This window comes from Kitasatospora sp. NPDC086801 (assembly GCF_044745805.1).
GTDB lineage: Bacteria > Actinomycetota > Actinomycetes > Streptomycetales > Streptomycetaceae > Kitasatospora.
The window spans coordinates 28201-85871 of sequence record NZ_JBIVAX010000032.1; the positions used below are offsets into that span (position 1 = coordinate 28201).

Annotated in this window: 43 protein-coding genes, 1 pseudogene and 3 CRISPR repeat arrays (1 of these 47 running past the window's edge); of the genes and pseudogenes, 24 read left to right on the forward strand and 20 right to left on the reverse strand. The window is 70.6% G+C overall.

Annotation, left to right across the window (positions count from 1 at the left end):
* Window positions 1-6: 6 nt before the first annotated feature.
* Window positions 7-4367: direct repeats of the CRISPR family, unit length 29 nt; unit sequence GGAGCAACCCCCGCGAGCGCGGGGCCGAC.
* Window positions 4368-4657: 290 nt separating this feature from the next.
* Window positions 4658-4981 carry a divalent-cation tolerance protein CutA gene (gene cutA, locus ACIPLC_RS27520; RefSeq protein ID WP_400475697.1) on the forward strand — a complete coding sequence of 108 codons (324 nt, stop codon included), beginning with the start codon at window positions 4658-4660 and terminating at the stop codon, window positions 4979-4981.
* A gap of 869 nt (window positions 4982-5850) precedes the next feature.
* Here the strand turns inward: cutA and ACIPLC_RS27525 are convergent.
* Entirely contained in the window at window positions 5851-6249 is a 399-nt protein-coding gene (locus ACIPLC_RS27525; protein ID WP_400475698.1) for a helix-turn-helix transcriptional regulator, read from the reverse strand.
* Window positions 6250-6719: 470 nt separating this feature from the next.
* On the opposite strand from ACIPLC_RS27525, the gene tgmA reads away from it, so the two are divergent.
* Genes tgmA through ACIPLC_RS27550 form a run of 5 tightly spaced genes read left to right on the forward strand, consistent with a single transcriptional unit; the run spans window position 6720 to window position 9478 of the window.
* Window positions 6720-7028: a putative ATP-grasp-modified RiPP gene (gene tgmA, locus ACIPLC_RS27530; RefSeq protein ID WP_400475699.1), complete on the forward strand. Its 309-nt coding sequence runs from the start codon at window positions 6720-6722 to the stop codon at window positions 7026-7028.
* On the forward strand, window positions 7025-7999 hold the full coding sequence (gene tgmB / locus ACIPLC_RS27535) for an ATP-grasp ribosomal peptide maturase (RefSeq protein WP_400475700.1): 975 nt from the start codon (window positions 7025-7027) through the stop codon (window positions 7997-7999). The genes tgmA and tgmB overlap by 4 nt, the downstream gene beginning before the upstream one ends.
* Complete coding sequence (locus ACIPLC_RS27540; RefSeq protein WP_400475701.1) at window positions 7996-8514, forward strand: hypothetical protein; 519 nt, start codon at window positions 7996-7998, stop codon at window positions 8512-8514. Before tgmB ends, ACIPLC_RS27540 begins: the two co-directional genes overlap by 4 nt.
* Window positions 8406-9143: a hypothetical protein gene (locus ACIPLC_RS27545; RefSeq protein WP_400475702.1), complete on the forward strand. Its 738-nt coding sequence runs from the start codon at window positions 8406-8408 to the stop codon at window positions 9141-9143. Before ACIPLC_RS27540 ends, ACIPLC_RS27545 begins: the two co-directional genes overlap by 109 nt.
* Window positions 9144-9184: 41 nt before the next feature.
* Complete coding sequence (locus ACIPLC_RS27550) at window positions 9185-9478, forward strand: DUF6087 family protein (protein ID WP_400475703.1); 294 nt, start codon at window positions 9185-9187, stop codon at window positions 9476-9478.
* Between the two features lie 30 nt (window positions 9479-9508).
* On the opposite strand, the gene ACIPLC_RS27555 is transcribed toward ACIPLC_RS27550, so the two are convergent.
* A complete protein-coding gene (locus ACIPLC_RS27555; RefSeq protein WP_400475704.1) occupies window positions 9509-9646 on the reverse strand; it encodes a helix-turn-helix domain-containing protein in 138 nt (45 codons plus the stop codon).
* Window positions 9647-10712: a CRISPR direct-repeat array (repeat unit 28 nt; unit sequence GAGCAATCCCCGCGAGCGCGGGGCCGAC).
* 171 nt (window positions 10713-10883) lie between these two features.
* Between ACIPLC_RS27555 and cas3 the strand changes: the two genes are divergently transcribed.
* The 9 genes from cas3 to ACIPLC_RS27600 all read left to right on the forward strand — a co-directional run bounded on the left by cas3 (window position 10884) and on the right by ACIPLC_RS27600 (window position 21789).
* Window positions 10884-13763 (forward strand): CRISPR-associated helicase Cas3', encoded by a 2880-nt coding sequence (gene cas3, locus ACIPLC_RS27560; RefSeq protein ID WP_400475705.1) that lies wholly within the window; start codon window positions 10884-10886, stop codon window positions 13761-13763.
* Between the two features lie 233 nt (window positions 13764-13996).
* Window positions 13997-15712: a type I-E CRISPR-associated protein Cse1/CasA gene (gene casA, locus ACIPLC_RS27565; protein WP_400475706.1), complete on the forward strand. Its 1716-nt coding sequence runs from the start codon at window positions 13997-13999 to the stop codon at window positions 15710-15712.
* Window positions 15702-16343 (forward strand): type I-E CRISPR-associated protein Cse2/CasB, encoded by a 642-nt coding sequence (gene casB, locus ACIPLC_RS27570; RefSeq protein ID WP_400475707.1) that lies wholly within the window; start codon window positions 15702-15704, stop codon window positions 16341-16343. Before casA ends, casB begins: the two co-directional genes overlap by 11 nt.
* 53 nt (window positions 16344-16396) lie before the next feature.
* Window positions 16397-17536 (forward strand): type I-E CRISPR-associated protein Cas7/Cse4/CasC, encoded by a 1140-nt coding sequence (gene cas7e / locus ACIPLC_RS27575; RefSeq protein ID WP_400475745.1) that lies wholly within the window; start codon window positions 16397-16399, stop codon window positions 17534-17536.
* The gene (gene cas5e, locus ACIPLC_RS27580; RefSeq protein ID WP_400475708.1) at window positions 17536-18435 is read left to right on the forward strand and encodes a type I-E CRISPR-associated protein Cas5/CasD; all 900 of its coding nucleotides are present in this window, start codon (window positions 17536-17538) and stop codon (window positions 18433-18435) included. Before cas7e ends, cas5e begins: the two co-directional genes overlap by 1 nt.
* A gap of 4 nt (window positions 18436-18439) precedes the next feature.
* Window positions 18440-19213 (forward strand): type I-E CRISPR-associated protein Cas6/Cse3/CasE, encoded by a 774-nt coding sequence (gene cas6e, locus ACIPLC_RS27585; protein WP_400475709.1) that lies wholly within the window; start codon window positions 18440-18442, stop codon window positions 19211-19213.
* A gap of 3 nt (window positions 19214-19216) precedes the next feature.
* Entirely contained in the window at window positions 19217-20239 is a 1023-nt protein-coding gene (gene cas1e, locus ACIPLC_RS27590; RefSeq protein WP_400475710.1) for a type I-E CRISPR-associated endonuclease Cas1e, read from the forward strand.
* On the forward strand, window positions 20236-20514 hold the full coding sequence (gene cas2e / locus ACIPLC_RS27595) for a type I-E CRISPR-associated endoribonuclease Cas2e (RefSeq protein ID WP_392913460.1): 279 nt from the start codon (window positions 20236-20238) through the stop codon (window positions 20512-20514). Before cas1e ends, cas2e begins: the two co-directional genes overlap by 4 nt.
* Before the next feature lie 18 nt (window positions 20515-20532).
* Window positions 20533-21232: direct repeats of the CRISPR family, unit length 29 nt; unit sequence GTCGGCCCCGCACGCGCGGGGATTGCTCC.
* Window positions 21233-21399: 167 nt separating this feature from the next.
* Entirely contained in the window at window positions 21400-21789 is a 390-nt protein-coding gene (locus ACIPLC_RS27600; RefSeq protein ID WP_400475711.1) for a RidA family protein, read from the forward strand.
* Window positions 21790-21897: 108 nt separating this feature from the next.
* Here ACIPLC_RS27600 and ACIPLC_RS27605 read toward each other — a convergent pair whose 3' ends face one another.
* Window positions 21898-22542, reverse strand: a complete 645-nt coding sequence (locus ACIPLC_RS27605) for a UbiX family flavin prenyltransferase (RefSeq protein ID WP_400475712.1) — start codon at window positions 22540-22542, stop codon at window positions 21898-21900.
* A gap of 80 nt (window positions 22543-22622) precedes the next feature.
* Window positions 22623-24062, reverse strand: coding sequence for a UbiD family decarboxylase (locus tag ACIPLC_RS27610; RefSeq protein ID WP_400475713.1), 1440 nt, complete (start codon window positions 24060-24062; stop codon window positions 22623-22625).
* A 214-nt stretch (window positions 24063-24276) separates the two neighbouring features.
* Between ACIPLC_RS27610 and ACIPLC_RS27615 the strand changes: the two genes are divergently transcribed.
* On the forward strand, window positions 24277-25269 hold the full coding sequence (locus ACIPLC_RS27615) for an Lrp/AsnC family transcriptional regulator (protein WP_400475714.1): 993 nt from the start codon (window positions 24277-24279) through the stop codon (window positions 25267-25269).
* Between the two features lie 127 nt (window positions 25270-25396).
* Here ACIPLC_RS27615 and ACIPLC_RS27620 read toward each other — a convergent pair whose 3' ends face one another.
* From ACIPLC_RS27620 to ACIPLC_RS27630, 3 genes are all read right to left on the reverse strand, one after another.
* A complete protein-coding gene (locus tag ACIPLC_RS27620) occupies window positions 25397-26287 on the reverse strand; it encodes a S41 family peptidase (RefSeq protein WP_400475715.1) in 891 nt (296 codons plus the stop codon).
* Window positions 26288-26289: 2 nt separating this feature from the next.
* A complete protein-coding gene (locus tag ACIPLC_RS27625) occupies window positions 26290-26820 on the reverse strand; it encodes a GNAT family N-acetyltransferase (protein WP_400475716.1) in 531 nt (176 codons plus the stop codon).
* Window positions 26821-26920: 100 nt separating this feature from the next.
* Complete coding sequence (locus ACIPLC_RS27630) at window positions 26921-27490, reverse strand: TetR/AcrR family transcriptional regulator (protein WP_400475717.1); 570 nt, start codon at window positions 27488-27490, stop codon at window positions 26921-26923.
* 71 nt (window positions 27491-27561) lie between these two features.
* On the opposite strand from ACIPLC_RS27630, the gene ACIPLC_RS27635 reads away from it, so the two are divergent.
* The 3 genes from ACIPLC_RS27635 (at window position 27562) to ACIPLC_RS27645 (ending at window position 30189) form a co-directional block, all read left to right on the forward strand.
* Window positions 27562-28047 (forward strand): FBP domain-containing protein, encoded by a 486-nt coding sequence (locus ACIPLC_RS27635; RefSeq protein WP_400475718.1) that lies wholly within the window; start codon window positions 27562-27564, stop codon window positions 28045-28047.
* A gap of 240 nt (window positions 28048-28287) precedes the next feature.
* On the forward strand, window positions 28288-29592 hold the full coding sequence (locus tag ACIPLC_RS27640; protein ID WP_400475719.1) for a cytochrome P450: 1305 nt from the start codon (window positions 28288-28290) through the stop codon (window positions 29590-29592).
* Window positions 29593-29754: 162 nt separating this feature from the next.
* Window positions 29755-30189 (forward strand): VOC family protein, encoded by a 435-nt coding sequence (locus tag ACIPLC_RS27645; RefSeq protein WP_400475720.1) that lies wholly within the window; start codon window positions 29755-29757, stop codon window positions 30187-30189.
* A gap of 220 nt (window positions 30190-30409) precedes the next feature.
* On the opposite strand, the gene ACIPLC_RS27650 is transcribed toward ACIPLC_RS27645, so the two are convergent.
* Window positions 30410-31156, reverse strand: coding sequence for an RICIN domain-containing protein (locus tag ACIPLC_RS27650; RefSeq protein ID WP_400475721.1), 747 nt, complete (start codon window positions 31154-31156; stop codon window positions 30410-30412).
* A gap of 429 nt (window positions 31157-31585) precedes the next feature.
* Window positions 31586-32050: a nuclear transport factor 2 family protein gene (locus ACIPLC_RS27655; protein WP_400475722.1), complete on the reverse strand. Its 465-nt coding sequence runs from the start codon at window positions 32048-32050 to the stop codon at window positions 31586-31588.
* A 148-nt stretch (window positions 32051-32198) separates the two neighbouring features.
* Here ACIPLC_RS27655 and ACIPLC_RS27660 point away from each other — a divergent pair, with 148 nt between their 5' ends.
* Window positions 32199-33167: a helix-turn-helix transcriptional regulator gene (locus ACIPLC_RS27660; RefSeq protein WP_400475723.1), complete on the forward strand. Its 969-nt coding sequence runs from the start codon at window positions 32199-32201 to the stop codon at window positions 33165-33167.
* A 356-nt stretch (window positions 33168-33523) separates the two neighbouring features.
* Here the strand turns inward: ACIPLC_RS27660 and ACIPLC_RS27665 are convergent, their stop codons facing one another.
* From ACIPLC_RS27665 to ACIPLC_RS27680, 4 genes and pseudogenes are all read right to left on the reverse strand, one after another.
* Complete coding sequence (locus tag ACIPLC_RS27665; RefSeq protein WP_400475724.1) at window positions 33524-34489, reverse strand: hypothetical protein; 966 nt, start codon at window positions 34487-34489, stop codon at window positions 33524-33526.
* Window positions 34486-34818 carry a PadR family transcriptional regulator gene (locus ACIPLC_RS27670; RefSeq protein WP_400475746.1) on the reverse strand — a complete coding sequence of 111 codons (333 nt, stop codon included), beginning with the start codon at window positions 34816-34818 and terminating at the stop codon, window positions 34486-34488. Before ACIPLC_RS27670 ends, ACIPLC_RS27665 begins: the two co-directional genes overlap by 4 nt.
* A gap of 368 nt (window positions 34819-35186) precedes the next feature.
* Entirely contained in the window at window positions 35187-36185 is a 999-nt protein-coding gene (locus ACIPLC_RS27675; protein WP_400475748.1) for a hypothetical protein, read from the reverse strand.
* Window positions 36186-36665: 480 nt separating this feature from the next.
* Window positions 36666-36800: pseudogene (locus tag ACIPLC_RS27680) on the reverse strand (peptidylprolyl isomerase); the annotation flags it as partial.
* 219 nt (window positions 36801-37019) lie between these two features.
* Here ACIPLC_RS27680 and ACIPLC_RS27685 point away from each other — a divergent pair.
* Window positions 37020-37580, forward strand: a complete 561-nt coding sequence (locus tag ACIPLC_RS27685; RefSeq protein ID WP_400475725.1) for a hypothetical protein — start codon at window positions 37020-37022, stop codon at window positions 37578-37580.
* A gap of 97 nt (window positions 37581-37677) precedes the next feature.
* On the opposite strand, the gene ACIPLC_RS27690 is transcribed toward ACIPLC_RS27685, so the two are convergent.
* The 6 genes from ACIPLC_RS27690 to ACIPLC_RS27715 all read right to left on the reverse strand — a co-directional run bounded on the left by ACIPLC_RS27690 (window position 37678) and on the right by ACIPLC_RS27715 (window position 51109).
* A complete protein-coding gene (locus ACIPLC_RS27690; protein ID WP_400475726.1) occupies window positions 37678-42609 on the reverse strand; it encodes a glycosyl hydrolase family 18 protein in 4932 nt (1643 codons plus the stop codon).
* A 945-nt stretch (window positions 42610-43554) separates the two neighbouring features.
* Entirely contained in the window at window positions 43555-45147 is a 1593-nt protein-coding gene (locus ACIPLC_RS27695; protein ID WP_400475727.1) for a hypothetical protein, read from the reverse strand.
* A 328-nt stretch (window positions 45148-45475) separates the two neighbouring features.
* Entirely contained in the window at window positions 45476-46054 is a 579-nt protein-coding gene (locus ACIPLC_RS27700; protein ID WP_400475728.1) for a TetR/AcrR family transcriptional regulator, read from the reverse strand.
* Window positions 46055-46519: 465 nt separating this feature from the next.
* Window positions 46520-46879 carry a hypothetical protein gene (locus ACIPLC_RS27705; RefSeq protein ID WP_400475729.1) on the reverse strand — a complete coding sequence of 120 codons (360 nt, stop codon included), beginning with the start codon at window positions 46877-46879 and terminating at the stop codon, window positions 46520-46522.
* Between the two features lie 934 nt (window positions 46880-47813).
* A complete protein-coding gene (locus tag ACIPLC_RS27710; protein ID WP_400475730.1) occupies window positions 47814-48797 on the reverse strand; it encodes a hypothetical protein in 984 nt (327 codons plus the stop codon).
* Window positions 48798-49531: 734 nt separating this feature from the next.
* A complete protein-coding gene (locus ACIPLC_RS27715; protein ID WP_400475731.1) occupies window positions 49532-51109 on the reverse strand; it encodes a hypothetical protein in 1578 nt (525 codons plus the stop codon).
* A gap of 491 nt (window positions 51110-51600) precedes the next feature.
* Between ACIPLC_RS27715 and ACIPLC_RS27720 the strand changes: the two genes are divergently transcribed.
* Entirely contained in the window at window positions 51601-54408 is a 2808-nt protein-coding gene (locus tag ACIPLC_RS27720) for a hypothetical protein (protein WP_400475732.1), read from the forward strand.
* Between the two features lie 1095 nt (window positions 54409-55503).
* Here the strand turns inward: ACIPLC_RS27720 and ACIPLC_RS27725 are convergent.
* The gene (locus ACIPLC_RS27725; protein ID WP_400475733.1) at window positions 55504-56058 is read right to left on the reverse strand and encodes a GNAT family N-acetyltransferase; all 555 of its coding nucleotides are present in this window, start codon (window positions 56056-56058) and stop codon (window positions 55504-55506) included.
* 466 nt (window positions 56059-56524) lie between these two features.
* Between ACIPLC_RS27725 and ACIPLC_RS27730 the strand changes: the two genes are divergently transcribed.
* A complete protein-coding gene (locus ACIPLC_RS27730) occupies window positions 56525-56956 on the forward strand; it encodes a hypothetical protein (RefSeq protein WP_400475734.1) in 432 nt (143 codons plus the stop codon).
* Window positions 56953-57671, forward strand: partial view of a terminase, large subunit gene (locus ACIPLC_RS27735; RefSeq protein WP_400475735.1) — the 5' portion only. It continues 553 nt past the right edge of the window; only the first 719 of its 1272 coding nucleotides appear in the window; its start codon is at window positions 56953-56955; the stop codon falls past the right edge of the window. The genes ACIPLC_RS27730 and ACIPLC_RS27735 overlap by 4 nt, the downstream gene beginning before the upstream one ends.

The following is a 57671-nucleotide window of genomic DNA, read 5'->3' on the forward strand; positions in this document are numbered from 1 at the left end:
CGCCGAGGAGCAACCCCCGCGAGCGCGGGGCCGACATCCTCGCCCTGCCGTTCACCGTCATCGGCTCGGAGCAACCCCCGCGAGCGCGGGGCCGACGGCGGCGGCGATCGCGCCCTGCATGGCGAGGAGGAGCAACCCCCGCGAGCGCGGGGCCGACAGGCGGTGGTTGCCCGCGTGTTGGACGACCTGCGAGCAACCCCCGCGAGCGCGGGGCCGATTCCGAGTTGCGCCCAGACCTCCCAGAGCCGGCGGAGCAACCCCCGCGAGCGCGGGGCCGATTTCGTCCAGCCGCACCGCTCGCACAAGACCTCGGAGCAACCCCCGCGAGCGCGGGGCCGATCGACGGACCTGTCCGGGCCGCAGGACCTCACCGGAGCAACCCCCGCGAGCGCGGGGCCGATGAACGATCGTCTCCCACTGGGATCCGATTGTCAGAGCAACCCCCGCGAGCGCGGGGCCGACGACCTTCGCGACGCAGCTCTTGTCGACGCCGAGGAGCAACCCCCGCGAGCGCGGGGCCGACATCCTCGCCCTGCCGTTCACCGTCATCGGCTCGGAGCAACCCCCGCGAGCGCGGGGCCGACCGTCAGCCCGGGCAGCAGGACACCCGCAGCCCGGAGCAACCCCCGCGAGCGCGGGGCCGACAGGCCGTACGCCTGGATCGCTTCCGGCCCCCGGGAGCAACCCCCGCGAGCGCGGGGCCGACATCCAGCCGTACGACTCTCACGTCGGCCACGGGGAGCAACCCCCGCGAGCGCGGGGCCGACGCGATCAACACCACCACCCGCAACGGGCAGTCGGAGCAACCCCCGCGAGCGCGGGGCCGACCACACAGCTCCTCCAGCGGCTGCTGGAGGAGCGGAGCAACCCCCGCGAGCGCGGGGCCGACGCCGAGCGGCGAGACGTACTGCTCGCCGTCCCGGAGCAACCCCCGCGAGCGCGGGGCCGACCCGCGAATGTCCGTATTCACATTGTTCGACCTGGAGCAACCCCCGCGAGCGCGGGGCCGACTCCTCCCCGGGCGGGACCAAGCCGACGAAGATGGAGCAACCCCCGCGAGCGCGGGGCCGACTGCGGCGGCCAACTCCTTGAACGTCCATGGCGAGAGCAACCCCCGCGAGCGCGGGGCCGACTCACCCGATCGGAGGTGGGGCCACTTCAATCCGGAGCAACCCCCGCGAGCGCGGGGCCGACTTGCCGATGAACCTGGCCGGGACCGAGTACTTGGAGCAACCCCCGCGAGCGCGGGGCCGACCGGGTGCGCACCCTGGTGGGCGGGCCGGTGCCGGAGCAACCCCCGCGAGCGCGGGGCCGACGAGAGCGTGTACGGGATCTCCCAACTGGTCGAGGAGCAACCCCCGCGAGCGCGGGGCCGACGGGCAGGTGGCTGAAGACGGCCCACCACCGGCGGAGCAACCCCCGCGAGCGCGGGGCCGACCACGCGACGCCAGGCGTGCTCGGCGGCCTCCAGGAGCAACCCCCGCGAGCGCGGGGCCGACCTCGGACGGGGGCGGGGGGATGGTGATCACCGGGAGCAACCCCCGCGAGCGCGGGGCCGACCCTGGGAGAAACAGCCCCGAATGCTGCTCCGCGGAGCAACCCCCGCGAGCGCGGGGCCGACGGGCGTCCTCACTAGGCGGGAGGGGCGGGCGAGGAGCAACCCCCGCGAGCGCGGGGCCGACCGTGCTGCGCGAGCTCAACACGGGCGCTGGCGGGAGCAACCCCCGCGAGCGCGGGGCCGACGCCGCGACGGTCATGGCGAGCGGGGTCACCGCGGAGCAACCCCCGCGAGCGCGGGGCCGACCCGCACTGGGAGCACATCCGCCTGGCCTTCCAGGAGCAACCCCCGCGAGCGCGGGGCCGACATCTTCATGGCGGCGTCCCACAGCGACCACATGGAGCAACCCCCGCGAGCGCGGGGCCGACCAGGAGGAGCGGCCGAGCTGGTCGTCGCTGTGGGAGCAACCCCCGCGAGCGCGGGGCCGACCCACGCGGTGGCGCTCGGCCCGCTGCTCGGCCGGAGCAACCCCCGCGAGCGCGGGGCCGACCGGTGGGCGGTTGACGGTACCTGGGCCAAGGTCGAGCAACCCCCGCGAGCGCGGGGCCGACACGCACGCCCAAACCTGTGACCACAAGAGCCTGGAGCAACCCCCGCGAGCGCGGGGCCGACATCCTGATCGGCCTCATGGTCCTGATCGCCTGGGAGCAACCCCCGCGAGCGCGGGGCCGACGATGATCACCGAGCTTGTTCGAACACTTGGACGGAGCAACCCCCGCGAGCGCGGGGCCGACGTGGACGTGGCGCTGCCCGGCCCGCTCGGTGAGGAGCAACCCCCGCGAGCGCGGGGCCGACATGCCGGCGTCCGCGAGCCAGCCGTAGAAGGTGGAGCAACCCCCGCGAGCGCGGGGCCGACAGACCGGCATCGTGGCGGACCCGGCGGAGCTGGGAGCAACCCCCGCGAGCGCGGGGCCGACCTTCTTAGGCCTGCACTCAATTTCCAGGCCGTAGAGCAACCCCCGCGAGCGCGGGGCCGACCGGGCCTACACCCGCCAGGAGTACCTGATGTGGGAGCAACCCCCGCGAGCGCGGGGCCGACTCCGGCAGCGACAGGCCGCCCAGCGCGAACTTGGAGCAACCCCCGCGAGCGCGGGGCCGACGGGATGATCGTGTGGCGGTCGTAGGGCTTGGCCGAGCAACCCCCGTGAGCGCGGGGCCGACGGCGCGAAGACCAGCGTCATGTCCTCGATGGAGGAGCAACCCCCGCGAGCGCGGGGCCGACCAGCACGGGCACGAGGTGATCACCGCCGTCGCGGAGCAACCCCCGCGAGCGCGGGGCCGACCGCTCGGCCCGCTCGGCCTTGTCCTCCCCGACGGAGCAACCCCCGCGAGCGCGGGGCCGACGCCGCCCGCTCGACCCCGTCGGTCTGTCGCCGGGAGCAACCCCCGCGAGCGCGGGGCCGACTCCAAGAACGATGCCGACGCAGTGCTGTCGGCGGAGCAACCCCCGCGAGCGCGGGGCCGACACCAGGTCCGCGGCCACCTCGGGGGCGAGGAAGGAGCAACCCCCGCGAGCGCGGGGCCGACTCCGGAGCGGCTGTGCATGGTGGGCACGTAGTGGGAGCAACCCCCGCGAGCGCGGGGCCGACTTCAGGCCCAGCTCAGCGCGCATGGACGTGGCGGAGCAACCCCCGCGAGCGCGGGGCCGACGGTGTTCCCCTCCTCGCCCCGCTCGGGGGCTGGGAGCAACCCCCGCGAGCGCGGGGCCGACCCGACCCGGGCGCGCCCCGCGCCGGTACGTCGGGAGCAACCCCCGCGAGCGCGGGGCCGACTCATCGGGTCATCTCCGGTGTGTGGACGGTCCGGAGCAACCCCCGCGAGCGCGGGGCCGACGCGGAGGTCCCACAGGGACAGCTCGTCGTCGAGGAGCAACCCCCGCGAGCGCGGGGCCGACTCGGGTAGAACCGGTAGTGCCGCTGGTGGTCGGGAGCAACCCCCGCGAGCGCGGGGCCGACAGGGAGAGCCGAGCCATGGACATCAACCTCCTGGAGCAACCCCCGCGAGCGCGGGGCCGACCGACCGGCCCCGGCTGGTACGCCACCGTGACGGGAGCAACCCCCGCGAGCGCGGGGCCGACCAGACGAAGCCGGGCGGGCTTATCCTGGCCCCGGAGCAACCCCCGCGAGCGCGGGGCCGACCGGCCGTCGGGAAGCAGGCGGGAGCGGACGTTGGAGCAACCCCCGCGAGCGCGGGGCCGACCGATCCCGCTGAAGCCGGCCGAGTGGGAGCAGGGAGCAACCCCCGCGAGCGCGGGGCCGACTGTGATCCGGCCGTACGGGCTCACCCTTGAGGAGAGCAACCCCCGCGAGCGCGGGGCCGACCCTCAGCAGCAGCTCCCGGATGTCCGAGTCGAGGAGCAACCCCCGCGAGCGCGGGGCCGACGAATCAGGCAGCGACACCGACCGCGAGCGCGAGGAGCAACCCCCGCGAGCGCGGGGCCGACATACGGACCGGCGCGGCCGACGGGCCAGCGTCGGAGCAACCCCCGCGAGCGCGGGGCCGACGTGGCGCCCCCCGGTGATGAGGACCGGGGGGCGGAGCAACCCCCGCGAGCGCGGGGCCGACGGCCCAGCCTCGGTCCGCCCAGCCGCCCGACGGGAGCAACCCCCGCGAGCGCGGGGCCGACTGGTCCCGAACATGTGAACTCCCTCAGTGGTGGGAGCAACCCCCGCGAGCGCGGGGCCGACCTCTGATAGCTGCCCATCGTCTCCCCGCTCAAGGAGCAACCCCCGCGAGCGCGGGGCCGACACCGACGCGCACCTCAGCGACAGCCCCTGATCGGAGCAACCCCCGCGAGCGCGGGGCCGACACTTCCTGACCTGCAGTGATTAGCGGCCGAGGGGCCTGATTGATTCAGTTCGATCGGTAGAGGGCTCGTCGAACGGTCGATGCGTTGTTGCCATCTCTCCTTGCCTCAGGGCTGGTTGTCAATGCCGTGGCCTACGCTCTCGAAGCGTACTCGCACGTGGAGGTTGAGACGATGGTTGAGGACCGTTGGCAGTGGTACCCGCCCGAGGTCAGGCGCTGGCTGGGCGCGCTGTGGGGTAGGTTCGCCGGGCAGGGGTGTGGGCGGTGGTCGATGCCGGGTACCGTCACGGTATGACGACCAGTGACTTCGTTGTGGTGACGACGACCCATGACGACGAGACGAAGGCCCGTGAGCTCGCCTCGGTGGTGATCCGTGACCGCCTGGCCGCGTGTGCGCAGGTCTACCGCGTCCAGTCCGTCTACTGGTGGGACGGCGAGGTGCAGGAGTCCGCCGAGTGGCGGATCGACTTCAAGTCCCGGGCGAGCTTGGCTGATCAGCTGTCCGCGCGCATCGTTGAGCTGCACTCCTACGACACGCCGGAGGTCGTCGGGGTGCCGGTGATCACTGGATCGGCCGCCTACCTGGACTGGGTGGCCGCAGAGACGCGAAGCTGATCGGCAGTTACTCCAAGGAGGCCCGGATCTCGTCTCGAAAGGCCTGGGCCGCCGACGATGCCGGGAGCTGGTCGGCCAGTGCGGACAGCCGTACTCGACCCATGGTCGTCTCGGCTTCGAGCGTGGCGGCGAGGGCGTGGCGGCGAGGGCGCGGCGGCCGATCTCGACATCCTGTTCGACGGCGCCCGCCGTGAGGTAGCCCGCCGCGACGTCTCCGAGCACTGCGACCCTGATCTTTCGGTCGTCCTCGCCCAGGTCGGCCAGGGTCTGGTCTGCGGCCGCGCCGAGGTCTCGATGCCGCAGCTTGGCGTAGGTCGCCACCGTCATTGAGCTGAGGCGCGCTTCGCCCAAGAAGGACATCCAGGCCGGAGCGGTGTCGGGCTCCGCGTAGTCGAAGGCAGTCCGGGCGCGGTCCAGCGCACGCAGTGCCGATTCCCTGTCGCCGTCCGCTGCGGCCTCCTCGGCTTCCCGTGCGGCGAGCCATGCCCGGGCCGCTTCCAGGCCTCGGCCCCGGACATTCTCCCGTGCGGCGGCGAGCATCTGCCGAGCCGTTGCTGCCTCCACCCCGTACGAGGCGTAGCCCAGGGCGAGGGCATGCAGCGGGCCGTGTCCGGCGCGGTCGGCCGCGAGTCGAGCCGTCCGGTAGTAGTGACCGGCGCGCGAGTAGTCGCCGAGGTCCCAATAGGTCCATCCGGCCAGAGCTGCGGTCTCTCCAGCGGCGATGGTGAGCGCGCCCCGGTGGGTGCCAGAGTTCGGTAGGACCGCAGTGATGTGGTCGATATGCGTGGACAGCTGCGCGGCGAGCAGTCGAGCCGGGATGTGCTGCTCCTCGTCCCCGAACTGTCGTGCGGTGATCGACATCAGGTGGTCTACGGACATCTGATCGCGATGGGGCTGCCACCGAGTGCGGAGGCGAGCCGTTCCCATGGCTCGATGGCAGCGCCGGCCGCGATGGCCGCGATGGCCGCCGCGCCGCAGGTGAAGCCGCGCCTGTCCACGTCGTCCTCCTCGTCGCACGCCAGAGCGGTTGGTGTCGGGCCTGACACCGCCACTATGACTGTGTCGAGGGAGAGCAGATCCGCAAGACCCTCCGCTGTCACCTTCAAAAGCCTTGCCAGCTTGGGTCGTTGGTGCGGATAGGGGGTCGCGCTGCCCTTTTCCCACCGTGCCACCGTGGATGTCGCGACACAAGCCGCCTCGGCGAACTTCTCCTGACTGTAGCCAAGTTGAGCTCGCCGAAGTGCCAGCCGATCACGCCTGGACGCCATAGTGCCCCCGGTCCACCGACGGAAGTCCCAGCTCATGTGCCGACATGCGCGGAAGAAGCCTGGGAAACGCTGCAAAGGTGCTCTGGGAGACCGTAGCTGACAGTGGCAGGGTGGTCACACTGCTCCGCAAGGATCGGCTGAGTCATCGGGCTCGGGTCCCCATTGGGCCAGCAGCGGCGCCCAGCTCGGCGCGGGGCGCCGCGTCAAATCCCATCCGAGAGAGCTGGAGCGCCTTGTGGCCGAGCGGACCGCGCAGCGCCTCGTGAACAGCACAGTGGACCTGGACTGCGCACGGCGTCGCGCGCTGGTCATCCGGCAGATCTGCGAGGCCCGGCGGCGAAGGCGGCGGCGGGGCTGAGATGACCCCGCCATCGCAGACTTCTTACCGGGCCCATTGACGACCCGGGGCTCGGGAGGTTGAGCACCAGCAGCATGGCCGTCAGCATCACCAACACCGCGGAGGCAAAGCGATGTTCACCTACACGGACCGAATCCCGACCGGGGCCCCGCTCCCGCAGGGGTACCTGACCCCGACCCCGTTCGTCGTCGGAAAGCTCGCCCCGTACCCGCCGTTCGACGGCGGCGGCACCGTCGGCCGGATCGAGCTGGACCCGGCGAGCCAGAACGCCCGCTACTTCGACCCGACCGGTGCTCCGATGCTGAACCCCGGTCACGGCACGTCGTCCGGTACGAACCCGCCGACCGGCACCACCGGTCAGGGCGACGCACAGAGCGGGGACGCGGCGGACAGCGACACGGGGAACGACACCGACCAGTGACGTCCACTGATGCGGGACCGGTCGCGGTCGTCACCAATTTGCAAGACCCGACCGCTGACCTGGTGATCGCCGAACTGCACGACCGGGGTGTCCCGGTCGTGCGGTTCGACGCCGGTGACTTCCCTGCCACCCTGTCGCTCACCGCCCGGATCGGCGGAGGCGCACAGGAGTGGGAGGGGCGCGTGCGAACGCCGTCCCGGCTCGTCGGACTCGGCTCGATTCGGTCGCTGTACTACCGGCGACCGTCCGCGTTCGCCTTCCCCCATCTCGACCCGCAGGACGCCAGGGTCGCCGCCGCACAGGCCCGCTACGGCCTCGGCGGCGTCCTCGTTTCCCTCCCCGGCTGCCTGTATGTCAACCATCCGAACAAGATCGCCGACGCCGAGTACAAGCCCGCGGGCTTGGCCGCCGCCGCAGCCTGTGGCTTCCAGGTCCCGCCGACCTTGGTCACCAACGAACCCGCCGAGGCCTGCGAGTTCGCCGTGGCTCACGGACGGGTGATTCACAAGCCCATCAGCCTGCCGACCTATCTGATCGATGGCGTCGCTCAGACCGTGCCCGTCACCGAGGCCAGGGTCGAGGAGATCGGCGACTCGGTGGCCGGCACGATGCACCTGTTTCAGCAGCGCATCGACAAGACCGCCGACGTACGGGTCACCGTCATCGGCCGGCAGGTCTTTGCCGTCCGGATCGACTGCGGTCTTCTCGACTGGCGCGTCGACTACACCACGCACACCTACACCGTGGTCCCCGTCCCGAAGCGGGTTGAGCGCTCGCTGTTCGCCTACCTCGGCCACTTCGGGCCCCTCTTCGGCGCCTTCGACTTCGCGCTCACTGGCCCGGAGAGTACGGAGGACAGTTGGGTGTGGATCGAGTGCAACCCCTCCGGGCAGTGGGCTTGGATGGAGCCCCCGACCGGCCTGCCGATGACCGCCTCCCTGGCGGATCTTCTCCAGCGAGGAGCAGCATGACCGACACCGCACAGCTCCGACGACAGCTCGCCGACGGCATCACTGGCCAGGGGCTGACCGAGCCGGCCTGGAGGAAGGCGATCGAGGACGTCCCGCGCGATGCGTTCCTCTCCGACGCCGTATTCCGCCAGGGCCAGGACCCGCAGGGCCTGACGGTGTATGAGTCGCTGCGCCGATACGGAGTCTCCGAGGCTGAGTGGCTGGCGATGGCGTACCGGAACGAGACGTGGGTGACGCAGGTCGGCGGTGTCGACGCCGCCGACGCGACGGGCCCGGTGTACGGGCTGCCGACCTCGTCGTCGACGCTGCCCTCGCTCGTCGTGCGGATGCTGGAGGTGGCCGGCATCGAGGACGGTGACCGTGTCCGTGAGATCGGCACCGGCACCGGGTACTCCACCGCAGTCCTGTGCGCCACCGGCTCGGCGATGAGCTGGTCACCTCGATCGAGGTCGACCAGACCGTCGGCGCCCGCGCGAGAAGGACGCTGCACAGCCTCGGCTACACCCCGACCCTGATCGTCGGCGACGGCTTGGAGGAACGGCAGGCCGGCGCGGAGTTCGACCGGATCGTTGCCACCTGCTCCGTGCGTACCGTCCCGTACCCATGGCTCTGGCAGATCCGCCCCGGGGGCACCATCACGACCTGCCTCGGCGGGTGGATGCAGGCCTCCGGCCTGGTCCACCTCACTCTCCAGGCTGACGGCAGCGCGGCCGGCCGGTTCACCGGCGAAGAGACGTCCTTTGTGCTCGCCGGGCCGCATCAGTCTCCGCCGCGTTCGGCGTTCACCATGCACTCGGGTATCACCCGGCCGACCAGTCTCGACCCGAAGCACCTGTGGTCGTGGGTCGGGCGGTTCCTCGCCCGGCTCGCCGCGCCCTCCGCCGAACTTCTGGGCGCCGGAGAACAGGTGATCCTGTTGGACACCGCTACCGGTTCACAGGCGTGGACCGAGGCGTCCGGCGCCGGCTGGGCGGTCCACCAGCACGGGCCGCTCCCGCTCTGGGACGCGGTGGAACGTGCCTTCGAACGCTGGGAGAAGGCAGGCCGCCCGGGACAGGACGAGTTCGGCCTCACGGTGAGCGGCGAGGACCAACGGGTCTGGATCGGGGACCCGAGCGGCCCGAGCTGGCTCCTCCCCGGCTGACTGCCGGTACTCTGGGCTGCGCCGTCGCGGAGGAGGACCAGATGGACGAGGACGAACCCCTGGGGCAGTGGGCAGCGCGGCGGGACGCACGGCGCCGACCGGTCGGCGAACTCAAGGCCGCGACCATCGGCCACGAGACCGCACCGGCCCACCTGCACCAGGACGCACCTCGACTCATCTCCCGCTGGGACGGCTACCAGTGGGTACCGGAGACGATCGCGCCGAACTACGCCGCCGCACAGCGCCTCCTCCACGGCATCGACGGCGACGGGGTGATTCCGATGTCTTCGGCTCGACCTCCGAAGAAGCCGGCGGGGAAGCACCGCAAGCCCTGACCGGCCGTACCACGGTGCGGCCGGTCAGCGTCATCCATCACGGAGCAGTCGCCGGAGCGGCACCCCGATCGCACGGGCGATCGCGCTGAGCTTGTCGAGCGTGGGCGGTACGGGCCCGTTCTCGAACCGGCCGACGGTCCGGGCTGCTGCGTCTCTATGGGCACACACGGGGGAACCCCCGCGAGCGCGGGGCCGACCCCCGGCCCGACACGCCAGGCGCACGCCTGGAGGAGCAACCCCCGCGAGCGCGGGGCCGACCACTCTGCGATGTCCTTGTCCGCCTTCTGCCGGGAGCAATCCCCGCGAGCGCGGGGCCGACGCACAGGGCGTCCGGGAGTCGGAGGCGGACCAGGAGCAATCCCCGCGAGCGCGGGGCCGACCTGCTCGACGGCCAGTGGGCCGGCGACGGCTCGGAGCAATCCCCGCGAGCGCGGGGCCGACAAATACGGAGTCAACGGGAAGGGTGCCCCGCCGGAGCAATCCCCGCGAGCGCGGGGCCGACTACATGGCGGAGGCCGAAGACGCCCCGAAATGGGAGCAATCCCCGCGAGCGCGGGGCCGACTCCGCGAGCGCCGCGACGGCGGCCCGGCCCGACGAGCAATCCCCGCGAGCGCGGGGCCGACACCAGCGCCGGACCGGCCACGCGGGTAAGCGCGGAGCAATCCCCGCGAGCGCGGGGCCGACTGAGTCGGGCGCAACGAGTCCGAGGCCGAGCAGGAGCAATCCCCGCGAGCGCGGGGCCGACCGGCCCGGGGCGGCACGTTCGTGTCAACAGGTGGAGCAATCCCCGCGAGCGCGGGGCCGACCAGAGGGCGGCCCGGTATCGGGCACCATTGACGGAGCAATCCCCGCGAGCGCGGGGCCGACGCGATGGTCGCGCCGAGGGTGATGTTGTAGGAGGAGCAATCCCCGCGAGCGCGGGGCCGACTGTGAGCTGACAGGTCAACCGGGCATCCTGTAGGAGCAATCCCCGCGAGCGCGGGGCCGACGCCGAGCACGGCCTGGTCCGCGCCGCCGACCGAGAGCAATCCCCGCGAGCGCGGGGCCGACCCCGGGGATCCCGGCGACCGGTGCCGCCTGGGAGAGCAATCCCCGCGAGCGCGGGGCCGACGCATCGGTCAGATAAGCCCGCAGAACTCACCGGGAGCAATCCCCGCGAGCGCGGGGCCGACGCCGGGGGCGTTGGCTACTTTCCGTTGTCATTGGAGCAATCCCCGCGAGCGCGGGGCCGACACTTTCTGACCTGCGGTGATTAGCGGCCGAGGGGCCTGATTGATTCAGTTCGATCGGATGACAGCCCGGAGGGGAGCTGATGTATGACCGTCATATTTCTTTGCTCCGAACCGAGTTGTCAGTGAGGTGTCCTAAGCTCTCGAAGCGTACCTGCACGTGGAGGTTGAGACGATGGTCGAGGACCGTTGGCAGTGGTACCCGCCCGAGGTCAGGGGCTGGCTGGGCGCGCTGTGGGGTAAGTCTGCCGGGCGGGCCGGGGGGACGGTCAACCTACTGCTGTCGCACATGCTGGACACCGCCGCGGTGGCGGAAATTGTCTGGGACCGCTACTTGCCGCCGGTGACGCGGTGGCGTCTGGACGCTCTCGCGGGCGGCGCTGGTAAGGGGCGGCGTCTGTTCGCCTGGTTGTGCGGGATCCATGACTGTGGCAAGGCCACTCCGGTGTTTCAGCATCTCGACGTCGCTGGCGAGGCGGCGGTCCGTCAAGCGGGGCTCACCTGGGACAAGTACGCGGTGAAGGGCTCGTCTTGGCGGCATGACAAAGCCGGTGCCCGGTTGCTGAGGGCGCTGCTCACAGACGCGAAGTGGTGTGAGGAACAGATCGGTTGGGTCTGGCCGCTGGTCGCCGGCCACCACGGGCTGATCCCGACGCTGGGGCAGCTGAGCCCGCCGAAGAAGAACGAAAAGCTGCAAGGCAGCAGCCAGCCCTGGAAGCTCGCGCAGTCGGCGTTGGTGGAGGTGTTCTCGCGGGAGCTCGGCTATGAGGGGGAGTCGCCGCTGGCCGCGGTGGAGCCGGTGCTGGTGCCGAGCCGTGCGGCGCAGCTCCAGTTGTCCGGCTTCGTGGTGATGGCGGACTGGATCGCCAGCGACGAGCGGCACTTCACGGGTGTGTCCGACCTGGCGAAGGTGGCGATGCCTCAGGCGCGGCAGCGGGCTGCGGCGGCGTGGTCGAGGCTCGAACTGCGCGGCGGATGGGGAGCGTTGGCGGCGCCCGGTCCGGAGACGTTCCGGGACCGGTTCGGCCACGGGGCCAGGCCTTCGCAGGAGTTGGTCCTCGACGTGGTGCGTCGGATGGGCGGCCCCGGGCTGGTGATCGTCGAGGCGCCGATGGGGGAGGGGAAGACGAAGGGGGCGCTGGCGGCGGCCGAGTTGATGGCAGCGCGTCACGGTGCGGACGGGGTTTTCCTGGGGATGCCGACCCAGGCGACGGCGGATCCGATGTTCACTCAGGTCCGGTCGTGGCTGCGCGAGGTCGGTGATGGGCTGGAGGGCCAGGTCGCGCTGCTGCACGGCAAGCGGATGTTCAACAAGGAGTGGCGCGGTCTGCTGGAGGGCGCGGGGGAGTGGGGGCAGGACGCCGATTCCCACTACTCGTCGGTGGGGGAAGACGAGTTCGGCATGCGGACCGACTGCTTCGACGGTTGCGCGGACGGGGAACGCAGAGCCCCCGCCGAGTGGTTCCTCGGGCGTCGCCGTGGTCTGCTGAGCCCGTTCGCGGTCGGCACCATCGACCAGCTCCTGTACGCCGCCACCCGTACCAAGCACGTGATGCTGCGGATGGCCGGCCTGGTGGGCAAGGTCGTGATCCTCGACGAGGTCCACGCCGCCGACGTCTACATGTCGCAGTTCCTGCTGGAGGGCCTGTGGTGGCTCGGGCAGGCCGGCGTGCCGGTGGTGCTGTTGTCGGCGACGCTGCCGCCGGAGCAGCGGCGCCGCCTGGTCGCCGCCTACCTGGCCGGTACGCAGTCGGCGGAGGCCTCGGCGGCCCTGGAGCTTCCCGAGCCGGAGGGCTATCCGAGCGTCACGGCGGCCTGGGCGGGGCCGAACGGGCAGCCGGAAGTGCTGGTGGAGAGCACCGCGTCCTGGCGTGAGGACCTTCAGGTGCGGGTCGAGGTGCTCGACGAGCCTCCGATGCGGACCGACGCCCAAGTCGCGCAGGATGCCGCCGTGGTCGACTACCTGAGGGAGCGGCTGGTTGACGGCGGGTGCGTCCTGGTCATCCGGAACACCGTGGCCCGCGCCCAGGCCGCGTTCGAGGCCCTCCACAAGGAGTTCGGCGCCGATGTCCGGCTCCTGCACGGGCGCCTGCACGCGGGCCACCGGGCGGACCGTACGAAGGAGGTGCTGAAGCTCCTCGGACCGCCTACGGAGGGATCCAAACGTCCTGACAGGCTGATCGTCGTCGCCACCCAGCTCGCGGAGCAGTCCTTCGACGTGGATGCCGATCTGCTGATCACCGACCTCGCTCCGATGGACCTGCTCCTTCAGCGCATCGGACGCCTTCACCGCCACGACGGCGTGCAGCGCCCCGGCCGGCTGTCCCGGCCCACCGTCGCTGTCACCGGCGTGCACCCCGACGACGACGGCGCGCCGCAGATCCTGCGCGCCTCCGAGGGGATCTACGGCCGCTACCTCCTGCTGCGCACGGCCGCCGAGGTCGAGCGGGTGGCGAAGGCCGACGGAGGCGTGTGGAGCATCCCCGGCCAGGTGCCGGAGCTGGTCGCCCGGGTCTACGGCACCGACCCCGTCGTCCCGGAGGAGTGGGCCGAGGCCGAGGCAGAGGCCAGGCAGGACTGGGAGGAGCGGCAGTTCAAGCGTCGCGCAAAAGCCGCCCAGTACGTCCTGACCCGTGCCGGGGAGCACGGTTCACAGACTCTGGCCGGGCTGCACTACGGAGCCCACAGCACGTTGTCCGAAGGGCAGTTCGAGGCCCTCGTCCGGGACGGGGAGCGGAGCGTGGAGGTCGTGCTGGTGCACCGTACGGAGAGTGGCTTCGGTGCGGTGACGGGCCGCAGCCTTGGGCCGAACGGCGAGGTCGCGGCCGAGTTGGTGGACGACGTGCTCTCCGGAACGGTGCGCCTCCCCGCCAAGCTGACCGAGGCGGCTGAGCAGGCGCTCGGTCCGCTGTCGGGCTGGCGCGACCATCCGTGGCTGCGGTACAGCCTGGCCCTCGAACTCGACGAGCACGGCGAAGCGGTCCTCGGTGACTTCCAGCTGCGCTACGACGACGTGCTCGGCCTCGTGGTGAGGGGAGGGCCCCAGTACCGGTAAAGGTGAGGGGATGAGCCGAACAGACCTCGACCCATCCCCCCAACCCCTCAACCCCGCGACGGCGGGGCCGACTTGCGGCCGACCAGGGCCGGAAAACACGGCCATGGGCCATCCCCGCGCAATGAAACCTGCGGGGCCGAGGGGCAATTCAAGCATTCGTCCCACAGCGGACCTCCGTCGGTGCCACGATGAACCGGCAACCAGCTAAACAAGGCCAGTTGGGAGATCAGCGCGTGCCTGGGTACAACCTTGTCGAGGAACCGTGGCTGACGGTACGACCCGTCGGCGACGGGCCTCCCGTACAGGTGGGGATCGCCGAGGCCCTGGCCCGGGCTCACGAGTTCGAGGGCCTCGTCGTCGAGTTCTCCACGCAGTTGCCGGCCGTCCTGCGCCAGGTTCTGCTGCCCGTCGTCGCCGACGCCACCGGCGCGCCCCGAACCCTGCGGGAGCAGGGCAGGCGTCTTGCCCAAAAGAGCGGATTCACCGAAGAGGAGCAGGACAAGCTCCTGCCCTACCTCGCCGATCACCGCGCGAGTTTCGACCTCTTCGACCCCGCCGCCCCGTTCGCGCAGGTCGCCGGGCTGCGTACCGCCAAGGACGAGACGAAGGGCTCCGCAGCCCTCGTGGCGACCGCGGCGAGCGGAAACAACGTCCCGCTGTTCGCCAGCCGCACCGACGCGGACCCGCTCGACCTGACGCCGGACCAGGCCGCCCACTGGCTCGTGCACACCCACTGCTGGGATACCGCGGCGATCAAGACCGGCGTCGTCGACGACCCCGAGGTCAAGGCGGGCAAGACGACCGGGAACCCGACCGGCCCGCTCGGGCAACTCGGCGTCATCATCCCCACCGGGCGCACCCTGTACGAGACCCTCCTGCTGAACCTTCCGCTGACCCCGCCCGACAACCTCGGCCTCCCGCAGTGGAAACGCGCCCCGCGCGGCCCTGCCTGGCAGCCCCGCGCGGCCGAAGGCCTCCTCGACCTGTGGACCTGGCAGGCCCGGCGGATCCGCCTCATCCCGCACCAGGACGAGGCCGGGCAGCTGAAGGTGGCCCGGGTCGTCATCAGCGCGGGGGACCGGCTGACGCCCATGCCCGAGCAGGAGCCCCACACCGCCTGGACCTTCACCGCCCCCGCCAAGAAGTCCGCCTCCGCCCTGCCCGAGCGCAGGCCGCGCCGCCACACTCAGGGCAAGGCCGCCTGGCGCGGCCTGGAGGCCCTTCTCACGCCCACTCGCCAGGGCCCCGACGGCGGCTTCGAGACCAGCATCCTGCTCGACCAGATCAGCGCCCTGCAAGGAGACGACCAACTCCCCGCCGACTACCCGCTGCAGGTCGAGACCTTCGGCATGGTCTACGGCACCCAGTCCGCGATCGTCGAGGACGTCATCCACGACGCCATCCCCCTGCCGCTGCTCGCCCTCCAGCAGGACAGCGAGGCCCAACTGCTCCTCCTGGACGTCGCCGAGCAGGCGGAACGACTCGCCCAGGCCGTCAGCAACCTCTCCGCCGACCTGCGCCGGGCCGCCGGAACGGACCCCATCCCCTGGGACAAGGGCCAGCGACCGGGCGAACTCCTCCTGCACACCCTCGACCCCCTGGTGCGCCGCCTGCTCGCCGGCGTCTGCACCGCCGGCGCAGACGACGAGGCCCTGGAGCGGGGCCGGCTCGCATGGGAACAACTCGCCCACCGCCAGGCGTGGGACGTGGCGAACACGCTCCTGCTGGCCGCACCCACCACCACCTTCGGCGGCCGCACGATCAGCCAGGGCGGCAAGGCGGGCAAGACGCAGACCTACAGGCTCGGCACCGCGGGCGCCAACTTCCGGCGCCGACTCGACGAGATCCTTCCCCGGTACGCCGATGCCCTACGGGAAGCGGCCGCCGCGCGGGCGGCCGAAACCGGCCCCGCCCTCGACCACGACCCCGGAGCGGACTTTGACGACTGAGCACACCGCCGCGACTGAGCACACCGCCGCCGCTGGGAACGCCGCCGCCGCCCGACGGCGCCGGTACTGGGATGAGTTCACCGGCCCCGACCACAACTGGCGGTACGACCCCCGCACCAAGCAACCACGCCGGCCGCCCGGCGAGGACCTGGCGGCCCTGCGCTCCGGCCTCGGGCGTCCCGTCATGGACAGCCCCAAGATGTGGCCGCTCTACAGCTGCGAGGTCAACGACGTCCTCGCGCTGCGCGACGAGGTCTCCGACGAGCAGAAGGCCGAGCACGCCGCGCTGGCCCTCTACGGCCTCCACCAGCAGAGCCAGTCCAAGCCGATGCACCGCCGTGGCGTCAAGCTCGGGGAGGCGCTGCGAGTGCTGCGCCGGAGCGGCAAGGTCAGCGAGGAGGCGCTCGACACCCGGGTCGCGCAACTCGCGGGCGCCACCAGCGTGTCCGCGCTGCTGGTCCACCTGCGCGGCCTGGTCACCCAACTGCGATCCATCACGCAGCCGTTGGACTACAGCCACCTGATGGCCGACATCCAGGCCTGGCACAGCACCGACCGGCGCCCGCAGGTCCGCCTCAAGTGGGCGATCGGCTACCAGGCGTGGAAGGACAAGACGCCCGCCGACAGCTGATCACCCCCCCCGCCGCACCCGTCGCCGGCACCACCACCCCCGAGGAGAAGCGCATGACCGCCCGCCTCTACATCGACGTCCACATCCTGCAGACCGTCCCGCCGGCCAACCTCAACCGGGACGACAACGGCAACCCCAAGGAGGCGTACTTCGGTGGCAAGCGCCGCTCGCGCGTCTCCTCCCAGGCCTGGAAGCGTGCCACCCGCATCCACTTCGCCGAGAGCCGCGACCGGCAGGACCTCGCCACCCGCACCAAGCGGATCGCCGCCCAGCTAGCCAAGGGCATCACCGAGCGCACCGGCATCGAGGCCGAGGACGCGCAGCGGATCGCCGACGCCCTGATCAAGTCGACCGGGATCTCCGCCGGCAAGAAGGAGGGCGACACCGCCTACCTGCTCTTCTACGGGCGCCGCCAGCTGGACGGCATCGTCGACCTGGTCGCCGACACCGCCGCCGACCTCGCCGCCCTCGACGCCAAGGCCCTCGACGAGGCCGTCAAGGCCCTGCCGGTCAAGGAGCAGCTGCAGAGCGGCCACCCGGCCGACGTCGCGCTCTTCGGTCGGATGGTCGCCGACATCCCCGGCCTGAACGTCGACGCCGCCACCCAGGTGGCGCACGCGATCTCCACCCACGCCGCCGAACTCGAATTCGACTACTACACGGCCGTCGACGACGAGAACACCGCCGACGAGACCGGCGCCGGCATGATCGGCACCATCGGCTTCAACTCCGCCACCCTCTACCGCTACGCGACCGTGGGCCTGCACCAGCTGCGCGGCAACCTCGGCGACGACAAGGCCGCCGTCGACGCCGTCGACCTGTTCGTCGACTCCTTCGCCCGGTCCATGCCCACCGGCTACGGCAACTCCTTCGCGCACCGCACCCGCCCCAGCCTGGTCGCCGTCGTCGTCCGCGCCGACCAGCCCGTGAACCTCGTCTCCGCGTACGAGAACCCCGTCCCGGCGAGCCGGGGAATCGTCGCCGAGTCCGCGCGCCGCCTCGCCGTGGAGTTCGCCACCGCCACCGAGCAGTGGGGCGACACCCCGCTGTACGTCGGTATCTGCCACACCCTCGGCGTCGACACCGACGAGACCGAGCAGGAGCTGGCGGAGGCCTTCGGTGTGAACCGCACCTTCGCCGAGCTGCGCGACGGCCTGCGCACCGCCCTCACCGAGCGGGTGAACGACAACTGATGTCCGTCGACCCCACCCCGACCCCCGCACCCACCCCCAATCTCGCACCGGCCCCGGAGCAGGAAGAGGACCAGGCGGTCCTCGTCCTGCGCCTGGCCGGGCCCCTCCAGTCCTGGGGCGACCGCAGCGCCTTCAACCGCCGCGACACCCCGCCCCAGCCGACGAAGTCCGGCGTCGTCGGCTTGCTCGCCGCCGCTGCGGGATTTCCGCGTGAAGCGGACATCACCGACCTGGTCGGCCTGCGCCTGGGCGTGCGCATCGACCAGCCCGGTACGCTGCTGCGCGACTACCACACCGTCAGCGACTACCGGGGCCGCCCGCTGCCCCAGAGCGGCGTCAACGCCAAGGGCATCCAGAAGCCGACCTCCCCGGCCAAGGACACCCACGTCACCCACCGCTACTACCTCCAGGACGCGGTGTTCGTCGCCGCCGTCCAGGGCCCGGCCGCCCTCGTCGCGACGCTCGCCGAGGCGATCCGCCGCCCGGCTTTCCCGCTCGCCCTCGGCCGCCGCTCCTGCGCCCCCACCCAGCCGATCGCCCTCGGCACCGTGCGCACCGGAGCCCTGGAGGACGTGCTGGCGGACGAGCCCTGGCAGGCGGGCACCGCCGTCAAGGCCGCCTACCGCCGACGGGTCGAGCGGGGCCCGGAGCCGTTCTCCCTCCACCGGATCGACCTGGCCGCGACCTTCGACGATCCGGCCGGCGACGACACCCTGCAGGACGTCCCGCGCTCCTTCGCGCCCCGCGAACGCGGCTTCACCACCCGGCGGATCCGCCACGCCTGGCTCAACGTCCCCACCGGCCTCGCCACGACCGCTACGACCGCTACGACCGCCACGACTGCCCAACCGGCCACTGCGGCCGGCGGCCACGACCCGTTCGCCCTGCTGGGCTGGTGACCAGATGACCTACCTCTCCCGCGTCCGCATCAACCCCCTGCGCGCCGCCAGCCGCACCCTGCTCGCCAACCCCCGCGCCCTGCACGGCGCCGTCACAGCCGGTGTCCCCGACATCGTCCCCGGCGACCGGATCCTGTGGCGCCTCGACACCGACCACCCGCGCCGCCCCACGCTGCTGGTCCTCACCTCGTCCAAGCCCGACTGGACCCACATCGTGGAACGGGCAGGCTGGCCCGACGCTGAGGGCGAGCACTACGCGGTCCGCGACTACAGCCCGCTGCTCGCCCAGCTCGCCGTCGGCCGTGAGTTCGCCTTCCGACTCAAGGCCAGCCCCGTCCAGAACACCTCCAAGCCCGACAAGCCCAGCGCGCACCGCACCAAGACCGCCGAGGAACTCCACCACCGCTCCTACCGCATGGCCCACCGCACCGCCGCCCAGCAGCTCACCTGGTTCCTCGAACGCACCCAGCGCTGGGGCTTCACGATCCCCGAAGCGCGCACCGACAGCGCGGCACCGGGCCTCGAAGCGTCAGCCTCGGACGCCCCTGCCGATACGCAGGCCGCACGGGAGGTGAGGATCACAGACCGTAGCCGCAACACCTTCACCAAGCCCGGCACCCGCACCCCCGTCACCCTCACCACCGCTACCTTCGAAGGCCGGCTGCACATCACCGACCCTGGCCTGCTGCAAGCCGCCCTCCTCGGCGGCATCGGCCCCTCCAAGGCCTACGGCTGCGGCCTGCTCACCCTCGCCCCGCTGCCGACCGGACACCACTGACCGATGGCCGACATCTGGTGGAAAGCCCACCCCCACGACCTGCACCGCCTCGCCGACCGCGTCTCCAGCGTCTATGTCGAGCGCAGCCACATCGACCGCGACGAGAACGCCGTCGTCGTCATCAACAAGCGCGAGACCGTCCGCGTCCCGGCCGCCATGGTCGCCGTGATGCTTCTCGGCCCGGGTACCCGCATCACCCACGGCGCCGTCAACCTGCTCGCCGACTCCGGCACCACCGTGTGCTGGGTCGGCGAGCAGGGCGTGCGGATGTACGCCGCAGGACTCGGCCCCAGCCGCGGCGCGGCCCTCCTCAACCGGCAGGCCTGGCTCGTCAGCCGCACCAAGGAACGCCTGGCCGTCGCCCGGACCATGTACTGCATGCGCTTCCCCGGAGAGGACGTCGGCGCCGCCACCATGCAGCAGCTGCGCGGCCGCGAGGGCGCTCGCATCCGCAAGCTCTACCAGGCCGAGTCCCGGCGCACCGGCGTCCCCTGGAACGGCCGGGTCTACAAGGCCGGCGACGCCTACGCCGCCGGCGACGACCTCAACCGCCTCCTGTCAGCCGGCAACGCGGCCCTCTACGGGATCTGCCACGCGGTCATCACCGGCCTGGGCGCCAGCCCCGGCCTCGGTTTCGTCCACACGGGCCTGGCCACCTCGTTCGTCCTCGACATCGCGGACCTCTACAAGGCCGAATACACCATCCCCCTCGCCTTCGACCTCGCCAAGCAAGGCCATACCGAGGAACGCGACGCCCGCCTCGGCCTGCGCGACCGCATCGCCCAGGACAAGCTGCTCGGGCGCATCGTCCACGACGTCAAGACCCTTCTCAGTCCGGACGGCACCGAGATGCCCGACGTCGAGGTCAACGAGCTCTGGGACGAGCGCGTCGGAACGGTCCAGGGCGGCGTCAACTGGTCCGGGGCCGAGGGCACGCCGACGACTCCGGTCTCCGACCCGGGCATGGGAGACGAACACCTGGCCATCATCGGCCCGGAGTTCACCCAGGACACGGGCAGCCCATGACCGTCATCATCCTCATCGCCGCCCCCGAAGGCCTACGCGGCCACCTCACCCGATGGATGGTCGAAGTCAACGCCGGCGTCTTCGTCGGCACCCCCAGCCGCCGCATCCGCGACCGCCTCTGGGACCTCCTCGCCACCCGCATCGGCGACGGCCAAGCCGTCCTGGTCGAACCCGCCAGCAACGAACAAGGCTGGACCGTCCGCACCGCCGGCAAGGACCGCTGGAAGCCCGTAGACTTCGACGGACTTATCCTCTCAGCCCGCTCTCGTCGATAAACCCGCAGGTCACAAAGTGTCGGCCCCGCACGCGCGGGGATTGCTCGACGGCGGTGACATCTGGCTCCTCACCCCGAAGGTCGGCCCCGCACGCGCGGGGATTGCTCCCGAGCCTTCCGGAGGCCCCTGTGACGATCACCGTCGGCCCCGCACGCGCGGGGATTGCTCCTCTGCTCAGCTCCCTTCTCGGTGGCCGCGAGTGTCGGCCCCGCACGCGCGGGGATTGCTCCGGCGACAGTAGCCGCAAGGACACGCACAGTGGGTCGGCCTCGCACGCGCGGGGATTGCTCCGAGACCATCATGGCCATCCGGACGGACGTCCAGTCGGCCCCGCACGCGCGGGGATTGCTCCGTCAGCGTCCGGGCCCTGGTCGTCATCGACGAGTCGGCCCCGCACGCGCGGGGATTGCTCCCTGCCCGGCCTGGGCGCCGTCAGCCCCGACGGGTCGGCCCCGCACGCGCGGGGATTGCTCCAGCCGGCGCTCCGGGGCCGGCATAGCCGACCAGTCGGCCCCGCACGCGCGGGGATTGCTCCGTGCCGGCGGGGGTGAGGATCGCGTCGAAGCCGTCGGCCCCGCACGCGCGGGGATTGCTCCTTGGCGACCTTGGCCCGCAGTTCGCCGGGCTTGTCGGCCCCGCACGCGCGGGGATTGCTCCGCCGTGTACGTGGATGTCACCCCGGACGACGAGTCGGCCCCGTACGCGTGGGATAGCTCCGTCATTGGGTGAGCAAACGGTGTGAGCCCGCCGTCGGCCTGGCCTCCGGGATTGCCGCAGAAGGACCGACCAGATGGCCAGACATCGGCATTAATGGGTTGCTTCAGGGGCGAAGTACTCGGTGGAGGGCCTGTTTTCAAAGATGCGGTGCTCTGGGAGCATGGTGCGATGGATCATCGGCAGATAGTCAGTTCCGGCTCGCCACTCGAACCCCAAATCGGCTTTTCCCGGGCAGTCCGCAAGGGGGCGCACGTCGCGGTCGCCGGGACTGCTCCCATCGGGGATGACGGGACGACTGTGGGGAAGGGCGACGTCTACGCCCAGACCGTCAGGTGTCTGGACATTGCAGAGGTCGCGCTGAAGGCCGCGGGGGCATCGCTGGGGGATGTTGTGCGGACCCGCATCATGCTCACTGACGTGACTCGTTGGAAGGAAGCCGCGCGAGCGCACGGAGAGCGGTTCGCGTCGGTCCGTCCGGCCTGCACCGTCGTTGAGGTCTCGCGCTTCATCGATCCCGAGTGGCTCGTTGAAGTGGAGATCGACGCCATCCTCGACTGATTCCCGAAGTCGCTGATCGCAGCTGCACGTTGGTGGCTGCGATCGGCGCTGTGGCTTCGTGGCGGATGGGGAGACGGGCTTGTCGTGGTCGGCAGGTGAGCCGCGAGGTCAGGAGCCGAGTGCAGGCGAGGCCGGTACCCGGGCGGGGCGGTGGTGGCGGGTGTCGGCCAGGCCCGGCCACCGTTGGGCGATGTCGGCGGTGCCCACGGGGAGGTCGAACTGGTCGAGGATGCGCATGACGATGTGGTCGACGAGGTCGCTGATGCCGTTCGGGATGTCGTAGAAGGCGGGCATCGGGGGGACGATGCGCACGCCCATCCGGGAGAGCGCGAGCATGTTGTCGAGGTGGATCTCGTTGAGGGGCGTCTCCCGGGGCACGAGGACCAGCGGGCGGCGTTCCTTGAGGGTGACGTCGGCGGCGCGGGCGATGAGGTTGTCGGCCATGCCGTGTCGGACGGCCGCGAGCGTCTTCATGCTGCACGGGACGATGGCCATGCCCGCGACCGGGTAGGAGCCGGAGGAGATGGTGGCGCCGAGGTCGCCGAACTTGTGTGTCACGTCGGCGAGTTCGGCGAAGTGTCGGGTGCTGTAGGGCGTCTCCGTTTCGATCGTGGAGCGGGCCCAGGTGCTCAGGACGAGGTGGGTCTCCACCTGTGGCACCTCGTGCAGGACCTGGAGCAGGCGGACGGCGATCGGGGCGCCGGTGGCGCCGGTGACTCCGATGACGAGGCGGGTGGGGGGTGTGGCGGACACAATGTGCTCCTGGCGTAGGGGGACCGACCGGGGGACGGACCGGAGGGGAGGGGGCGCGCCGCTCCCTCCCCTCCGGCGGGTTACAGCGGCAGGACGCCCGCCCAGCGTTCGCGCACCCGCTCGCGGGTGGCCTGGTCGACGCGGTTGGCCGCCGGGTACCGGTCCTTCCACGCGAACGGCTTGCACGCGTCGATGAGCACGATGCCCATCGACAGGTCGCCGGCGGCGAGCCTGTCGGGCGCGAGCCTCGGGTCGATGGCGGTGGTGGGCGCGCGCAGGACCTGGATGGATTCGGCCGGGTGGACGCGGGTGAACATCGCCCACAGGACGTGGTTGATGTCGGTGATGTCGATGTCCTCGTCGACCACGACGAAGTACCGTTCCATGCCGCCGGTGCGCTTGCGCCCGGCCGCCGCCAGCAGTGCGTGCATGGCGTCCCCCGCGCCGGTCTGCTCGATGGAGACGACCATCAGGAGCTGTCGGGCGTAGGCCCACACGCCCTTGACGTTCTGTACGCCGGACGCCTCCAGGTGGTCCCAGGTCAGCGACGCCGAGTAGAGCGGGACGGCCTGGTCGCCGGCCGGGATGGTCGGCAGCATCGGCGGGGCGCCCAGGATGATCGGGTCGTCGCGGTGCAGGATCCGGGTGACCCGGACGACCGTTTCCTGGCCCGAGTGCGTGTAGTAGCCGGTCCATTCCCCGAAGGGGCCCTCCAGGACGGACTCCTCCTCGACCGGCGGCAGTTCGCCCTCGATCACGATCTCGGCGTACGCGGGGATCGGAAGTTCGCTGCCCGGTGCGTACAGGACCTCGACGCCCTCCCCGCGCAGTCCGCCCGCCAGGTCGTACTCCGACATCCCGGACGGTGCGGCGATCGCCGCGGCGGTCGACAGGATCGGGTCCTGGCCCACGACCACGGCGATCGGGCAGGCCTGGCCGCGCGCCCAGTACTTCTCGGCGATCGCCTTGGCATGCCGGTTGCCGAGCATCCACAGCGACAGCCGGTCACGGCCCTGGACGCAGGCCCGGTACGTGCCGACGTTGACCCAGCCGCTGTCGGGGTCGCGGGTGATCACCATGCAGGCGGTGCCGATGTAGCGGCCGCCGTCGTTGTCGTGCCAGCGCGGGGTGGGGAAGATCCCGAGGTCGACGTCGTCGCCGACCAGGACGTTCTCCAGGATCGGGCCGGTGGCGACCTCCACGGGGGGAACGGGCTCGATCCGCTTGCTGAGGTCCTTCCAGGCCCGCACGATGTCGAGCTTGGCGGTGTCGTGCGGCAGTCCGAGCGCCACCGCGGTACGGGCGGGCGTCCCCATGAAGTTGGTGAACACCCGGTACCCGGTGGGGAATCCCGGGATGTTGTCGAACATCAGGGCGGGGCCTTCCCGCTCCGCCAGCAGTTCGGTGATGCCTCCGATGTCCAGGTCGCGGTCGGCGCCGTCGATCTGGAGGACTTCGTCCGCCCCGAGGGCCTCGGTCAGGTGGTCGATGTAATGCCGAAGATCACGGAATGCGCTCATCTGCCGTCGGGGAGCCGGGCGGTGTGCCCGGGTCTCCCCTCCTCCTCTTCCTCGCGGGTGGCGGCCGCGCCTGGCACGGCCGCCACGGGGGATCGCAGTCCCGCGCGGACAGGTGCCGCGCTGGCCTGCACACCGATGATCCGGATCGGCCGCGAGCGGGCGCAACGAGTCCGGGCGCACGCGCCGGATGCCGCCGGGGATAGGGTCTGGAGGCGTGGAATCCCTCAATCTCCGGCTGATTCACGCCCTGCAGATCGACGGGCGCGCCTCCCTGCGCCGGATCGCCTCGGTGCTGGGCGTCTCCGAGCAGGTCGTCGCCCGCCGCTACGCCGCGCTGTGCGAGAGCGCCGGGCTGCGTGTCATCGGCCGGCTCAACCCCCGGCCCGTCGGGCAGACGGTGTGGGCGCTGCGGGTGCAGTCCGCCCCCGGCGCCTCGCTCGGACTGGCCCGGGCCCTGGCCGCGCGGGAGGACACGCGGTGGGTCCAACTCGCCTCCGGCGCCACCGAGATCGTCTGCCATCTCGTGGCGCACCGGGACGGCGCCCAGGACGCGCCGGTGCAACTGCTCGACCGGCTCCCGGGGGTCACCTCGATCACCGCGCAGCGCGTGCTGCGGCTGTTCAAGGGTGGTCCGACCACCTGGGGTGCCCTCACCTGCGCCCTGGACCAGGACCAGCGGGACGCGCTCGCCCCCGCCTTCGCGCCCCCCGACGCGCGGTCCCCGTCGGTGGAGCTCACCGAGCTCGACCACGTCCTGCTCGCCGCGCTGGCCCGCGACGGCCGGACGACGTACGCCGCGCTCGCGGCCGAGGCCCGCTGCCACGAGTCGACGGTGCGCCGCCGGATCGCCCACCTGCGCGCGGCCGGAGCGCTCTTCTTCGTCCTGGACATCGACGAGCGCCTGCTCGGCAGCCCGACCACCACCGCCATCTGGATGTCGGTGCGGCCCGCGCACCTCGCCGCCGTCGGCGCCGCCCTGGCCGAACACCCCGAAGTCGCGTACGCCGCCGCCACCACGGGGCGCACCGACCTCCTCGCTTCCGTCCTCTGCCCCGACGACGAGTACCTGTACGACTACCTGACCGACCGGCTCGGCGCCCTACCGGGCATCGACGCGGTCGAGACCGCCCCGGTCGTCCGGACCCTCAAGCGGGTCGGCACCGTCGGCCGCCACCGCAACCGGCCGGGCGGCACGCGGCGCGGCTGAGGCCTCGGCGAGGAACGGCGGCTGGTGGTCGGCCAGCGGCGGTCGGCCAGCGGCGGTCGACGGGCACGCGCAGGTGCGGGACTGCCGGACTGCGGGACCGCGGGCGTCGCCGACGGCACTGAGGCAGCTACGCCGTGCGGTCCAGTGCGTCCTTGTGCGCCGCCGCAAGCGCCTGCCCTGCGGCGGTGACGAGGTCCGGCACGACACCCACGCCCTCCCAGTTGGTCCCGGTGACGGTGCTGACCGTCCGGGCGGTCGGCACGGTGACGCTGATGTGCTCCGTCACCGGGTGCCGGGCGGTCGGGTGAGCACCACCGCGGGTCGTCTCGCCGACGAGGACGGCGCGCCCGTGCGCCTGCAGGGTGTAGGCCACGTCCTCCCCGCCCGAGAAGGTGACGGCGCTGGTGAGTACGTACACCGGGCGGTCGAGGTAGCGCGGTGCGGGCAGATGCGAGGCGGTCCAGTACTGCCGGGTGGAGCCGGTGGAGCGTTCGTAGATGTCGTTGAGGTGCACCTGGTCGTCAGGGAAGAAGTAGCTGCACCACATGGCGGCGCCCTCGGGCGAGCCGCCGCGGCACTCCCGCAGATCGAGGATGAGCGCACTGGTGTGGGCGGCCAGTTGCATGGCCGCACCGATCACGCGGGCGCCCTCGCCGGCGTCGGCGATCCGCCGGACGTCGAGATGGCCGACATTGCCTTCGAGGTGTTCGAAGCGGCGGATGCCCTGGTTCTCGGCCCTCAGCATGGCGAGGAAGGCCGCCCGGCCTCCGTCCTCGTCCACCGGGTCCGTGGACTGCGGCTCGTCCTGCCAGAGCAGCCTCAGGTGCTTGTCCGGGCAGACCTCCTGGAGGTGGGCGGTCACGGTCTCGCAGAGTTCGGGGCCGCTCAGCGTGTTGTACGCCCCGGCCGCGAGCCGGCTCCGGATCGCGTTGTCGATCTCGACGACTCGCTGGGGGAAGACGTACCCGGCCGTGATCCGGTCCAGGGCCAGGCCGATGATCTCCGTGTTGGTGGGCATGGTCACGGCCTCCAGTCCTCGGCGAGGAGCCCGAGGACGACCTCGTCCGCGAACTCGCCGCACACCCAGGCGGAGCGGCGGAGCGTTCCCTCCAGGGTGAAGCCGGCCCTGCTGGCGGCCGCGATCATCGGTGTGTTGTCGGCGAGGGTCTCCAGTTGCAGCCGGTGCAGGCCGCGTACCGCGAAGCCGTACTGGCAGAGCACCCTGACCACGTCGGTGCCCAGGCCCCGGCCGCGCAGGCCCGGGCGCAGGGCGATCCCGAGGTGGGCGGTGCGGTTGTGGGTGTCGATGCCCCAGAGCAGGGCCTCACCGGCCAACTCCCCCGTGGCCAGCTCCAGGACGGAGAAGCAGGCCGCTTCCTCCGAGGGCGGGGCCACGGCGTAGGGGGACTCCGCCGCCCCTGGTGAGATGGGCCGCCAGGGGCGGGAGTCGGCCCGGGAACGGGCGGCGACGTCGTCGTACAGTTCGGTGTGCAGAACGGCTACGTCACTCTCGTGGCGCGCACGGAGGGCGACCTTGAGTCCTTGTATCATGTCACATTGCTACCAGGGTCGTGTTGGCCGCTCAACCGAATTCGACCTTGTCCCGGCGCCTCGCCCCGTGGCCGTCCTCGGGAGTGCCGGAGGGGGCGGATCAGGCCGCCGGCCAGTTGCGCAGCAGGGCGTCGAGGGCGTCCACGATGCGCGCCCAGGTGTCCTCGGTGGCGCGCGGGGTGTGCTGGAAGCCGCCTGCCTGCTCCAGTGCCACGTAGCCGTGGAAGGTGCTGCCGAGCAGCCGGACGGCGTCGGTCTCGTCGGGCTCCGCGAGGTCGTAGCCGCGCAGGATCGCGCGCGTCATCTGCGAGTGCCGGACGCCGGCGCTGGCGCGCGCGGTCTCGGGGTCGAGTCGGAGCTGCCCGGCGGCGTAGCGACCGGGGTGTTCGCGGGCGTAGTCGCGGTAGGCGTTGGCGAAGGCGGCCAGGGCGTCCTTGCCGGCGCGTCCGGCCAGGGCGGCGGCGACCCGGTCGGCGAGTTCCTCCAGGGCGAGCAGGGCGATCCTGGTCTTGAGGTCCTGGGAGTTCTTGACGTGCGAGTACAGGCTCGCGTCCTTGACGCCGAAGCGTCGCGCCAGCGCCGAGACCGTGACCTTGTCGAAGCCGACCTCGTCGGCCAGTTCCGCCCCCGCCCGGGTGAGTCGTTCCGCGTTCAGTCCTACGCGCGCCATGGCCTTCCCTCCGATCGACTGAGGCCACTATACAGTTGCCTAATTGCCCTAGGTAATTTACGTTATTTCCTATGAAGCCGTTGACCGAGCAAGAGATCCGTTCCGCCTTCGTGAACTGCACCAAGGGCGAGGCGACGCGCCTGCACATCCCCCGCGACCTGGCCGAACGGCCCTGGGACGACCTGGACTTCCTCGGCTGGCGCGACCCGCAGGCGCCCGATCGCGCCTACCTCGCCGCCGAGGTGGACGGCCGTGCGGTGGCGGTCGCGCTGCGCTCCTCCGGTGCCGCCTCCTGGCAGGCTCGGCGCAGCATCTGTTCGCTCTGCGTGACCACCCATACCGGGGGCGTTTCGCTGCTGGTCGCACCCCTGGCCGGGAAGGCCGGCAAGCAGGGCAACTCCGTCGGCGCCTACATGTGCAGCGACCTCGCCTGCTCGCTCTACGTGCGCGGCAAGCGGGAGACCGGCACCCGGCTGCACGAGTCGCTCACCGTCGAGGAGAAGATCCGGCGCACCGTGGCCAACGTCGCCGCCTTCGTCGCCAAGGTCACCGCGTGACCCGGGGCGGAGCGTCACCCCGGGGCCTCGTCCTCACCCTGTGCCGGCCCCTGGAAGCGGGGTGCGCCGGCCGGGGTGCGGCGGCCGCCGCGGCCGATCGAAGGAGGGATATCTGACGATACGTCATTATCGGTGACGAATGCACTCGTTGGGGTGGATTGACATCGGTGGCGGGCATGCCAGCGTGGTCCCGCCGTCATGATACGGGCACGGAACAACCACCAGTTTGGAGCGCCCCACATGACGACGCAGGGCCAGGTCAGTACCGAAACCGCCGACGAACCACTGGACTTGGCCGATCAGGAGCTGGTCCGTGATCCGTTCATCTCCTACGCGCACATCCGTGAACGCGAGCAGATGGTGCGGGGATGCGTGCGAGGCGTCGACCCCATGTGGGTGGCCACCCGCCACGACGACATCCGTACGGTCATGAGCGATCCCGGCTTCACCATCGACGCCACGGCCGTCCCCGGCGTGTCGGTGGCCCACCGCACCGAACAGACCTGGCAGGCCCGCGGCATGTACGCGGGGCACGAGAAGTACCTGCGCGCCGGGATCTTCGACTCGGACGGCGCCGACCACCGCCGACTGCGCGGCCTGGTCACCGCCGCTTTCTCCCCGCGCCGCGTGGCCGCGCTGCGCCCCAGGATCGAGGCCATCGCCACCCGACTGCTCGACCGCCTACCGGACCACACCGAGGACGGCGTCGTCGACCTGATCGAGCACTTCGCCCGACCGCTGCCCATCACCGTCATCTGCGAACTCATCGCCGTCCCCGAAGCCGACCGCGACCGTTGGCGGGAGCGGAGCGCCACGCTGACCGCCGGCACCTGCGGTGAGGAACTGGGCGACGCACTCGCCGGCATGGTCGACGACGCCCACGCCCTCGTCGACCTCCACACCACCCACCCCGGCAGCGACCTCATCTCCGAACTGCTCGCGCCCCACCACGACGACCGCCTGAGCACCGACGAGCTCGTCGCCCTCATCACCAACCTGGTCGTCGCCGGGCACATCACCACCGTCAACCTCATCGCCAACAGCACCGAGGTGCTCCTCGCCCACCCCGACCAACTCGCCCTGCTGCGCGAGGACCCGACCCTCATGCCGTACGCCGTCGATGAACTCATGCGCTACTGCGGACCCGTCGTACGCGCGCTGCCCCGCTACGCCACCCGCGACACCACGGTCGGCGGCACCCCGGTGCGCGCCGGGGAAGCCGTCCTTCCGATCGTGTCCGCGGCCAACCGCGACCCGGACGCCTTCACCGACCCCGATCGGCTCGACCTCGGCCGCACCCGCCGCAGCAGGGAGACCCACCTCGGATTCGGGCACGGCGCCCACCGCTGTCTGGGCGCGCACCTCGCCCAGGAGGAGACCGCCGTCGCCCTGACCGCGTTGTTCAGCCGCGTCCCCGACCTGCAACTCGCCACCGATCCGGAGCACTTGCAACGGGGCACCAACCCGGTCAACTGGCACCTGAAGGCCCTCCCCGTGCGCCTGCGGCCCCAGGACCATGCGGGGCCGGCCGGAAAAACCGGTTGAGCCTCGGGTGACCATGTGGCAGGCTCGCCCGCCGTGACCGAGGCCACCACGTCGTACGACGACGAGGTGGACATCGCTGCATCCCCGGTGGCACGACCGCGCTCCACACGGCGATGACATCCGGGGTCTCGGGCAGTGAACGGCACGCGTTATGGAGGAGCGATGGCATTGATCAGGCAGTTCCAGGTCACCTTCGACTGCGCAGAACCTGAGCGCGTCGCTCGCTTCTGGTGCGCGGTGTTGGGGTACGTCGTACCGTCGCCGCCGGAGGGGTTCGCCACGTGGAGCGATGTCGATCGCTCTCTGCCGCCTGAGCGTCAGGGGGCAGGGTTCGTCTGCGGTGATCCCTCGGGTGTGGGCCCGCGGCTGTACTTCCAGCGCGTTCCCGAAGGCAAGGCCGTCAAGAACCGGGTGCACCTTGACGTGCGGGTCGGCACCGGGCTCGTGGGCGAGGAGCGCCTCGCCGCACTGGAGGCCGAGTGCGCCCGGCTGGTCGCGCTCGGCGCGGTGCGCGTGCGGCTGCTGCGGGCCGATGGGTTCAACGAGTCGTGCCTCGTGATGCAGGACATCGAGGGCAACGAGTTCTGTCTCGACTGACTCACTCGGCTGAGAGGCCGGCGAGCGGGTCCTCGTCCTGTCCCCGTGGGCCAGGACGAGAACCGCCCGCCGACCTGTCAAGGCGCTTCAGGGTCTCCCGTACCGTTGCGGAGATCGGCGCGCTTCCGGCGCGGGTCCGGTTCGGATCCAGCGCAGTTCAGCCGCAGTTTAGCCGTGGTTCAGCCGTGGTTCCGGCCGGGCGGGGCCGACCTGCGGTGGACTACTGCGGGAGGTTCCACTTCTGGTTGGCGGCGCCGTTGCAGTCCCAGATGCCGAGCTGGTTGCCGTTGTTGGTGCCGAAGCCGAGGTCGTCCAGGCAGCGGCCGGACTGCGGGTTGAGCACCGAGCCGTCGGGCTGGGCCTTCCACTGCTGGGCGCCGCTGCCGTTGCAGTCGTAGAGCTGGACCATGGTGTGGTTGGCGGTGCCGCCGCCCTGCACGTCCATGCACTTGCCGAGGGCGCGCAGCGTCCCGTCCACCCCGACGGTCCACTTCTGGGCGCCGCTGCCGTTGCAGTCGTAGATCTGGACCGGGGTGCCGTTCTTGTTGTCGGCGCCCTGGACGTCGATGCACTTGCTCGCGTAGCCGCTGATCTGGCCCTGCGGCCCGGAGACCGGCGGCGGCACCGTTCCGAGGAAGACGACCTGCGGGAACATGATGGTGTCGCCGAAGTTGCACATGGCGGTGCTCATCCCGCTGCCGACGACCGTCCCGCCGATCGCCATCCGCATGTACGGGCCGGTGTTGTTGACGTAGTACTGGCACTGCGCCTGCACGCGCCAGATCTGCAGGGGGCTGATGCCCGAACAGGTTCCGATGACCTGGCCGCCGCCGACGGGGGTGGCGGTACACCCGCCGGCCAGCGACGCGCTCGGGCTCGTCTGGGCCGTCTGGGTGGTGGCGGGAGCGGCCTGGGCCGCGGCGGGGACGACGAGTGCCGCGGCGGAGGCAAGCAGCGTGGTCATCATGACAACAGCTGTACGGCGCATGGGGGTTGACCCTTTCCGTGATGACGGAGTGATGGTGTCGCGCAGATGTTTCACAGATCGGGTCATGAGCATTGCAGTGCCGTCTGTGGGCGTCAACGGGTGTGAGCCGACAAGATTTCGTCATTCACCTCAGCTCATCCGCGACCTGCTCGTTCGCGCGGGGCACGCACCGAACGCGGATCTGCTCCAGTCGAATTGACGAAACATCAGCACCTCTGGTCGCTCAAGTCACCTCCGTCCTACAAGCGCCACAAGCCCCACAAGCCCCACCTGCCCGGCCTGAGCACCCGTACTCAGGCCGCCCCGGCCGTGGCCGCCGGAGCATGGGGCCAAACCCGCCGACTCGCCGGAGAAGCCGCCCCGCCTGACGTGGGACCCGACCCTCAGAACCGGGGACGAACCGCCCGGTCAGCCTGCCGGCCGGTGCGTGTCGGAGGCGAACCCGAAGGTGCCCCCACAGGCGTCGAGGACGGCCAGCGGGTCGAGGTAGTCCCGCCAGTGCGTGATCCTGCGGTCCCGGATGGTGATCACGGAGACGAAGTGGTTGTCGTACGCCCGTCCCGTGCCGACCGCGCGGCCGTGCACCACGTATTCGAGGACGACGACCGAGGTCTCGCGGTCATGGTGGACGGCGAGGCCGTCGGCGCTCTCCGCGACCATCGTGTCCCCGTACCCGCGGTACAGCTCGGCCAGGGCGTCCCGGCCCTCGATCCTCCTCGGGTAGCCGGGCACGGTGACCACGTACTCGGTGACGGCGTCCTCGGTGAACCAGTCGAAGAAATGGTCCCCGTCGACCAGACCTTCGAGCCCCTTCCCGACGATGCGGAAGAACGGCTCCAGTGCTTTGAAGTCGTCCGGATCCTTCACGGTCATGACGTTCCTCGATTCTTGGGGGTGAGCAGGGGTGAGCAGGGGTGCGCGGAAGCCCGGACCGGAACCGATGTCTTCCTGGCCGATCAGACGCTACGACGGGACCAGGACAGCTTCGGTCCTGGTTGTGCGGTGCCCTACGCTCCGGCATGTGATCAGTACTTCCGCGCGACTCCTGCGGCTGGTCTCGCTGCTCTCCACCCGCCCGTCGTGGACCAACAGCGAACTGGCCGAACGCCTGGACGTCACCGAACGCACCGTCCGGCGGGACATCGCCAAGCTGCGCGAACTCGGCTACGCCGTCGACTCCGGCCCCGGCCCCTGGGGCGGGTACCGGCTCAGCGGCGGCGGCAGCAAGGTGCCGCCGCTGAGCCTGGACGACGAGGAAGCGCTCGCCGTGGCCGTGGCCCTGCGCGAGGCGGCGCTCAGCGGTGTCCTCGGCACCGACCAAGCGGCGCTCTCGGCCCTCCTGAAACTCCAGCGGCTGCTGCCCGCGCACATCGCGGACCGGCTGGCCGAACTGGACGCCGCGTTCGTCCACACCCCCCGGTCCGATGAACGCCTGCTCTCCCCGGGCGTGCTGCTGGAACTGGCCACCGCCTGCCGGCGGGGAGAGCGCGTCCGGCTCTCCTACCGCGACCGGCAGGACCGGGCCACGGTCCGGGACGTCGACCCCCATCGGCTGGTCCGCACGGGCCACCGCTGGTACCTGGTCGCCCTGGACGTCGCGCGAGGCCAGTGGCGCACCTTCCGCGCCGACCGCGTCACCGAGGCCCACCCGACCGGCCACCCGGCCGACCTCGTCGACCCGCCCGACGCCGCGCTGCTGGTCTCCCGCATGCTCACCAGCGGCTACCCGCTCTACACCACGGTCCGGGTCCCCCTGCCCCTGAACCGGGCGCTGCTCCTCGTCCCCCGCAATCTCGGCACCCACGAGCCCGACGGGACCCACGCCACCCTCGTCACCATCGGCGGCTCCACCCCCGACGAACTGGCCACGTACCTGCTCGGCCTGGCAACCCCGCTCCAAGTCCTGACACCCGCCTCGGTCCGAGCCGCCCTGCACACCCGAATCCGAACCCTGCTCGACGCCAACGATCCTGACTCTCCACAGAACTGACGTTGGATCAGTCGCGGAGATGCCTGCCAGGCGGGCCGTCTTCAGCTCGGCGGCGAAAGGCCGAGGTCGGCCACCTCGTGCGGGTGGCCGACGGGCTGGGGGCCTCGCCGGCGACGGACGTCCGGGGTGCGGTAGCCGCGTGGTAGCCGCGCGGACGCTGCGGGTGGAGTGCGGTGGTGGCGGGGAGGGCAGCGGGACAGGAGGTGGGCGTTGAGGTCCTGGGGTGTGGTGTGGCGGAGGGGGGTGAAGGGGGGGCGAAGGGGAACCGCGGTGTCCGCGTTGGACGCCCGCGGTTCCCCGAGTGCCGGTGCCGGTGCCGGTGCCGTCGCCGGCGCGGCTGCCGAGGCCGGTGCCGGTCAGGGACGGGAGAGTCGGCCCCGTCGGGGGAGGCGGCCGATGAGGAGGATCGCGCTTCGGGTCATCAGATAGCCGAAGGCGGACGGGATGAGGAGCTGAGGCAGCATGGCCACGACCGACGCGTGGCCGCCGAAGAGTACGGGGGTGAGCACGGGTGGCGCCGCCAGGACGGCCCCGGTCAGGACCGCGTTCCCGGCCGTCCGGGCGGTGAAGGCCAGAGCGGCACCGGTGGCGATCGGGGCCCAGGTGCCGAAGCCGGAGGTCAGGATCTGCTCGGCGGACTCGCTGCTGATCGTGGCGCCGATGCCCAGGGCCGTGACGGCGGCGGCGACCAGCCAGAGCCCGGCACCGGTTCTGTGGGTCCGGTCCCGCGGGGCGACCAGCAGGACAAGGGTGTTGAGCACGATCGCCCCGAACCCCCGGGGGCCGAGGCCGAGTTCGGCCGCGGTGCGGAAGTCCAGGTCGAGCATCCCGAAGCGGCACAGGGCGTAGAACAGCGGCGCCAGTACCAGGGACACCAGGGCCAGGGCCCGCGCGGCCGACCAGCGGCCGGCCACGACCGCGCACGCCGTCAGCACGACGGGGACGAGCAGCGACGTCGCCGCCAGGAGCGGGCCTCCCGTGGGGACTCCGGCGGGGAAGCCAAGGAACTCGGGGCTGATGGCGAGCCACAGGTTCCGCCACAGGTAGGTCGCCGCATACGTTCCGGCCAGCATCGCGGCGAGCGGCGCCGCGGTGGCGAACGCCCGGCCCGGCGGCCGGTGGGAGACCATGCCCAGCCGGAGCCGGGCCCCGTGCCCGGCGACATCGGCCACCTCGCGCAGCCCCGCCGCGGAGCCGGAGCGGGCGATCCGCTGCCCGGCGAGGTCGGCCACCTCCGCCAGCGCACCGGTGCCGTACGAGGACGGGTAGAGCGTGAGGGCCAGCCTCAGCAGGCGGGCGTTCAAGGAGTGCTGCGAGGTCATGCCGCACCTCCTGCGGGACGGGTCCAGGTCTGCGTCAGGCGCCGGTCGGCCTCGCGCAGTGCGGAGCGCAGGCGTTCGGCCTCGTTCCTGAGCGACTGTTCGCCGTCGGGGGTGAGGGCGAACACGCGCCGGGGGCGCCCGTCCACCGTCTCCTCGCGCTCGACGCGGATCAGCCCCTCGGCCAGCAGGCGGTCGAGCGTGCCGTACAGGCTGCCGGCGCCGAGCCGCACCCGGCCCTCGGAGATCGCGGCGACCTCGTCCCCGAGCGCGTAGCCGTGCCGGGGCCGGTCGGCCAGCGCGGTGAGGAGCAGGAAGGTCGGCTCCTGCATGGAGCGTTTGTTCTTCACGTCCCCCACCATAGTACGGTCACCGTAGTGTCTGGCAAGGGCGCCCCAGGACTCGGTCCCGGGCTCACCAGGAGGTGCTGGAGCAGGTGGTGACGGTCTGGGGGATCACCGGATCACAACGGAGCCGATCTGACGGCCGTGCTCTTCCCGATGGCGCTGGAGCAGGCCGACAGCGACGATGCCCGCCGCGGCGCGCCCGCCGCCTGCGCGGGGGGCCTGGCGGCCGCCCCGGTCGGGCACAGCGGACGGTGCACCCGCACCGTCTCGGCCCGCGACCAGGCTCGCGCCTCGGGCACGCCGCCGGGTCCTTCGGCATCCGTGCTCGCACCCGGATCGGCACGCCCTGGCGGTCAGAGCGGCGGCAGTCGGCGGGCCAGGAGGTCCGCGCGGGTCCCGTTGAGGGTGCTGAACAGGACCGTCGTGCCGAGGGCGTCCACGGCGGGGGCGGTGGAGGCGCCGGGCAGTGGGCTGCCGTCGGCCGCTGTGCTGACGCGTTCGGTCCGGCCGGTCCACAGGTCGCGGCGGAAGACGTCCGTGACGCCGTTGGTGTCGCCGGGGACGAGGGCGTCGGAGTCGGAGGCGAAGTAGACCCAGCGGTCGTCGGCGGTCATGACGGCGGGCTGGGAGTCGACGGCGGACACCGTGGTCACCGTGCCCGTACGCAGGTCGCGGGCGTAGAGGCGGACCTGGACGGTGTTCTGCTCGCGCTCGAAGACGCGGAAGAGGGCGTGGCGCCCGTCGGGGCTGAGCCGTCCGGCCTTGGCGGCGTCGCGCAGGGTGCCGGAGGCGTCGATGCTGGCGCCCTGGATCCGGCCGGTGCGCGCGTCGTAGGTGTAGAGCGGGAAGAGCTGCCGTGCGGGCGGGGGTTTGAGGACGGCCGGGGCGGTGGCCGGGGCGGTCGGCAGCAGGTTGGTCGCCTTCGAGCGGAAGGCGACGGTCAGGCCGTCGGCGCTGAGAGAGGGTTCGACCGAGCCGTCGTCGGCGGGGGTGCCGTCGCGGCCGGTGCTGATCGGGCGGGTGGTGCCGGTCCGGCGGTCGGTCAGGTGGATGTTCTGGACGCCGGGCCGGGTGCCGGGGGAGAGGTCGGTGCGGTCCGAGGTGTACGCGACGTACCGGCCGTCGGCGCTGATGGCCGGGTCGAGCGAGTTGCCGTCGCCGGCGCCCGGGGTGAGCGGTTCGGTGCGGCCGGTCCAGCGGTCGCGGACGTAGACGTCGAACCGGCCGCCGCCGTGCTGCCCCGGGACGACGTCGGCGGCGTCCGTGCTGAAGGCCACGTACCGGCCGTCGGCGCTGATCGCCGCCTGGTTGGTCGAGCCGTCCAGTTGACTGCCGTCGTCGGCCAGGCTCACCCGCTCGGTGCGTCCGGTCCACCTGAACCGTCCTCCCCTTGCCTCGGGCCGCACCGCTTCCCGCCCTCGCCGGCCGGCTCGGGGCGAGCCAACCGCCCGGCCGTACCGGCGGTCAACGGCACGGGCCGACCATGGACACGATTTCGCCAACTCCCGTCCACCTTCCGACCACGGATGATGCCGGTTCGGCCGGACCGGTGGACGTACTACCTGGGAGATTCGGGAGTCCAGGAATGACTGTTGACGAACCGTTGGCGAACCCTTTGCCATGCCTGCTCGCCCCTGGCCGACGGCCTCCTGCGGCGGTAGGCCGGCTGACCGGGACGGGCAGGGCGTGCCGTGGCTGGTCGAGAACCGCCGCGCCGCAGGGGAGAAGTCCCGCAGCAACGGCCGCCACCGGCGGTCGATCGGGTCCCTAGACAGGACGGCTTCACCGCGAGCTTCCGCGCCGGCGTGGAGATGTGGAGATGCAGCGGTTCCACGACCTTGAGTCGCTTCGGTCGCTGATGGGCCCGTCTTCGCCAGTTCGGCGAAGTTCCGCACCGTCCTCGGGGCGTGGTTCGGCAGCAGCCGGGCCACGATGTCGCCCCGGTCGGTCTTCAACGTCGCGTACAGCTCCTCCGCTCCTCCGCTCCTCCGCCATGACGATCCTTCGGTGTGCGGTCTACGGGCCCGGCCGGTCTCCCGGCCGGGCCTGACGGACCCGAGGCGATGACACGGCATCTCACCCGCACGAGCGGCGGACGAGGCGCGGAACGGTCTCGCTGGCGCCCCGGCGACCGCTGACGCCCTAGGCGGGGTTGACGCATGCGACAACCGCCCTATGGTTGACGCATGCGTCAACTCATCCCGAGGGACACCATGGGCCCCACCCCGCCGAGAAATCCCGGCGGACGCCCCGAAGTCGGCCCCAAGATTGATGTTCGCCTCCCGCTCGACACTCTCCGACGTCTCGACGACCGGGCCGAAGCCGCCCGCAAGTCCCGTGCCGACACCATCCGCACCCTCATCGGCGACGGCCTCGAACACCCCCGCACCCTCGCGGAGCTCGCCGCCGAGCGCACCCTCGAACTCGTCGACCAGGTCGTCGACGGCGACCGCCCCCATGGCGTCTCCGTCCACAGCAGCGGCCGCACGTTCTGGCTCTCCAGCTGCCCGGACGGGTGGATCCTCGCCCACAGCAGGAACGTGAACCTCATCGCCGCCTTCCAGGGCGCGGCGCTGCTCGCCTTCCAGCGCCTCCCCGTTCGCGAAGTGACTCCCCATCTGGACTCCGACGAGCCCGCCTTCCCCGCCCTGGTCGCCGCCGGCCGGGCCATCCTCGACGACATCGGCGCACAGGAACGCCTCCTGGCGCGGAACCTCAACACCATGCACTGGCCGCCCATGCTCTGACCGGCCCCCGCGTGCGCGGGGAGCAGTCCAGCCCCGGCAGAGCGTTGCCGCTCTGCCGGGGCCCGGTACGGTCAACTCCGGTCGGAGCCGGGGGTGGTTACGGTGTGGGGCCGAGCTTCTGCCAGGCGTCGCTCTTGCCGGGCTCGTCGGTCGCCTTGTTCCACCACTTGGCGCGCCAGTAGAAGCCGTTCCACGACACCGTCGAGGCCCAGGCGCCGTCGGTGTCCCCGGTGATGATCTTCGTGCTGGAGGCGGTGGCGCTGTTGGCGGGGGCGGCGAGGTAGGCCGGCGCCTTCCACCAGTCGTCGGTCCCGTCGGCGAAGCTGCCCAGCGCGTAGGCGCTGCCGTGTTTGGGGCCGCGGGTGACCCACTGGTCCAGCAGCGGCTTGCCCGCGGTGGCCTGGTCCGTGCTGAGCGGCACCAGCCGCCACCACTGGTCGACCTTCCCGTCGCAGTCCCGCACCGTGAGGGTGCCCCTGGCCGTGGTGGCGCCGAGGCACTGGTCGTGGCCGCTGGTACCGGACTTGATGTGGTACCAGCCCGCGTCCTCCTCGGTCACCGTCCACAGCTGGTTGGCGTTGCCGGTCTGCTTCATCGACAGGTGGGCGTCGGTCCAGCTGCCGGGGTGGTCGAGGACGTTGCCGCTGTTGCGGTCCTCGATGATCCACTTGTCGCCGGTCTGCCAGAACGCGAACGAGGGGTTGGGGTTGTAGGCGTGCGCCTGCCACGGCGCGGCCTGGCACTGGGCCCCGGAGGCCGGTGCCGGCGGATCGACGGTCGTCACCGCGCGGCGCTTGTCGCCGGTGGATCCGTAGTCCTTGCCGCCGATCCTGAAGGTGACGTTCGCTGGGCCGGTGATGGGCAGGTAGTACTTGACGTCGATGTCCTTCGACCTGCCGGCGGGCACGTCCTCGCAGTAGCCGAGCTTGATGGTCACCCGGTGGAAGTCGCCCTTCAGCCCGCCCGCGTTGGGCCCGGTGTGGCCGGGGACGATGCCGCTCATCTCCTTCCAGGCCCCGTCCTTCACCACCGGCGGGGCGGAGGTGGGGAGGTCGAAGGAGATCTCCGTGCCCTGGGCGAGGGCGACCTTGGAGTTGTTGGTGATCCGCAGCTTCGGCTGCATCGGCCACATGTCCGCGACGTCGGTGGGGAAGTCCACCAGCTCGGCCTTGACGTCGATCACCTCGGCGGGCAGCGTCTTGCCGCCGCCGGTGGTGTTGCCGGACGCCCCCGCGCCCTTGAGGGCGTTGTCGAGGCGGGTGGTCAGGTCGTAGCCCATCCCCCACTCGCCGTTGGAAAGCTTGGTGTAGTCGCCGGCGAGCTCCCAGATCATCGCCCCGCCGACGCCCTTGTCCGCGATGTACTTCGCCTTGGCGTCGATCGACTTGTCGTTCTCGGTGGAGAGGAACACCTTCTTGGTGTCGTTCCACAGCCAGGACGACTGGAGCGGGTCGGAGTACTTCTCGGCGTAGTTTCCGCTCAGCTTGCCCGCGTCGGTGGCCGGGTCGACGCCGTAGGACTTCAGGTAGCCGGGGGTGCGGCCGTCCTGGAGGTTCTTGGTGTGCCACAGCGGGTTGGACCCGGCGCCGACCTCGCGGCCGTCCTCGGTGTCGTGCCACACGTTGTCGATGCCGGTGGCGCCGAGACCGCAGTCCTGGCCCTTGGCCGGGCCCCGGCCGCCGACGCCCAGCGGGCACTTGGACTGGTCCGGCATGGCGGAGGTACCCCACAGCCCGTCCGTGCCGCCCTGCACGTTCTGCCAGCCGCGGGAGTAGTAGGGGATGCCGAGGTTGATGCGCCCGGGCGGCAGGGCGCCGCGGTAGTAGTGGTAAGCCCAGTCGGTGTTGAAGTAGCCGTTCTTCTGGTAGTCCTTGGTGTCGGGCGCCTGGTCGTTGTAGATCCCGGCCGCGGCCAGCTCGTTGTCCTGCCCGGTGTCGTAGAGCGGGGCCTGCGGGCCGACGTACTTGTTCCAGGAGCCGTGCAGGTCGTAGCTCATGACGTTGACGAAGTCCTGGTACTGGAGCGCCTGGCCGGCGTCCAGTCCGCGCACGAGGTAGCCGGAGGCGGACCCGGCCGAGGTCAGCAGGTAGTAGCGGCCCTTGGCCGTGCCGGACTGGTCCAGCTTGGTCCGCAGCGTCTTCATCAGGGCGGTGTAGCCCTGCTGGAGGCCCTTGCGGCGCGGGTTGGAGACGTCCCAGTCCAGCGGGTTACCGGTGCTGGGCAGGGCGCCGGGGTACTCGTAGTCGATGTCGACGCCGTTGAACCCGTACCGGTCGAGGAAGTCCGTCACGGAGTCGGCGAACGCGTCGATGCCGGCCTGGTTCACCGAGCCGTCGGCGTTGGTGGCCATCGCGTAGAAGTTCCGCGTGTCCGCCCAGCCGCCGACGGAGATCAGCGTCTTCACGGCCGGGTGCTTCTTCTTGTAGGTGTTCAGCAGGTTGAAGTGACCCTTGTACGGCAGGGACGGATCCATGGCGTTCCGGTCGCCGTCCCAGGTCATGCCGGTGGCCGGGTTCTTGGGGTCGTTCACGTCGCCGACGCTGATGCGGTTGTTCTCGACGCGGGCGAAGGCGTAGTTGACGTGCGTCACCTTCGACCAGGGGATGTTGGACGCCAGGTACTTGGGGTCTCCCTTCGCCCCGGAGCGCCATTCGGTGAAGTACCCGACCGTGCGCCGGGTGCGGTTGTTGCCGACCCATTCCCGGCCGTCGTTGTCGTAGACATCGCAGTAACGGGCGTTCACCCCCTGGGTGGCGGCCATCCCCTCGGGCCGGCAGTCGCCCGAGGAGGCGGGCTTCGTCCCCCGGTCGTCGGGCGAGTCGTCGAACGGGGAGCCGGCGTCGCCGTTCACGGGCGTGGGCTGGTCCGTGCCCGGCCAGTCGTTGAGCACCCACTTCTGGGCGTCGCTGCCGTTGCAGCCGTACAGCTGCAACTGCCGCCCGTCGTCGGACACGGAGCCGGGTACGTCCAGGCACAGACCGGCGTTGACGTTCTTCAGCTCCCGGGCCGCGGTGCGGGTCCACTTCTGGGCGTCGCTGCCGTTGCAGCCCCACAGCTGCACCTTGGTGCCGTAGTCCTTCCCGGAGTGGTCCGCGTCCAGGCACAGGCCCTGCGCCCGGACGGTGCTGTCACCGGGCACCGACCACGTCTGGGCGTCGCCGCCCTTGCAGTCCTGGAGCCGGGCCGGGGTTCCGTTGTCCCGGGAGCCGTCCTTGACGTCCAGGCACTTGCCCGCCAGGCCCTTGATCGGGCCCGGGGGAAGTCCCTTGGGCGAGCGGTGCATGTGGTCCGGGATGCGGGTGGCACCGTTTCCTGCCGAGAAGAGCGAGTTCCTGAAGCCGTACCAGTCGTCGTCGATCATGCCGGCCACGATGTAGTTGTCGTCCACCGTGCCGGGGTGGACCTCCATGGTGACGAAGGCGCCGTTCTTGATGAACACGGTCTCCAGAGGCCGTGACTTGGCCCCCACTTTGGGCTGGGGCACGGAGAAGGCGGCGTCCAGGTCCCGGAAGAAGCCGGCCTCCTTCAGCGCGGACCAGTTGTCCGCGATGGCTTTCGGACCGTTCACGATCTTGTCCCCGGTGCCGCCGATGTCGACCTGGACGAGGACGTACTGGTCCCCCTTGAAGAAGTAGATCTGGCTTTCGGTGACGGAGACCGCGGTGTCGACGCCGTTCGCGAAGACGGTGCCCTTCAACGGTTTGAAGGCGTCCCCGATGGCGGTCGGCTTGATCACCACGGAGCATCCCTCCAGGTTCCTCATGCCGAACGAATCCGTCCCGAGCCGCAGGCGCAGGTACTGGTCGCCCCGGAACAGCAGCAGGTCATCCGGGTAGTCCGGAAGCCGCACCGCCGCGTCGACCCCGGCGGCGAAGCCCGTGCCCAGCAGTGCAGGACAGGCCCGGGCAATGCTGCGCGGCTTGTCGTCCAGCCCCCACGACCAGTCCCGGCCCCCGATGTCACCCGTCATGTACTGGAAGTTCGGCCCGTTGAACAGGATCGCCCGGGCGTTCCAGTCGTCGACCGACACCGCGGCGTCGATGGGTTTGGGCCGGGTGCACACGTTCGGTCCGGCGGCGGCCGCGGTGGACGCCAGCTGGAACGACTCCTGGCAGATGTCCGGGGCCGCCCTGACGACGTGCACGGTCGCGAGGATCGACAGGACCTTCCCCATGCTGATGGGCACGCCCATCAGCGTCCTGTCGATCTCGCCCGCGTTGTAAATGGAATCGAGAAATTGTTGAGGGTTGCCATGCCGGTCCACGGTGCCCATCCAGGCTGTGACGAGCTGGCTCAGGTTGTCCCAGTGATTGGTGAGCCAACCGCCGGTCATGGCCTGCCGCAACTCCGGGATGACGTCGTCGTTGTCCCGCCACACGCTGTCCGCGGCGTTCCACGTCGTGCCGTCCGCAACAGCCCGGTGGATGCCGTCCCGGATGGGCTGGAAGCGGGCCGCTTCGGCCGCGCCCACGGCCAGCCGCAGGAGGGGCCCACGCAGGGCATGGCGGGCGTTGACATCCGTGCCTGCCGACCGCAGTGCCTCGGCGGCGCCCTGGAGGCCCCAGCGGTCGATCGTCACCGTGGTCTGATCGCCGAGGCCCTGGTTGTCGTTGTACCTGTCGTTGTACCCGAGATCGACCGCGTCATGGCCGGCCCATTCCCTAAGCCCCACGTCGCGAAAATAGAAGAACTGCCTTCGTGGCTCCGTGCCCCTGGGGGGCCTCGTGAATCCCACGATGTACATGTCGCTCTCACGCATCACCAGCGTGACCGGTTGACGATCCGTGGTCGGATCAAGCTCCTCAAGCAAGTTGAGCGGGACTTCGACGAATCCCCTCATCGTTTCCCGGGCCGCACCGACCTGGTGCTCGGCCGTCTGCTCGGCACCGAGCAGCGGGGTGGTCGCAATGCTCCGCACCTGGTCGATGAACTGCAGGTACCGGGTTGCGTACAGGGTGTCCTCCGTCGACGCGGACGCGGCCGGAGCGCCCAGCGCGGACATCGACGTGAACGCCAGGAACGCGGCCATGCCTATGGCGACCATCCGTACTGGCCAGCGCCAGCGGGGCCGCAACAACGGGAATCTCACCGATCGCACCTCAAGTTTCTTCTGCATCAACGCCCGCATCATGGGCCGCGGACAAGCTAGGGGCGGCGCGTTGACATCAGATACACGAAGCATCAACGGCGCCCGGCCGCTGGGGCACCCTCCACTCGGGCGACGACGACGGAGCGGCGGACGGGTGCGGTGGTTCCGGTGCGGGGCGATCCGTAGCCGACTGCGGCCAGGCAGTCGGCGGAGGTGAGGAGTCGGGCCGCTGGATCGGATGGCGTCCAGGAAGCAGACCAGGTGCCGCAGGCGGATAGGGCCGTCGTTCGTGCCGGCGGTCGTCGCGCACGTGCGCGCCATCGGTGATCCGCTCTACCTGCCTGACGCGGTCGCCCTCCTGCCGATCGCCGAGCGGCACCGCTCGGGCTACAGGCGGTGGCTGGTCGGCCGCGCCGCCCGTGCAACCACGTCCGGCGTAGCCGCTCAGCCTCAGGATTATTCGGAGGTCAGGGCAGAGGACGGATAGCTTCGAGTGACGTGGGTGTCGGGGACGGTGGCGTCGAACTCGCAGATCATCCTCTCCCCGTCCGTGCCGCGTCATCAGAACCCGAATGTCCGACCACATGGTCGCAGTCCGCCTCACGCCGTGCGTGGACGCCCGACGCCGCGCCGTCGCATACCCGGCGCGCTCAGCCAGGCCCTACGAGTTCTTCTTCGGCACATCAGTCGGTGAAGCACGCACGAAATCACCGAACACCCTTGTGACCTCGGGCCGGTTTGAACCGCCAGTCCGAACCACCCGCCTGAGCACGGAGGACAGCGTCCAGGCCGACCGCATCCTCGACAGTCACAGACATCACCAGGTCACGACCGGCGACCCATCGACCGAGAAGGTTCGAAGATCTGGGACTGTAGTACTGGGGGTCAGTCGAACATGACGCTATCGAAATCGGCACCCCTGGCAGGCTTCTCTTTGCTTCCGGCCGGGACGGTGACCTTCGTTCCTTTGCAGTCCCGCCCGTACCAGACGGTCGCCTTACGGTCCGTGGAGTTCTGGACCTCCTCCGTCGTCGGGGAGATGAAGTTGTAGCACTTTCCGTGCTCCGGGCGGGAGATTGACGCCTTCTGGAGATACGTCCCCTCGGAAGATTCCTTCTCGTACTCGTAGGTGAATTCTCCACTGGCATACACTTCGGAAAGCGAAGAAATAAACGCATAGTGGAAAGGAAGGTCCAGGGTCACATTACCCCTCCCCTCCGACTTCACCCCGAGGAGTACATTCTTTTGCCCGCTGGGAACGCACGGAGTCCCGGAGCAGGGGCTCTTATCGGGGAAAGCGTACTCCAGTACGATAACGGCGGGATTTCCCAGCGAAATGGTTGCGGTTGACTCCAGATTGCAGTTGTTCACCCCGGCGATGATGTCGGAGCCATTGGGGTCAGTTTCCCCAGGCAGCATGACGTCCGTCAGGTACGTGCAGGTGACGCTGCCCACTTCTCGGCCGCCTTGCCAAACCTCGACCGTCTTCGGGAACCCGGCGCTACTGAAAATCAGCTCGTCGAGCGAGTATTTGACCGGCCTCCGGTCGGCGTTGTACTGGGTCCATTTCGAGTCCAGCAGCAGTGTCTGCCTCGCGTATCCGGTGGGAGGGATGATGGCGACGACATCCTTTCCGGCGACGCGGTGTTTTTCCCAGCGGATGTCGGCACCCGATTTGAACAATTCCTCCGGGGTGCCGGGGGGTTCGGCGGCCCAGTCACGCTCTTCCGAGCACAGGAATCCGATGATCAGTTTCGCCACGTAGTAGGTCGCCAGGGCGCTTGCGAGTAGCACTCCCGCCGGCGGGAAGGCGAAGGAGGCGGCGGTTGCGATGAGGGAGACGACCGCTACCACTCCGGATTCCACATCGCGGTTCGCGACGGCCTCGCCGAGCGACCAGACGTCTCCGAGGACAGGCACCATGTACACGATCGACTTGGCGATTGCTTCTTCGGTCCCCTCCTTCAGTCCGTTGACCGCGTAGGTCCCGTTGATCTGGTAGCCCGCGATGTCCCCGACCTTGTCGGACACCTTGTTCAGGTTTTTTACGGCCTGGTGTCTGGTGTACTTCGAGATGATGGCGGCCGCCTTGGAGGCGAGGGCCGTTGCGGCGCGGGTCTTCTGTTTTTTGGCCGCCTTGAGCTCGTTGACTTCCGCCGGGTTGTTCATGATCTCGTCGTGCAGTTCCCGGGTGAGCTTCTTGGTGTCGGACAGAAGCTTGCGGGCCTGCTGGTCGGTCATCTTGCAGGCATCGCTGCCTGTCTTGATGCAGCCCTCCTCGAGGGCCTCCAGCCACTGGTTCTCGCTGAGCCTGGCCCAGCTGTCGAACTGGTCGGCTGTGGGGTTGACCGGAACCGCGGTAGCGGGCGCGGCCTGTGCCGACTGCGGCACGGTGTCGGCTGATGCGGGCGCGATTCGCCCGAGCAGCGTGAGCGCCAGCGCGAACGCGAGCGCGACGATAGGGCCAGTTCTCCTCATGTGCGAATACTTACCGCAGCGAATCATTGACAGAACGTCACCATTCGGACACTCTGACCTGCCGGTGGATGCTGGGCCGCAGGTCAGGAGGGATGCGGCGCGTAGCAGGGTTCACCCGGCCGGCTGCCCCCTGTTACGGCATTGAGGGCGGTCGACGGCGAGGCAGGCCAGTTCGGGGGCTCGGCTGGCGGGTGGCTCAGCAGACACTCCTGCGGGCGAGGGCAAGGTCGGCGCCCGTCTCGGGGCGGGTGCTGCGCCGGTGATTCCCGGGCCGCTCCACCGTCTGCCGCAGGTACACGGACCGCTCGCTCCGCACCCGCCCCGCCGGTCAGGGTGCGCCGGCTCCCGCGTGGGGCTGCTCCAGGATGGCGGTCACCGCCCCGGACAGCGCGCTCCGTACGGCCTGGGGCGTGGTGAAGCGGCTGTGGTTCATCGCGCTGTGGCGCAGGATCAGCAGGGTGTCGGCCGCGCCCGCCGGGTCGGGGTGGCCGATGGCGGTGAGGTGTTCCAGCAGCCGGGCGCGGAACCAGGCCATGTGTTCCTGGATGGCCTGGCTGACGGGATGGTGCGGGTCGGGGTAGTCGGCGGCGGCGTTGATGAGCGGGCAGCCGCGGAAACCCGGTGTGCAGAACTGCTCCGCGATCCCCGCGAACAGGGCCTCGACCGTCTCCCGGGGGGAGCGCCCGGTGGCCGCGGCGGCTTCGCGGAACGCCCGGTCGTGCTCGCGGACGTAGGCGAGGGCCATCTCGTCCTTGGACGGGAAGTGCCGGTAGAACGTCGCGTTGGCGACCGCCGACTCCCGGATCAGCTGGTCGATGCCCACCCCGCGCACGCCCTGCGTGTAGAAGAGCCGCATCGCCGCGGCCAGGATGCGTTCCCGCGGCGGACTGGAGTCTTTCGTCTTCACGCCGTCCGGGCGCTCAGGAGTGGGGGCGGCGGCGTAGCGGGCGTGGGCCCCGGCTCACGTGTTCTCGGCCGCGGGCGCCAGGGCGGCGGGCAGGTCGAGGCCGAGGACAGTCACCTCGGGCGCAGAGCTGCGAGGTGTTCCCTTGCTGGGCCCTCTATCCCATGGAGAGGGACCAGCAAGGGAGTAGCGGTGAGCGAGGGGGGACGTGGCGGACGCGGCCCTGCCCGTGAGGCTGCGCGCGTGATGGCGAACGAACAGGCTCGTACACGCCTTCAAGATCCTTGGCGGGTATCGCGGGTGTAGCCTCGCCGACCCGCGGGGGTACCCCGCGCCGACTGGTCCCGGGGGCACCCGGTTCCACGATCGCCGCCGCGGCCTCGCCGGGCCTTCGATGTCGGGGCGGTCCGCTGCGGCGGCCGGCTCATGCTCACTGGCCGGAGGACGAGACCCCTACGACCACAGGGGTCAGATCGTCCTGTTCATGATGATGTCGGGCCCGCCGTCCTGCTTGACGGTGAACTGGCTGACGAACGGCGCCACCACCGCGGGCAGCAGATTGGAGCAACCCAGCGCCTCGCCTGCCGCCGGCGGGGTGGTGATCCTGTTGTCGGTCGTATACAGAGGCCATGCGGCGAAGTTCACCGCCTTAGCGACGCCTCCTTCACCCGAAATGGACAGCGGTCCCGAAGCCGTGTAGTTGTTGCCCGGAACATCGCCGCCGACATTCAACTGCACCAGGTAACTGCCCACCGTGGGGTAGGTCAGGGTGTAGGTCAGCGTTGTGGGCCCGTTGCCGATGCTGACCGTCCCCACGAACGTGCCCACATAGTCCGTGGGGCTGTCTCCACACGCGTCCTGAGCACCGGCGAACGCCGCAGGTGCGGACGCCACGCCCCCCAGTGCGGCACACATCGCGAGGGCAGCTCCCCCGGCCAGCATACGAATGGGTCTCATCCCAGCCTCTCTCCGTGCGGCTCAGCCGCACAAAATCGCAGGGCGCACCTCACGCCCCTTTCGTTGCACATGTGTAACACGGCCGCAAAGGCCGAAAACGTATAGTCACGAAAATCACCCGCCTGCACCCACTCGACGGCCAGCGGAGATGAGCTGGACCTGGAACGCCGCGCACGGCGAAAATCCGCAGGGCGGGCAATTTCCCCGCCCCTTTCCAATATCTACCTGCACAAGATGGACGAGTACGTCGAGAGGGTTCTGATCCCGGAATACGCCCGAGGGGGTCAGGCAGCCGAAATGCGCCTTTCGCCGGGTGTGGGCGGCGATGGGGCGCGCCCGCAAGCGTGGCGGACCGTACTGTGATGCGGGAACTGCGCAAGCCCGAACTCCCTGACGCTCACGTCGCGTTCGGCCTGCCAGGTACGTTCGACGTGCGCCTCGATCCGGCCGTACGGCGCGACGCGGGGCACGCTGTTGGGGCTGCATGGCCACAGAGAGTATGGGTCATCGCACGCCGGGTGCGCTTCGAAGCCGCCGAATCCTCGCTGGACCCGCGATCGCGCCACTCCCGCACCGCAGGCAGGGGCAAGCTCGCCCTCCTCGCTCACAAGCGGCCTCTATCCGCAAAAGACGGCCGATCGGCTGCGAACGCTCCTGCCATCAGGCGTAGTTCAGCCACTCTCCGCCGCCAGCGACGTGGAGGGGCTGGACACGATGGACGGTGCCGTGCGGACCGCGGCCGCACAGCGACCCGGGCGCCTTCGCCTACGTCGGCCGGTACTACCGCCTCGACGCTGATTGTGGGTCAGGTGGTCTTGGTGCGCTGGTCGCGCTGGTGGCGCCAGGTGGCCATCTGGCCGTAGATGCGGATGCGGGCGCGGGCGACGGCGCCGATCGGCCGGTGGTCCTGGAGTGCGTGGGCGATGCTGAAGGTGAGTTCCTCGGCAAGCTGGTTGCGGGCGGCGGTGCGGAACTCCTGCCGGGGGATGGTGACGGTGGCGACCTTCACCAGCGGGGCCCGGTCCGTGCTCCATTCGACGGCGATGTCCTCGACCGGCATGGTGTCGGGGTCGGTGCGCAGTTGGACCATGAAGTCGAAGGTGGCGTCGGTCTGGGTGAGGTGCTCCTGGAGGTGGTCGCTGAGGTAGTGGTCCTGGTGCTTCTCGCGCCCCGGGCTGGTGTACGGCGAGGTCGGTACGAGGGCGTACTTGACGACCTGGTCGGGGCCGAGCAGCGAGGCGGTGTTGCTCCAGTAGGGGATGTCGGCGGGTGAGGTGGGGGTGATGACCGCCTTGGCCAGGCCGGCGAGGACGTGCGGGTGGGTGGTGAGCATCTTGGCGGCGAACCTGGCCGGTTCGAGGGTGATGACGTCGTGGAACAGCTTGACGGTGCCGAGCGGGATGGCGGGGGTGTTGAGCAGGATGAAGTCCTGGGTGGTGGGCTCGTCGCTCTCGGGGATGCGTTCGCCGGGCACGTCGTGCAGTTTGATGGCGGCGCCGCGCAGGTCCTTGACGTCGTCGGACTGCGGTTTGCCGTTGCCGCTGGAGAAGCGCAGCCACCCCTCGTAGGTGTGCGGCCGGGCGAAGACGCCGACGCGCAGGTTGGCCGGCAGGTCGGGCTCGACCGCGAAGGTGATCTTGACGAGCCCGGTGTGCTTGGCGTGGGCGGCCCGGCCGGTGGCGCCGGGCGGGTAGTCCTTCTCCTGCTGCCGGTTCATGGCCTCGATCATCTCGGCCACGAGTTGGTCCTCGTTCGGTTCGGGCGTCTCGAACCTGGTCAGTGCGCTCATGCGGGAGTCCTTCCGGAAGGTGGCGCGGGGGCTGCCTTGGCGCTATCAGGCTGCGGGCCGCCGGAGCACGGGCGCCAGGCGAGGGGGCCGCGATGGGGCCAGGTGGCCGATATCCGGCGACCGCGGGTGGTTCGGGCACGGGTGGCGACGCGGGCCGGCCCAGGTCACGTTGCTCAAAGTGTTCAGAACAGCACCCGGTCGCTGACCGGCGTCGCGGCGGTGGACAACGGCCCCGGTACCCCGACCGTTACCTGCCCCGCCGGGCCGCTCGCACCGGGCGCCTCGGGGAACTGCACCGGACACTTCCGGCCGGTCTCTCCAGGCCGTCGCCCCGGCCGGAGCGTCGAACACGGACTGCGACGGCTCTGGCCCCAACCGCCCTGGGAGCGTGACAGGGGGAGGTGTGCGGACGCACCGGAGCGAGCCCACCCAACTGGTGGTGAGAGGCCGCCGCCGAGGCGGGGCGGCCGGATCCGCCGCCGCACCGCCCGGCTGCCCTCCGGTGCCGCGTCCACCAGCGCGAAGCCCACCGTTTACGTCAGCTCGCCCGGACGCTCTGGCGCGAACACCCCCATCGCATCCGCGACCGCCCGCGAGATGACAGACTTCCCCTGCAACGGGACCCCTGCGCTTGATCGGCTTTCTTCACTGATCCACAGGGATCCCGTTGCCTCGTTCAAACCTTCCTGGCGAACAGGCTTGCGCCATGAAGCAGAGACTTTGAATGCCGGGGGTCAGCCGACCATGACGCTCTCAAAGCCGGCAGAACTGGCTGTGCCTCCGACCGGGATGGTGACCTTCGTTCCTTTGCAGTCCTCCCCGTGCCAGACGGTCGCCTTCCGGTCCGTGGAATTCTTGACCTCTGGCGCCGGGGAGGGGAAGTTGTAGCATTTTCCGAGCTCCAGGCGACGAATTGATTCCGTCACGAAGTATTCCTCCCCTTCGGAAGATTCCTCCATTTGGGTATAGGTGATTTCTCCACTGGCGTAGACTTCGGACAGTGATGAAATAAACGCATAGCGGAAAGGGAGGCTCAGGTTCACAGTCACCTTGTTCTCCGACTCCACCGAGAGGCGTACCTTCTTTTCGCTGCTGGGAACGCACGGGGTCCCGGAGCAGGGGCTTTTTTCAGGGAACTTGTACTCCAGCACCATGATGGCGGGGTGTCCCAGCGAAATGGTCGCAGTCGACTTCAGCTGGCACAAGATTTTCACCCCGTTGGTCGTCGAGCCAAGGCCGCCCGCCAAGGGGTTCGACCATTGGGCACAGTCGGCGCTGCCGGCCTGTCGGCCGCCTTGCCAGATCGTGACCGACTTCGGGTAGCCCGCGCTACTGAAAGCCAGCTCTCCGTTGAGTGAGTATTTGACCGGTTTCCGGTCGATGTTGTACTGGGTCCATTTCGAGTCCAGCAGCAGCGTCTGTTTCACAGCCCCGGTGGGCGGGATGATGGCGGCGACGTCCTTTCCGGCGACGCGGTGTGTCTCCCAGCGGATGTCGGCACCTGATTCGAACAGTTCCTGCTGGGTGCCGGGGGGTTCGGCGATCCAGTCGCGTTCTTTGGCGCACAGGAACCCGAGGATCATCTTCGCCACGTAGTAGGCTGCCAGGGCGGTTGCGAGTACCGCTCCCGCCGGCGGGTAGATGAAGGCGACCGCGGTCGCGATGAGGGAGATGACCGCTACCGCTCCGGATTCCACGTCGCGGTCCGCGATGGCCTCACCGAGCGACCAGACGTCTCCGACAACGGGCACCATGTACACGATCGCCTTGCTGATCGATACCTGGGTAGCCTCGGTCAGTCCGTCGGCCGCGTATGTCCCATTGACCGTATGTCCCGCAACATCGCCGATTTTATCGGCATATTTATTCAGGTTTTTTACAGCCGGATTCTTGGCGAACTTCGAGATGGTGGCAACCGCCTTGCCGCCGAGGAGCTGTACGGCGCGGGTATTCTGCTTTTTGAGCGCCTTGAGCTGGGCGACTTCTTCCGGGTTGTTCATGATCTCGTTGTGCATTTCCCGGGTGAGCTTCTGGGTGTCCGAGAGAAGCTTGTGGGCCTGCTGGTTGGTCATCTTGCAGGCCGCGGTGCCGGTCTTGACGCAGCCCTCCTCAAGGGCCTCCAGCCACTGGTTCTCGCCGAGCCCGGCCCAGCTGTCGAACTGATCGGCGGTCAGGTTGCTGGCCGGAGCCGGGGAAGCGGGCGCGGCCCGTGCCGGCTGCGGCACGGTGTCGGCTGATGCGGGCGCGGCTCGTCCGAGCAGCGTGAGCGCCAGCGCGAACGCGAGCGCGGCGATAGAGCCAGTTCTTCTCATGTCCGAATACGTACCGCAGTGCCACATCGACAGAACGTCACTATTTTGGGCTCTCTGGCCATGCTGTGACTGCTGGACCGCAGGTCGGAAGGGCTGCGGCGCGGAACGGGGTTCACCCGGCCGGCTGCCTCCTGTCGCGAACCGCCCTTCACCGCCGACAACTGCGAGCGGACAGCCCAAGGCCCCTCCGGCAACAGCCCGGCTGAGACGGAACACCGAGTCGGCACGCACAGGTCAGCACCTCGGTCGCGGACCGAGCTCCACACCCGGCCCGGGAAGCCCCCGCGAGGGACGCGTCCGCACCTCTCGACACGGTCTGCGATGGGGCCAGATGGCCCCCACGTGGCGGCCGTCGACTGGTTCGGGTGCGGATTGCCACGCGAGCCGCCTCACGCCAAAGCACTTACGGTGCTCATATGGACACTTAGTGTCATCAAAATGCTGTGGCGTGGGGCCTTGCGGTGATCACGCCGGACTGGAACGGAGGCGGTATGGCAGGGATCAGACGCGGCCCATCGCGCGGCGCTCTCGCCGCGGCGATCGGGCTGGCGGTCATCGGCATGACGGCGGGTTGGGGAGGCGGCGCGGCACTGGCCTCCTCCCCGGCACGGGACGCATCGTTCGTCAGGGCTGAGGCCGCCTCGCCGGCGGACGGTGCGGACGGGAGGTCCGGGGCCCGGGCGCTGACCTGTCCGCCGGTACCGATCTGGGGGAACTCCGGCGGCGGCAACGACCACCTCTTCGAGTACAGCCCGACCGGTACGCAGCTGGCGAGTGTGCCGCTGGTGCGGGACTACGGGGACATCGCGTGGAGTGCGGACGGCACCACGTTGTACGGGGTGAGCTGGAACACCCTGCCACCGGTGCTGTACACGATCAACGCGGCCACCGGTGCGGAGACGGCGTCGGTGACGATCACCGGTCCGGCCGCGAACTTTCCCGGGTACGCCACCAACGCACTGGGCGCGCGCCCGGACGGCACCCTGTTCGTCGCGTCGTTCTACTCGAACCAGATCTGGACGCTCAACCCGACCACCGGGGTGAGCACACTGTTCCCCGCCTCGTTCCCGGCCGGGCTCGTCTCCGCGGGCGACTTCCTGACCCTGCCCGACGGCGACGTCCTCACGGCCGCGTTCGATCCGGGCACGCTGCACCCCACCGACTTCTTCCGCATCCACCCGGACAACACGATCACCGAGATCGGCAACGTGCCGGGCTCCGTCTACGGCCTGGCCCAGTCAGGCGGCCAGGTCTACGCGTTCCGCGCCAGCGGCACCATCGAGACCCTGAACTCGATCCCGGCCGGCCCCTCGACCGCGGAGATCCCCACCACGACGGTCGTGAACACCGGGGTCCCCTTCTTCGGCGCCTCCGCCACCCAGGACAGCGGGAACTGCAACCTGCCGGCCGGCACCTCCTACACCGTCGCGAAGTCGGTCTCCCCGGCCGGCCCGGTGAACCAGGGCGACACCCTGACCTACACCGAGACCGTCACCAACACCGGCACCAACCCCGCCACCTACGCGGGTTTCAGTGACGACCTCTCCGCCGTACTGACGGACGGCACGCTGGTGCCCGGCTCCATCACCGCCAGCTCCGGCACCGCCACCCTCACCGGGAGCACCCTGACCTGGTCGGGCACGCTGACGGCGCCGCCCGCCGCCGGGTCCACCGTGACCGTGACGTACCAGGTCAAGGTCAACAGCCCGGACACCGGCAACTTCGCGCTGACCAACAACCTCGCGCCGACCATCGCCGGCGGCACCTGCGCGACCGCGACGGGCTGCACCACCACCGTGCTGGTCAACGTCCCCGCCCCGTCGATCACCAAGGCGGCGGCCGAGGCCTCGTTCGTGGCGGGGCAGACGATCCACTACACCTACACGGTGACCAACAACGCCCCGGTGCCGATGACGAACGTCGCGGTCACCGACACCGGCCCCGGCACCCCGATGGTCACCTGCCCGGCAGGCCCGCTGGCACCGGGCGCCTCGGAGAACTGCACCGCGACCTACACCGCGACCGCCGCCGACGCCACGGCCGGGAAGATCACCGACACGGCGAACCTCACCGCCACCGTCGGCACCCAGACGGTGACCGGGACGAGCAACCAGGTCGTCGTGCCGCTGCGGGCGCTGACCATCACCAAGTCCGCCGTCCAGCCGGACTTCACGGCACCGGGCGAGACCCTCAACTACACCTACACCGTCACCAACACCGGCCAGGTCCCGCTGACCAACGTGACGGTGACCGACCTGACGCCCGGCGTCACCGTCTCGGGCTGCGGCACCAACCAGCTCGCGCCCGGCCAGTCCACCACCTGCCAGGCCACCTACGTCACGACGGCGGCGGACGTCGCCGCCCAGAACGTGCCCGACCAGGGCCAGGTCACCGGCACCGACACCGGCGGGCAGACCGTCACCACGACCAGCAACAAGGTGAACACCCCGCTGGTCGCGATCACGGTGGTGAAGTCGGCCGCCGAGGCGCAGTTCACCGCCGCCGGGCAGACCATCCACTACACCTACGCGGTCACCAACACCGGCGCGCAGCCGCTGACCAACATCGGGGTGGTCGACAACGGCCCCGGCACCCCCACGGTCACCTGCCCCACCGGGCCTCTCGCACCGGGCGCCTCGGAGGACTGCACCGCGACCTACGTCACCACCGACGCCGACGTCGCCGCCGGCAAGGTCGTCGACACCGCGCAGGTCACCGGCACCACCCCCAGTGGCCAGAACATCACCTCCACCAGCAACAAGGTGACCGTCCCCTACGCCGGGCTGAAGATCGTCAAGGCCGTCCAGGAGACCTCGTTCTCCGCCGCCGGGCAGGCCCTGCACTACACCTTCACCGTCACCAACACCGGTGACACGACGCTCAGTTCGCTCGCCGTGACGGACTCCGGTCCGGGCACGCCGGCCGTCTCCTGCCCGGTGACCACCCTGGCCCCGGGTGCGTCCACGACCTGCACCGCGACCTACGCCACCGCCGAGTCCGACGTGCAGGCCGGGAAGATCACCGACACCGCGACCGTCACCGGCACCACCCCCGACGGCACCCCGGTGACGGCGACCAGCAACACCGTCACCATCGTCGCCTGCACCCCCTGCGAGGACCAGGACCACGGCGGCTGCGACGGCCACAACTCCGGCGGCCACGGCGGCTGGGGCGACCACCACCCCGGGCCCGGCCAGTGGGACAACCACCCCGACAACACCACCCCCGCTGACAGAACCGGTAACGCTCCCGACCCGCTCCGCCAGGACCCGCAAGCAGTCGGGGACAGCACGAGGTAGACCGGGAATTCGGCACCGGGCGGCAGAGGGCCGAACACCGGATGCCTACGGCAACATGCGGCCCGGGAACCCCAGGTTCCCGGGCCGCACCACCGCCCGCGACGAACCACCCGGACCACGCAGCCCCAGCCACATCCGCATCCGCCCCCGTCAGGGCGCAACGGCCCCGGACGATCAGGCCCAACACCGAACCCTCCGAATTCAGGGCGCACCTGGCGCTGATCGGCATGGACCTGGGCGTCGACCCCAGTTGAGGGTGTTCGTGCCGGCCCGCCCAGGCCTCCACGTCATCGTCCGGGGTTGTGCGACGATCGGTCAACGAGTTCAAGACTCCGCCCGGATGGAGCGGAGGTCATTGCGCCCGCGAGACCGCGGGGGCGCGGCGGGCAGCGCGCCCGTTCGCCACCGGCCGAGCGTGCGGGGCGGCGCACCTGTGGCCGGTCCTGCGCACGACCGGCTGTGGTGCCAGGGCTCCTGGCCTGGCGGGTCAGGTCGCGGATGGATGTGAGGCCCGTCCTCGTGCGTGTCGGCCCGTGCCGCTTGCCACCAGGGTGTCCCAGAGCGGGTCGGGCTGGCCGGGCACCGTCCTGTCCGTCGCCCGCCACGCGGCGGCCAGCTCCGCGTAGATCGGCTCGCAGGACGGATGCGGGGCAGTTTCGGCCGGCGTGACCGCCTTCCCGGTCACGTCGTACCGGCCGGGTGCCGGCCCGGGGCGGTGGCGGTCCGCTGGCGGCAGTACTGTGCTCACCTGCGTTTCAACGAGCCGGCCGGGGTGCGGGTACGTGGGCCCGGCCATACAGGGGACGCGGACCGTGGGGTGGGGCCGGGCAGGACCGCCGACGGTGCAGGCGGTGGTCCGTCGTCCCCGCGCACCTGTGCCCCCGCGTTCTCCGGCCTGGCCGGGTTCATGAGTGAGCGACAGCGCGGGCGGGCGCGCCCTCGGGATCGGGTTGGGAGCGAAAGGTCCGTGCGCGGGCCGAGGTTGCTGAATTTAAAGGCATCTCCCGTCCGGAGCATGGTCCGCGGGTGTGGGCGGTCGTACTGAACACGACCTCCCACACTCCGGGTGCCGGAACCGGATCCGCATCGTGGCGGTCAGCCCCGGAGTACCGCCAGCTCGATCTCCCGGCGCGTGTCGTCACCGGGCACGGGCAGCGCCACGCCCGAGTGCCTGAAGCCCGCCCTCACGTACATCGCCTCGGCACGGGAGTTGTCCTCGTGGACGAACAGCCGGACGCGCTCGATCCGGGGTTCGGCGAGCGACCACGACCATTCCCGGGCGGCCCGGATCAGGTCGTGCGCGAGCCCGCTTCCCCTCGCCTCGGGCCGGACGTAGAAACTGATGAGGTGCGTCTGCGCGACGTCGATGATGTCGCCTTCGAGGGCGCCTTGCCCGCCAGGCTGCTCGACGAACGCGGTGATCGTGCCGAGCCAGCGTCCATCGGTGGCCTCGGCGATGAACTGCCGTACGGAGATGTCCTCGGCGGCTGTTGCGGCACGGGCCTGCCAGAATTCGTCGGGCCTGGCGGCCGCCTGCTCGTAGGTCTCCAGGAAGGCGATGGACGCAGCCGCGTCCCGCAACGCGTCAAGGCGGATCTCCTTGATCCGCCCCCAGTCCTCATTACGTACACGTCTGATGATGCTGCTCATCGCGTGATGTTCTCATGAGTGCCAAACCCATGACAGAGCCGACTCATTGATCACGACTCGGTAGGGCCAGAACCTCCTCGGAGCAGGTCATCTAGAGGGTGATCCCTTGCAGGGACAGCACGATGGCCGCGCCGATGCCGCCCATCCCCAGGGCGGTGGCCATGCTCCACCACCCGCCGTGCCCCCAGCGGAACGGGCGGTTCAGCGCCAGGCGTCCGGGGCCGAGGGCGGAGACCGCGATCGCGATCAGCGCCAGGCACAGCGGGTACTCCAGACCGCCCTTGGTGCGACTGGTCGGGTGGTGCTGGGTGCGACAGGGCCCGGGTCCCGTTCATGGGCGGCGAGTCGTCACCAGCGGAGATCTGGGCTGGTGAGGGCCTGCGGTCCGTTCACCGGCCTCGACATGGTCGCGGGAGGCATGTTCGGCATGTGGCCGCCGGGGCCGCCTCGTAGGGGATCATGGGCGGTGGCGCGGGGGCGCACCACGGAGGACCTGCGCCCATGCCCCGCCCGGGCCCAGCGCGCCGCGATCGTTCAGCGGCGGGCCGACGCCGTCGAGCTGCGCCTTGCCGGCGCCGACCCGCTGACTGTCGGCCGGAAGCTCGCCGCCGCGCAGGCCGACATCGAGGAACTGCGCGCGCTGGAGGGCGCCCGCCTGGACCGGCTGTACCTCGTCGCCTACCGGCGGGCGGTGCGCGACGGCGAACTCCAGGCGATCGACCGGGCGCTGCGCATCATGGAGCGCCGGGCCCGTCTCCTCGGCCTGGACCAGCCGGTACGAACAGAGATCACCGGGCACGACGGTGGCCCGATCAAGGTCGCGGCGGACGCCACCAGCGACGAGCTGGCCGCGCTGATCGCCCTCACCGACCCGGCCGCCGCCCGGGACGAGGAGTGAGCGGAGCCGACGGCCTGGTCGAGCAGTACCGCAGTCTCCCGGCCGAGCGGCGCAGGGCGATCGCCGCGCAGGCGTCGTCGGCGCTGCGCACCCGGCTCGCGGCGGCCGAGCGGGACATCGCGATGCGGCACTCGCCCGGGTCGTTGGCCGCGCTGCTCACCGGCGGGCGGGAGATGCAGGCCGCGCACCTGGACCTGGTCGACGACGCGTTCCGGCGCATCGCGGCAGGAGAAACGGTCCGCCTGCTGTTGACGATGCCGCTGCGGCACGGCAAGTCGCGGCGGGCTGCGCGGTGGGCGCCGCTGTGGTACCTCCTCCAACGGCCGGACCACCGGATCATGATCGCCTCCTACTCGGCGGATTTGGCCGATGATCACGGCAGGTGGATCAGGGACGCGATCACCACCTGGGGCGACCAGCTCGGCATCACCCTGCACCCGGGCAGCAAGGCGGCGAACAGGTTCGATATCGCGGGCCGGGAGGGCGGGCTGATCGCGGACAGCGACGACGACGCCCTCGGCCGCAAGCTCGGCGAACCGCTGTGGCCCGCCCGGTATGGCCGCAAGGCGCTGGCCGGCATCCGGCGCGCTGTCGGCGAGCGGGTGTGGTGGTCGCTGTTCATGCAGAAGCCGCGCCCCGTCGAGGGCGGGGTGTGGCGGCGGGCGTGGATCGACACGGCCCGGATCACCGCCGTCGAGTTCTCGGGCGTTGAACT

Excerpts from the sequence above, each read along its gene's own strand:
- cutA (WP_400475697.1), top strand. The coding sequence starts at position 4,658 with ATGACGACCAGTGACTTCGTTGTGGTGACGACGACCCATGACGACGAG.
- ACIPLC_RS27525 (WP_400475698.1), bottom strand. The coding sequence starts at position 6,249 with ATGGCGTCCAGGCGTGATCGGCTGGCACTTCGGCGAGCTCAACTTGGC.
- tgmA (WP_400475699.1), top strand. The coding sequence starts at position 6,720 with ATGTTCACCTACACGGACCGAATCCCGACCGGGGCCCCGCTCCCGCAG.
- ACIPLC_RS27540 (WP_400475701.1), top strand. The coding sequence starts at position 7,996 with ATGACCGACACCGCACAGCTCCGACGACAGCTCGCCGACGGCATCACT.
- ACIPLC_RS27550 (WP_400475703.1), top strand. The coding sequence starts at position 9,185 with ATGGACGAGGACGAACCCCTGGGGCAGTGGGCAGCGCGGCGGGACGCA.
- cas3 (WP_400475705.1), top strand. The coding sequence starts at position 10,884 with ATGGTCGAGGACCGTTGGCAGTGGTACCCGCCCGAGGTCAGGGGCTGG.
- cas7e (WP_400475745.1), top strand. The coding sequence starts at position 16,397 with ATGACCGCCCGCCTCTACATCGACGTCCACATCCTGCAGACCGTCCCG.
- cas5e (WP_400475708.1), top strand. The coding sequence starts at position 17,536 with ATGTCCGTCGACCCCACCCCGACCCCCGCACCCACCCCCAATCTCGCA.
- cas6e (WP_400475709.1), top strand. The coding sequence starts at position 18,440 with ATGACCTACCTCTCCCGCGTCCGCATCAACCCCCTGCGCGCCGCCAGC.
- cas1e (WP_400475710.1), top strand. The coding sequence starts at position 19,217 with ATGGCCGACATCTGGTGGAAAGCCCACCCCCACGACCTGCACCGCCTC.
- cas2e (WP_392913460.1), top strand. The coding sequence starts at position 20,236 with ATGACCGTCATCATCCTCATCGCCGCCCCCGAAGGCCTACGCGGCCAC.
- ACIPLC_RS27600 (WP_400475711.1), top strand. The coding sequence starts at position 21,400 with ATGGATCATCGGCAGATAGTCAGTTCCGGCTCGCCACTCGAACCCCAA.
- ACIPLC_RS27610 (WP_400475713.1), bottom strand. The coding sequence starts at position 24,062 with ATGAGCGCATTCCGTGATCTTCGGCATTACATCGACCACCTGACCGAG.
- ACIPLC_RS27620 (WP_400475715.1), bottom strand. The coding sequence starts at position 26,287 with ATGCCCACCAACACGGAGATCATCGGCCTGGCCCTGGACCGGATCACG.
- ACIPLC_RS27625 (WP_400475716.1), bottom strand. The coding sequence starts at position 26,820 with ATGATACAAGGACTCAAGGTCGCCCTCCGTGCGCGCCACGAGAGTGAC.
- ACIPLC_RS27630 (WP_400475717.1), bottom strand. The coding sequence starts at position 27,490 with ATGGCGCGCGTAGGACTGAACGCGGAACGACTCACCCGGGCGGGGGCG.
- ACIPLC_RS27635 (WP_400475718.1), top strand. The coding sequence starts at position 27,562 with ATGAAGCCGTTGACCGAGCAAGAGATCCGTTCCGCCTTCGTGAACTGC.
- ACIPLC_RS27640 (WP_400475719.1), top strand. The coding sequence starts at position 28,288 with ATGACGACGCAGGGCCAGGTCAGTACCGAAACCGCCGACGAACCACTG.
- ACIPLC_RS27645 (WP_400475720.1), top strand. The coding sequence starts at position 29,755 with ATGGCATTGATCAGGCAGTTCCAGGTCACCTTCGACTGCGCAGAACCT.
- ACIPLC_RS27650 (WP_400475721.1), bottom strand. The coding sequence starts at position 31,156 with ATGATGACCACGCTGCTTGCCTCCGCCGCGGCACTCGTCGTCCCCGCC.
- ACIPLC_RS27655 (WP_400475722.1), bottom strand. The coding sequence starts at position 32,050 with ATGACCGTGAAGGATCCGGACGACTTCAAAGCACTGGAGCCGTTCTTC.
- ACIPLC_RS27665 (WP_400475724.1), bottom strand. The coding sequence starts at position 34,489 with ATGACCTCGCAGCACTCCTTGAACGCCCGCCTGCTGAGGCTGGCCCTC.
- ACIPLC_RS27670 (WP_400475746.1), bottom strand. The coding sequence starts at position 34,818 with ATGCAGGAGCCGACCTTCCTGCTCCTCACCGCGCTGGCCGACCGGCCC.
- ACIPLC_RS27685 (WP_400475725.1), top strand. The coding sequence starts at position 37,020 with ATGCGTCAACTCATCCCGAGGGACACCATGGGCCCCACCCCGCCGAGA.
- ACIPLC_RS27690 (WP_400475726.1), bottom strand. The coding sequence starts at position 42,609 with ATGGCCGCGTTCCTGGCGTTCACGTCGATGTCCGCGCTGGGCGCTCCG.
- ACIPLC_RS27695 (WP_400475727.1), bottom strand. The coding sequence starts at position 45,147 with ATGAGGAGAACTGGCCCTATCGTCGCGCTCGCGTTCGCGCTGGCGCTC.
- ACIPLC_RS27710 (WP_400475730.1), bottom strand. The coding sequence starts at position 48,797 with ATGAGCGCACTGACCAGGTTCGAGACGCCCGAACCGAACGAGGACCAA.
- ACIPLC_RS27715 (WP_400475731.1), bottom strand. The coding sequence starts at position 51,109 with ATGAGAAGAACTGGCTCTATCGCCGCGCTCGCGTTCGCGCTGGCGCTC.
- ACIPLC_RS27720 (WP_400475732.1), top strand. The coding sequence starts at position 51,601 with ATGGCAGGGATCAGACGCGGCCCATCGCGCGGCGCTCTCGCCGCGGCG.
- ACIPLC_RS27725 (WP_400475733.1), bottom strand. The coding sequence starts at position 56,058 with ATGAGCAGCATCATCAGACGTGTACGTAATGAGGACTGGGGGCGGATC.